The sequence below is a fragment of the Vibrio sp. ED004 genome (genome assembly GCF_023206395.1).
Lineage (GTDB): Bacteria > Pseudomonadota > Gammaproteobacteria > Enterobacterales > Vibrionaceae > Vibrio.
In genome coordinates this window covers 3171753-3229423 of the sequence record NZ_CP066149.1, presented here as the reverse complement: position 1 = coordinate 3229423, position 57671 = coordinate 3171753, and the positions used below count along the sequence as shown (strand labels likewise).

Annotated in this window: 42 protein-coding genes and 2 pseudogenes (2 of these 44 cut by a window edge); 23 read left to right on the top strand and 21 right to left on the bottom strand. The window is 44.2% G+C overall.

The window, feature by feature from the left end; translation table 11 throughout:
- Positions 1–376, top strand: the final stretch of a protein-coding gene (locus ITG10_RS14535; protein WP_017631852.1) for an L-serine ammonia-lyase. Its footprint begins 986 nt before the window's first position; only the last 376 of its 1362 coding nucleotides appear in the window; the start codon falls outside the window, past its left edge; its stop codon occupies positions 374–376.
- 121 nt (positions 377–497) lie between these two features.
- On the opposite strand, the gene ITG10_RS14530 is transcribed toward ITG10_RS14535, so the two are convergent.
- Complete coding sequence (locus tag ITG10_RS14530; RefSeq protein WP_017631851.1) at positions 498–1640, bottom strand: aromatic amino acid transport family protein; 1143 nt, start codon at positions 1638–1640, stop codon at positions 498–500.
- A gap of 814 nt (positions 1641–2454) precedes the next feature.
- Here ITG10_RS14530 and ITG10_RS14525 point away from each other — a divergent pair.
- Positions 2455–4077, top strand: a complete 1623-nt coding sequence (locus tag ITG10_RS14525) for a methyl-accepting chemotaxis protein (RefSeq protein WP_026084353.1) — start codon at positions 2455–2457, stop codon at positions 4075–4077.
- An 88-nt stretch (positions 4078–4165) separates the two neighbouring features.
- Here the strand turns inward: ITG10_RS14525 and ITG10_RS14520 are convergent, their stop codons facing one another.
- A complete protein-coding gene (locus ITG10_RS14520) occupies positions 4166–5656 on the bottom strand; it encodes a SulP family inorganic anion transporter (RefSeq protein WP_248386459.1) in 1491 nt (496 codons plus the stop codon).
- A gap of 559 nt (positions 5657–6215) precedes the next feature.
- On the opposite strand from ITG10_RS14520, the gene asnS reads away from it, so the two are divergent.
- Positions 6216–7616 carry an asparagine--tRNA ligase gene (asnS, locus tag ITG10_RS14515; protein ID WP_017630351.1) on the top strand — a complete coding sequence of 467 codons (1401 nt, stop codon included), beginning with the start codon at positions 6216–6218 and terminating at the stop codon, positions 7614–7616.
- A 133-nt stretch (positions 7617–7749) separates the two neighbouring features.
- On the opposite strand, the gene ITG10_RS14510 is transcribed toward asnS, so the two are convergent.
- Complete coding sequence (locus tag ITG10_RS14510; RefSeq protein ID WP_004734707.1) at positions 7750–7956, bottom strand: hypothetical protein; 207 nt, start codon at positions 7954–7956, stop codon at positions 7750–7752.
- Between the two features lie 127 nt (positions 7957–8083).
- On the bottom strand, positions 8084–9487 hold the full coding sequence (locus ITG10_RS14505; protein ID WP_017630350.1) for a PLP-dependent aminotransferase family protein: 1404 nt from the start codon (positions 9485–9487) through the stop codon (positions 8084–8086).
- Positions 9488–9705: 218 nt separating this feature from the next.
- Here ITG10_RS14505 and ITG10_RS14500 point away from each other — a divergent pair, with 218 nt between their 5' ends.
- The 3 genes from ITG10_RS14500 to ITG10_RS14490 all read left to right on the top strand — a co-directional run bounded on the left by ITG10_RS14500 (position 9706) and on the right by ITG10_RS14490 (position 13243).
- A complete protein-coding gene (locus ITG10_RS14500; RefSeq protein WP_004741582.1) occupies positions 9706–10005 on the top strand; it encodes a hypothetical protein in 300 nt (99 codons plus the stop codon).
- A 342-nt stretch (positions 10006–10347) separates the two neighbouring features.
- Positions 10348–11850, top strand: coding sequence for an HD domain-containing phosphohydrolase (locus ITG10_RS14495; RefSeq protein ID WP_017630349.1), 1503 nt, complete (start codon positions 10348–10350; stop codon positions 11848–11850).
- A gap of 202 nt (positions 11851–12052) precedes the next feature.
- Complete coding sequence (locus ITG10_RS14490; RefSeq protein ID WP_017630348.1) at positions 12053–13243, top strand: amino acid aminotransferase; 1191 nt, start codon at positions 12053–12055, stop codon at positions 13241–13243.
- A 121-nt stretch (positions 13244–13364) separates the two neighbouring features.
- Here ITG10_RS14490 and ITG10_RS14485 read toward each other — a convergent pair whose 3' ends face one another.
- The gene (locus tag ITG10_RS14485; protein WP_017630347.1) at positions 13365–14009 is read right to left on the bottom strand and encodes an outer membrane beta-barrel protein; all 645 of its coding nucleotides are present in this window, start codon (positions 14007–14009) and stop codon (positions 13365–13367) included.
- A gap of 150 nt (positions 14010–14159) precedes the next feature.
- Here ITG10_RS14485 and ITG10_RS14480 point away from each other — a divergent pair, with 150 nt between their 5' ends.
- Positions 14160–16049 carry a DUF294 nucleotidyltransferase-like domain-containing protein gene (locus ITG10_RS14480; protein WP_017630346.1) on the top strand — a complete coding sequence of 630 codons (1890 nt, stop codon included), beginning with the start codon at positions 14160–14162 and terminating at the stop codon, positions 16047–16049.
- Positions 16050–16054: 5 nt separating this feature from the next.
- The gene (locus tag ITG10_RS14475; RefSeq protein ID WP_017630345.1) at positions 16055–16771 is read left to right on the top strand and encodes a 3'-5' exonuclease; all 717 of its coding nucleotides are present in this window, start codon (positions 16055–16057) and stop codon (positions 16769–16771) included.
- An 86-nt stretch (positions 16772–16857) separates the two neighbouring features.
- Here ITG10_RS14475 and ITG10_RS14470 read toward each other — a convergent pair whose 3' ends face one another.
- The gene (locus tag ITG10_RS14470) at positions 16858–17550 is read right to left on the bottom strand and encodes an MOSC domain-containing protein (protein WP_017630344.1); all 693 of its coding nucleotides are present in this window, start codon (positions 17548–17550) and stop codon (positions 16858–16860) included.
- Between the two features lie 151 nt (positions 17551–17701).
- Here ITG10_RS14470 and ITG10_RS14465 point away from each other — a divergent pair, with 151 nt between their 5' ends.
- Positions 17702–18514, top strand: a complete 813-nt coding sequence (locus ITG10_RS14465; RefSeq protein WP_017630343.1) for a helix-turn-helix transcriptional regulator — start codon at positions 17702–17704, stop codon at positions 18512–18514.
- A 10-nt stretch (positions 18515–18524) separates the two neighbouring features.
- Here ITG10_RS14465 and ITG10_RS26320 read toward each other — a convergent pair.
- From ITG10_RS26320 to ITG10_RS14445, 4 genes and pseudogenes are all read right to left on the bottom strand, one after another.
- Positions 18525–20415, bottom strand: a pseudogene (locus tag ITG10_RS26320) (GGDEF domain-containing protein).
- A 20-nt stretch (positions 20416–20435) separates the two neighbouring features.
- Positions 20436–21560, bottom strand: coding sequence for an extracellular solute-binding protein (locus tag ITG10_RS14455; RefSeq protein WP_248386836.1), 1125 nt, complete (start codon positions 21558–21560; stop codon positions 20436–20438).
- Between the two features lie 374 nt (positions 21561–21934).
- Complete coding sequence (serC, locus tag ITG10_RS14450) at positions 21935–23029, bottom strand: 3-phosphoserine/phosphohydroxythreonine transaminase (RefSeq protein WP_017630372.1); 1095 nt, start codon at positions 23027–23029, stop codon at positions 21935–21937.
- A 163-nt stretch (positions 23030–23192) separates the two neighbouring features.
- Positions 23193–24455, bottom strand: coding sequence for a DUF945 family protein (locus ITG10_RS14445; RefSeq protein ID WP_017630373.1), 1263 nt, complete (start codon positions 24453–24455; stop codon positions 23193–23195).
- Positions 24456–24638: 183 nt separating this feature from the next.
- Between ITG10_RS14445 and ITG10_RS14440 the strand changes: the two genes are divergently transcribed.
- The 3 genes from ITG10_RS14440 (at position 24639) to ITG10_RS14430 (ending at position 27912) form a co-directional block, all read left to right on the top strand.
- Positions 24639–26582, top strand: a complete 1944-nt coding sequence (locus ITG10_RS14440; protein WP_017630374.1) for an ATP-binding protein — start codon at positions 24639–24641, stop codon at positions 26580–26582.
- On the top strand, positions 26575–27072 hold the full coding sequence (locus tag ITG10_RS14435) for a response regulator (protein WP_017630375.1): 498 nt from the start codon (positions 26575–26577) through the stop codon (positions 27070–27072). The genes ITG10_RS14440 and ITG10_RS14435 overlap by 8 nt, the downstream gene beginning before the upstream one ends.
- A 297-nt stretch (positions 27073–27369) precedes the next feature.
- Positions 27370–27912, top strand: coding sequence for a hypothetical protein (locus tag ITG10_RS14430; protein ID WP_017630376.1), 543 nt, complete (start codon positions 27370–27372; stop codon positions 27910–27912).
- Between the two features lie 146 nt (positions 27913–28058).
- Here ITG10_RS14430 and ITG10_RS14425 read toward each other — a convergent pair whose 3' ends face one another.
- The gene (locus ITG10_RS14425; protein ID WP_017630377.1) at positions 28059–28640 is read right to left on the bottom strand and encodes a TfoX/Sxy family DNA transformation protein; all 582 of its coding nucleotides are present in this window, start codon (positions 28638–28640) and stop codon (positions 28059–28061) included.
- Between the two features lie 357 nt (positions 28641–28997).
- Between ITG10_RS14425 and ITG10_RS14420 the strand changes: the two genes are divergently transcribed.
- The 5 genes from ITG10_RS14420 (at position 28998) to ITG10_RS14400 (ending at position 34540) form a co-directional block, all read left to right on the top strand.
- Positions 28998–29918 carry an HDOD domain-containing protein gene (locus tag ITG10_RS14420; RefSeq protein WP_017630378.1) on the top strand — a complete coding sequence of 307 codons (921 nt, stop codon included), beginning with the start codon at positions 28998–29000 and terminating at the stop codon, positions 29916–29918.
- A 38-nt stretch (positions 29919–29956) separates the two neighbouring features.
- Positions 29957–30862 (top strand): lysine exporter LysO family protein, encoded by a 906-nt coding sequence (locus tag ITG10_RS14415; RefSeq protein WP_026084192.1) that lies wholly within the window; start codon positions 29957–29959, stop codon positions 30860–30862.
- Between the two features lie 174 nt (positions 30863–31036).
- Positions 31037–31564: a hypothetical protein gene (locus ITG10_RS14410; RefSeq protein ID WP_017630380.1), complete on the top strand. Its 528-nt coding sequence runs from the start codon at positions 31037–31039 to the stop codon at positions 31562–31564.
- 118 nt (positions 31565–31682) lie between these two features.
- On the top strand, positions 31683–33326 hold the full coding sequence (gene panP, locus ITG10_RS14405) for a pyridoxal-dependent aspartate 1-decarboxylase PanP (protein WP_017630381.1): 1644 nt from the start codon (positions 31683–31685) through the stop codon (positions 33324–33326).
- A 359-nt stretch (positions 33327–33685) separates the two neighbouring features.
- Positions 33686–34540: a MurR/RpiR family transcriptional regulator gene (locus ITG10_RS14400; RefSeq protein WP_004734686.1), complete on the top strand. Its 855-nt coding sequence runs from the start codon at positions 33686–33688 to the stop codon at positions 34538–34540.
- A gap of 127 nt (positions 34541–34667) precedes the next feature.
- On the opposite strand, the gene ITG10_RS14395 is transcribed toward ITG10_RS14400, so the two are convergent.
- Complete coding sequence (locus ITG10_RS14395; RefSeq protein WP_017630382.1) at positions 34668–35969, bottom strand: iron-containing alcohol dehydrogenase; 1302 nt, start codon at positions 35967–35969, stop codon at positions 34668–34670.
- A gap of 579 nt (positions 35970–36548) precedes the next feature.
- Between ITG10_RS14395 and ITG10_RS14390 the strand changes: the two genes are divergently transcribed.
- The gene (locus tag ITG10_RS14390; protein WP_009847069.1) at positions 36549–36812 is read left to right on the top strand and encodes a GrxA family glutaredoxin; all 264 of its coding nucleotides are present in this window, start codon (positions 36549–36551) and stop codon (positions 36810–36812) included.
- Between the two features lie 250 nt (positions 36813–37062).
- Positions 37063–38745 (top strand): aspartate:alanine antiporter, encoded by a 1683-nt coding sequence (locus tag ITG10_RS14385; RefSeq protein WP_017630384.1) that lies wholly within the window; start codon positions 37063–37065, stop codon positions 38743–38745.
- Between the two features lie 343 nt (positions 38746–39088).
- Here ITG10_RS14385 and fabV read toward each other — a convergent pair whose 3' ends face one another.
- The 3 genes from fabV to ITG10_RS14370 all read right to left on the bottom strand — a co-directional run bounded on the left by fabV (position 39089) and on the right by ITG10_RS14370 (position 43468).
- Positions 39089–40291, bottom strand: coding sequence for an enoyl-ACP reductase FabV (gene fabV / locus ITG10_RS14380; protein ID WP_048664789.1), 1203 nt, complete (start codon positions 40289–40291; stop codon positions 39089–39091).
- A 209-nt stretch (positions 40292–40500) separates the two neighbouring features.
- On the bottom strand, positions 40501–42783 hold the full coding sequence (locus ITG10_RS14375; protein ID WP_017631428.1) for an acyl-CoA dehydrogenase: 2283 nt from the start codon (positions 42781–42783) through the stop codon (positions 40501–40503).
- Between the two features lie 55 nt (positions 42784–42838).
- Entirely contained in the window at positions 42839–43468 is a 630-nt protein-coding gene (locus ITG10_RS14370; protein ID WP_017631427.1) for a TetR/AcrR family transcriptional regulator, read from the bottom strand.
- Positions 43469–44385: 917 nt separating this feature from the next.
- Here ITG10_RS14370 and ITG10_RS14365 point away from each other — a divergent pair.
- Positions 44386–45693, top strand: a complete 1308-nt coding sequence (locus tag ITG10_RS14365; protein WP_026084314.1) for a TolC family outer membrane protein — start codon at positions 44386–44388, stop codon at positions 45691–45693.
- A complete protein-coding gene (locus ITG10_RS14360; RefSeq protein WP_026084313.1) occupies positions 45693–46304 on the top strand; it encodes an OmpA family protein in 612 nt (203 codons plus the stop codon). The genes ITG10_RS14365 and ITG10_RS14360 overlap by 1 nt, the downstream gene beginning before the upstream one ends.
- Positions 46305–46566: 262 nt before the next feature.
- Here the strand turns inward: ITG10_RS14360 and nhaA are convergent, their stop codons facing one another.
- The 5 genes from nhaA to ITG10_RS14335 form a co-directional block, all read right to left on the bottom strand.
- On the bottom strand, positions 46567–47730 hold the full coding sequence (gene nhaA, locus ITG10_RS14355) for a Na+/H+ antiporter NhaA (protein ID WP_048664785.1): 1164 nt from the start codon (positions 47728–47730) through the stop codon (positions 46567–46569).
- A gap of 275 nt (positions 47731–48005) precedes the next feature.
- Positions 48006–49154 carry a lipocalin-like domain-containing protein gene (locus ITG10_RS14350; RefSeq protein ID WP_026084312.1) on the bottom strand — a complete coding sequence of 383 codons (1149 nt, stop codon included), beginning with the start codon at positions 49152–49154 and terminating at the stop codon, positions 48006–48008.
- A complete protein-coding gene (locus tag ITG10_RS14345; protein ID WP_017631422.1) occupies positions 49144–51597 on the bottom strand; it encodes an ABC transporter permease in 2454 nt (817 codons plus the stop codon). Before ITG10_RS14345 ends, ITG10_RS14350 begins: the two co-directional genes overlap by 11 nt.
- Positions 51578–52249 carry an ABC transporter ATP-binding protein gene (locus ITG10_RS14340; protein ID WP_017060385.1) on the bottom strand — a complete coding sequence of 224 codons (672 nt, stop codon included), beginning with the start codon at positions 52247–52249 and terminating at the stop codon, positions 51578–51580. The genes ITG10_RS14345 and ITG10_RS14340 overlap by 20 nt, the downstream gene beginning before the upstream one ends.
- A 122-nt stretch (positions 52250–52371) precedes the next feature.
- Positions 52372–53745: an MATE family efflux transporter gene (locus ITG10_RS14335; RefSeq protein ID WP_017631421.1), complete on the bottom strand. Its 1374-nt coding sequence runs from the start codon at positions 53743–53745 to the stop codon at positions 52372–52374.
- 481 nt (positions 53746–54226) lie between these two features.
- Between ITG10_RS14335 and ITG10_RS14330 the strand changes: the two genes are divergently transcribed.
- Both ITG10_RS14330 and ITG10_RS14325 read left to right on the top strand, forming a co-directional pair.
- Entirely contained in the window at positions 54227–55654 is a 1428-nt protein-coding gene (locus tag ITG10_RS14330) for a cytochrome-c peroxidase (RefSeq protein WP_026084443.1), read from the top strand.
- 155 nt (positions 55655–55809) lie between these two features.
- The gene (locus ITG10_RS14325; protein WP_017632810.1) at positions 55810–57234 is read left to right on the top strand and encodes a DUF2867 domain-containing protein; all 1425 of its coding nucleotides are present in this window, start codon (positions 55810–55812) and stop codon (positions 57232–57234) included.
- Positions 57235–57433: 199 nt separating this feature from the next.
- On the opposite strand, the pseudogene ITG10_RS14320 reads toward ITG10_RS14325, so the two are convergent.
- Positions 57434–57671: pseudogene (locus ITG10_RS14320) on the bottom strand (ISL3 family transposase); it runs 956 nt beyond the window's last position.

Below are 57671 nucleotides of genomic sequence, written 5' to 3'. Positions count from 1 at the left end.
CGCTTCTATCTCTGGTGCTGAAGTTGGCTGTCAGGGTGAAGTTGGTGTGGCATGTTCTATGGCTGCTGCTGGTCTTGCTGAGCTTATGGGTGGTAGCCCTGAGCAAGTATGTATGGCTGCGGAAATTGGCATGGAACACAACCTAGGTCTTACATGTGACCCAGTTGCAGGCCAAGTACAAGTACCATGTATCGAGCGTAACGGTATTGCTGCTGTGAAAGCAATCAACTCTGCTCGTATGGCACTTCGTCGTTCTTCTGCTCCTACTGTTTCTCTAGATAAAGTTATCGAAACGATGCTAGAAACAGGTAAAGACATGAACGCTAAATACCGTGAGACTTCTCAAGGTGGTTTGGCTGTTAAGGTTGTTTGTTAATCATTCTGAATGAATAAACCGATAATAAAAAAGGAACGCCGATGCGTTCCTTTTTTTTGTATCTGAAGCTTTTAGAGCTAAAGCTTGGTGACTGATTAATTCAACCGACCAAATTGCTTTGTTAAATCACTTGCGAGATAAGCAAGAAGCAACCAAACAACAATGAGAAAAGCATCATCGGCTTGCCACCTTCCGCGCTGTATCTGTCTTCCGCTACTTTCATAAAGCGTTGCTTATGAACCATAACCAGAGGAACGAACACAGCTAAGAACACTAAGATGATACCTGCATAGTTCAACACTTGTAGGAACTTTTCAGCTGCAAGCAATGAACCCGCTAGTGGCAGAATGAAGCTAATGCAGTAAGTCACCACTGTGTTTTGGTTGAACATGTCTTTATTCTGGTTGAACAATGCCATTGCCACACCAAAGAAAGAAGTCAACAAGGCCAAACCTGTGAAGGTAGAAAGCACGTTACCTACCCAAGGAGATTGAGCCTCAAACGCCGCCATCAAGTCAGAGACATTCTTAAAGCTGCGGAATTGCTCTTCACTCAGGTTACCGACTACCGCAAACAACCAGCATAAGTAACACACCAATGGGATCAGAGAACCAACAATCACCATATTGCGCAGCTGTTTGTCTGTCGCTTCGTGGTTGTATGACACCAAGGTAGGAATCACAACCATAAAGCCGAAGCTAGTGAACAGAATTGCACTGGTTTTGATTAGGTCAACATGATTGTGACTGGTTACCTGCATCAAGTTTTCTTGCGTCATGCTTGGCGCTAAAAACGCCATAGTTGCAAACAAGCTTGCTAGCATCACAAAGAACAATGCGCGGTTCAGTTTATCAATCACACCTGTACCACTTGCAACTACAGCACCGGCAAGCAAGGTAAATGTGACTTGGCTAGACGTTGCGGTAATGTCTACACCAAAGTTAGACAGTAACTTACTCAGCAAGTCACCCGCACCCAGAATGTAAGCCATTAATAGGCAAATCAATAACGCGTAAAGCAGGCCGTTGGTAAGCAACTGGCCTTGTTTGCCCAAGGTCTTTCGAGCAATAGAGTTCAACCCTAGACCGCCACCGGCTTTGATGGTCGCTTCTAGAAGTAATAGAGCGGCGTAAGTGGTACCGAAACAGATCAGAACCATCAGCAGTGTGCCGTAAAGCAATCCGAATTGAGCTAATACCATTGGGATCGCGAGCATACCAGCACCGAGAGCGGTACCAGCGATAATTAGGGAGCTACCCATCATTTTAATATTCATTATTTTTAACTTATTTGTTTAGTTTTTATAGGTGTGAGTCTTCGTGCATCAAGTGGATGACAAAGGAATTCAAATAGAAATAAAGTTATAAAACGAATAACAATAGGAGCGATAAGCGGTAAAGAAGCGTGCAGAGACGTTGTCGAACAGGGCGTTCAAAGGGGAACTTGTCTTAAAAGAGGTAAAACGAGAAGCGTGAGTAAGCGTTAACTGATGTGGTGAACCTTCCGTAGGTTCAATAATCGGCGATGTAATCTTGAATTTCATGTATGTGTCCAATAATTGATTCACATTCCATAGTATTTGAAGCAGCGTATCCGTTGCTGCCCTACCTCTAGCATTAGAGGTCGTTTCATCTTATCGAATGGGACTCGAAACACAACGCTATAGCCACACTTTTTGCTATTAAATTGAACAAAACAGCCATTTGGATACAAATTAACCACCAAACCACATAAAACAATAATCATTACTGATAAGAATCCAAATTATAAATTCACCAACACCATTAACCGCAACGCCTGTACAAAGAACGTTCAAAAAATATGACAGCCGCAAAAGTGGCGTTTTTACCGAAACAATTAGCTGTCATTTAGCTTTCAATACCCTAGCAATAGACCAAAAGTGAACGCGAGCTTATTTGAACCTCAAATACAGAATCAATTACAGCACAAACTTGCTACATCACAGAAACATAACCACAACCGGAGTGTGGTCACACAATTCACTATACCCCATAGGTAGTAGGGTCTCTTACACGTAAAGTATGCGCGTCATTATAATTAATAAAAACAAACACCTTATGCGCTCAACAATCACTTTTAAAATCCTTGTGGCCCTCGCCATCGTGTTCACTTTTTTGCTCGCGATATCGACCTATTTTCAATATTCACAGCAAAAACAACTTGTTAATTCAGTGTTGAGTGAACAGCTTCACGATAAAGCGAGTAACTATTTCGATAGTCTCAATATGATGATGCTGACTGGTACCATGGCACAGAAAGAAACCCTGCGTCAGAAAGCATTGGCACAAGAAGGTATTGAAGATGTTCGTGTATTACGCGCTGATGCTGTGAGCAAACTCTACGGCCCGAGAAATGACAACCAAACACCCGTTGATGATATTGATAAACGTGCGCTAGCGGGTGAAACCGTCATCGAGCCATTCTCAGCTGATTGGGGTAAAGGCTTAGTGATTGCCCTGCCAATGAAGTCGAGCGAAAACTATCGTGGCACCAATTGTGTGGCATGCCACATGGCGCCAGAAGGTGAAGTGTTAGGTGCTATTCGCTTGGAGTACAACCTTAGCCACGTTAATTCGTTGATTAACACTCAAACCATGGCCGCGATTGGCATTATGGCGGTGATCTCCTTTGCGGGTTTTGTACTGACGATGGGGCTGATTCGTAAGATCATTGTTCGCCCTCTTCAACAGACTTCTCGTTTTATGACGCAAGTTAGCAGCGACAAAAACCTATCAACCCGCTTACCCGAACAAAGCAAGGATGAGATTGGTACACTCGCCAATTCGATTAACTCCTTCATGGGCACAGTTTCTGACAGTTTAGAGAAGGTACAAGATACTTCGCACAAACTGAATGCATCTGCCAACCAACTGACCAGCGTTGCACAAATTACAGAACAAGCGGCGAGCGATCAGCAACATGAAACGGCAGAAGTACAAAACAATGTTGAAGGGATACAGGCTCAACAGGTTAATGTAGAACAAGCGACGTTAACCGCGTCAGAACTCATTAATCACACCGCCGATGTGGCCTGCAAAAGTGCTAACCAAGCTCATGATGCAAGCAGTGAAATAAAGAACCTAGTGACCAGCATTGAAGAAGTTAAGCACAAAATTCAGACACTCAACGAGCAAACCGGAGAGGTATCTTCAATATTGAGCGTGATTCGAGGCATTGCCGACCAAACCAGCCTTCTTGCATTAAATGCTGCGATTGAAGCAGCTCGTGCGGGAGAACAAGGTCGTGGGTTTGCTGTGGTTGCTGATGAAGTTCGTCACCTAGCATCAAGAACGGCAGAAGCAACAGGCAGTATCGAATCGATTATCCATCAGTTCCAGCAAGGCAGCGAAGAGTCATTAAACTCGGCAGACCATGTTTGCGAACAAGCACATCAAAGCTCAACAGATATCGATGCACTTTCGACTGAAATGAATGGTGTCGTCGAAGAGATGGAACAAGTGCTAGCTCACGCACAGAATATTCAACAACAGACGCAATCCACCACACACGCTACCCAAGATGTGCAGCAAAAAGTTGAGACCATTACCTCTCATGCCGATAATACGTCGCAATCTGCTGGTGAAACTCGTGGGATCAGTAATGACTTAGAAGAACTGTCCGATCACCTTGAGTCACTGATTAATCAGTTTACTTTGTCGAGTACAAAGAAGAAGTCATAGATCGTCTACAATAAAAAGCGCTCAACCATGAGCGCTTTATCTTCCTAGCTATGTCTAATTAAGGTGTTCACGTAACCTTAGAGCATGACTAGTGCGTAATGGAAACCGCGGTTAAGTCTTTATGCTTGTGATACATCGCGTGTTTGACTATGAGATTCGCACTCACTCTATCCATTCCTGAGACTTCAACGTAAGCGCCCTTTTTACGGAACTTAAACACGACCTTATCAAGCGCCTCAACCGAAGTGTTATCTAGGAACGAAGCATCCGATATATCGATGGTCACTAAAGAGGTCGCGTTGTCATAATCAAATAGATCAACAAACGCATCTGAAGAAGCAAAAAAGACATGCCCTTTTACTCGGTGGATAGTGTGCAGTTCGTTAGTCACGACTTCATCGGATATAAAGACCATGGATTTACTGGCATGTGCATAAAACAGAGCCGATAACACCACGCCAACCGCGACACCTATCGCTAAGTTATGGGTAAACACCACCACCGCCACGGTCGCTAACATGGTTACATTAGTTGGAAGTGTGTGGTCTTTAAGCTCGACAATAGAACGCCATGAGAATGTACCGATAGAAACCATAATCATCACAGACACTATAGCCGCCATCGGTATCAGCTTTAACCAATCCGAAACAAACACCACCATTAATAACAAAACAACTCCGGCTATCATGCTGGACAATCGGGTTAAGCCGCCTGATTTAATGTTAATGATCGACTGACCAATCATCGCACAACCCGCCATACCACCAAATAGTGAAGCCACGATGTTCGCAACACCCTGCCCTTTACACTCATTGTTTTTATTACTTTCAGTATCTGTCAGATCATCGACTATGGTCGCTGTCATCAAGGATTCCAATAAGCCAACCAGAGATAGAGCAATCGAATATGGAAGGATGGTTGCAAGCGTATCGAACGTGAATGGAATATTGGGAATCAAAAACACAGGCAGTGAATCGGGAAGCTTGCCCATATCGCCAATCGTTCTGACATCTAAGCCGAACAACAAACTAATGATTGTCAGGGTAACAATCGCGACCAATGGAGAAGGTATTGCACGACCAAACTTGGGAAAATAAGGAAGCAGATAAATGATCGCCAAACCCAAAACGACTAATACGCAAACACTTGAAGGGACATTGATCAGTTCAGGGAGCTGGGCCATGAAGATTAGGATGGCGAGCGCGTTAACAAATCCAGTAATCACCGATTTGGAAACGAAATTCATCAAGTTACCAAGCTTGAGATACCCAGCCGCGATTTGAATGACACCAGCAAGAAATGAAGCTGCGAGTAGATATTCTAATCCGTGCTCTCTCACTAAGGTGACCATTAATAGCGCCATCGCGCCTGTAGCACCGGAAATCACTCCCGGACGACTGCCAACCAACGCAGTGACAACACAAATACAGAACGAGGCATAAAGCCCTACTTTAGAGTCAACGCCTGCAATAATTGAAAATGCTATGGCTTCAGGGATCAATGCGAGTGCGACCACAATCCCAGATAATGAATCTCCTTTAACGTTTGATAACCAGTGTTTTATTAAATAATTAAGCATGTAATTCTCTTTTACTTGTACAGCCAGTCCTGCCTTGTTCAGACATAATTTGATCGACTGTTTTTCTTGAATGAGCGAGCGCTCGAAAAATGCGGGTGTAGAGAGAATGCAGGGGTTAAGGCGGCGTAATTAACACGTAGATATTAAACTCCTCTTGTTGTTTTAGTGGGGAATTAAGAAGATGATAAAGCCCAATATGACTGAATCCGCGCCAATATAGAGCGAGTATCGATGCAATCACACTCCCATTATTGAAAACAAAGGTTTCGATTACACCTTATTCATTCAATACTCCACATTAGGTTAAAAAGTAAGGCGCGCGCTAAGATCGAACAAAAAACACACCCTCAAACGGTTTTATCGTCAGTAGACACAATATTTCTTTCACCAAGCAAGAATAAAGGTTGAAGCTGTCGTTATGACAGGTAATATGTTCAATCGATTTAAAAAGTTTATACAACTTAATGTTTCGGCTATTTATTGTGCAGATGTATGTTTATTTGCGGCAATGTCAGAGACTTTAAGTTGAATTTGTCCCTCAATGGAGAATGAAATCAACATGACTTACGCGCCTGTAACAGACGTACTTGGCGGCAAGCTAGCGGTAGACAGTGAAGTAACTGTTCGCGGCTGGATCCGTTCACGTCGTGATTCCAAAGCTGGAATCTCTTTCCTTGCCATTTATGACGGCTCTTGTTTCGACCCGATTCAGGCCGTGGTTCCTAATAATCTTAATAATTACGAAAACGAAGTATTAAAGCTAACCACTGGCTGCTCTGTTGAAGTAACGGGTAAGATTGTTGAGTCTCCTGCGAAAGGTCAAGACTTCGAACTAGCAGCAACTGACGTTAAAGTTGTTGGTTGGGTTGAAGACGCTGACACTTACCCAATGGCTAAGACACGTCACTCTATCGAATACCTTCGTGAAGTTGCTCACCTACGCCCACGTACAAACGTGATCGGCGCAGTAGCACGTGTACGTAACTGCCTATCTCAAGCGATTCACCGTTTCTACCACGAGCAAGGTTTCTTCTGGACTTCAGCTCCGCTTATCACTGCATCTGATGCAGAAGGCGCAGGTGAAATGTTCCGTGTTTCTACGCTAGACATGGAAAACCTACCACGCACTGAAAAAGGCGACGTAGACTTCAACGAAGATTTCTTCGGTAAAGAGACGTTCCTAACAGTATCTGGCCAACTTAATGCTGAAGCTTACGCTTGTGCACTAAGCAAGGTTTACACGTTCGGTCCTACGTTCCGTGCTGAAAACTCAAACACAAGCCGCCACCTAGCTGAGTTCTGGATGGTTGAGCCTGAAGTTGCGTTTGCAGACCTTAACGATGTAGCGAAACTGGCTGAAGACATGCTTAAGTACGTTTTCGCTGCTGTTCTTGAAGAGCGCCGCGACGACCTTGAGTTCTTCGCTTCTCGCATCGACAAGCAAGCAATCACTCGTCTAGAGCAATTCGTAGACGCTGATTTCGCACAAGTTGACTACACTGACGCAATCCAAATCCTACTAGACTCTGGTAAGAAATTTGAGTTTGACGTTGAGTGGGGCATCGACATGTCTTCTGAGCATGAGCGTTACCTAGCTGAAGAGCACTTTAAAGCGCCTGTTATCGTTAAAAACTACCCGAAAGACATCAAAGCTTTCTACATGCGCTTAAACGACGACGGCAAAACAGTTGCAGCTATGGACGTACTTGCACCAGGCATCGGCGAAATCATCGGTGGTGCACAACGTGAAGAGCGTCTAGACATTCTAGACGAGCGCATGGTTGCTATGGGTATCGACCCTGAGCACATGAGCTGGTACCGCGACCTACGTAAATACGGCACAGTGCCACACGCTGGTTTCGGCCTTGGCTTCGAGCGTCTAGTATCTTACGTAACTGGTATGGGCAACGTTCGTGACGTTATCCCGTTCCCACGTACACCACGCTCTGCAAACTTCTAATTCGATACGTAATCGAAGTTAAAAGTTAAGAACAAATAAAAACCTCCGCAATGCGGAGGTTTTTTTATATTCGGAATAAAACGAGACGACGGCTGTTTCTGCGTACCACCATCTGAGATTCGTAATTCAAAGACTAATCCACATCTTGGTCGATAGCGTATTTTATTGCGAGACCGCAGATTGCCATCATAACGAATGGGATAGCGGCAGTGGTGTATTCCGCCCACGCCATATCAGCGAATGCTTTTGCCAGCAGTACGTGCCCGAGAATAAGCAGAAGCGCACACACAATAGCAACGATGATTAGCTTAACTTCGTTTCCCATGGTCATTTTCAACATAACGGTATCTCCAATATTTAGTCTACCGTCATTGAATCACAACTCTCTGCTCTATAAGGCGTACAGTTACGTCACAAACAACCCGTACAGTTGCAATCATTTTCTTTTTTATGGGCAACTTAAGGTTTTACGAGTGCGTAAGTTGATGAGCAAGCTTGCCTAGTAAGATCAGCGCCTGTTCTTTCTCTTCGGTAAGCTCGTAAGAGAAGTTCAACCGAATTGCGTTGTCTACCCTGCCCTCTTCACTAAACAAGTCTCCTGATGCAACACTGATGCCTTGGGCTATCGCTAACTGATGGAATTGCTGACTGTCGAATTTGGGAGCGAACCGAATCCAAATGAAGTAACCACCGGCAGGCTCTTCAATCTCGATGGAATGCGGGAAGTACTGTTTAAGCACACTAATAAAGCGCTCTTTTCTGAGCAACAGGTTTTTACGCAGTTTACGAAGGTGATTGTCGTAGCTTTCATGAGTGAGAAAGTGGGCAACACCGAGCTGGACAGGCGTACTGCTTGATAGCGTAGAAAGAAGCTGAAGCTTTTGAATGGCATCGTTGAAGCGTGTGTTGACTACCCAACCGACACGATAGCCGGGGCAAAGGCTTTTTGAATAAGATCCACAAAGTAAAACAGAATCGGTCTTATCAAAGGCCTTAAGTGGCTTAGGTTTATGCCCTTCGTAATAAAGATCACCATAAACATCATCCTCAATAATACAGGTATTGTATTGCTCGGCAATTTCAACAACGCGGCGCTTTGCTTCTTCCGTAAGGCTGGTTCCAGTCGGGTTTTGGAAAGTCGTCATTAACCAACACGCTTTCACGTCTTGTGTTTTTAAGGCACTTTCAAACTGTTCGATATTCAGTCCTTTAATTGGACAAACATCCACTTCAATAGGGTTAAGCCCTAACCTCTCAACAGCCTGCAAAGCTCCATAGAACGCAGGTGACTCAATCACCACATTGTCACCAGATTTAGTGACCGTTTGTAGACTCAAGTTCAACGCTTCCATCGCGCCTGACGTAATCACAATATCTTGATGATTAACCGTAATGCCCTGCTGTAGATAACGCTGTGCTATCTGCCTTCTTAAAGATTCGCTTCCCGGTGGCAGATTGTTAATCACACTGGCCCCCGTCATCTTCCTACCAGCACTGGCTAGGTTACGAGTCAAAGTCGGTAAAGGGAACAAGTCTGGATCTGGGAACGCTGAGCCAAAAGGAATCACACCCTCAGCAGAGCTAGATTTCAAGAAGTCGAATAAGCGATCGTTGATGGCTTTCTTTTCAGGCGCTGATGGCAGATCATAATCAACACCATCCACTCTTGGCGCCACGAAATAACCCGACTGAGGTTTAGCGATGATCCAACCTTCACTTTCAAGCAGTTGGTAGGCTTGTAAGACAGTACTATTGCTGACGTTGTAATTGCGACAACTCATGCGTACAGAAGGGATCTTCTCTCCTGAACGCCATGTGTTATTAGCGATCTGAGTTCGAATATCCTTTGCAAGCTCTTCATAACGCGCCATCTAATTGTACTACCTAGAGAAATTTTGTTGGCCGGAGATTTTATCACTAACGCCATCAACTATTGCTGCTATCCATATGATTGCACCTAATTTCTATAATTGTGTGAATTGGTTCACAGATAACTTTGTAAGCTTTGCTAAGTTTGTACCCAAGGCAGGAGCTAAGTTGGCTTTCTGCCTCAATAATTTGATGTAATCCAAAAACATGCGAGATAACAATGAAAAAAATAGAAGCAGACCAATTAAGTTATAAAGGAGAGTCAAACGGTGTTCATAGTTGGACAACACCGAGCGGCCAACCATACTACTGGCATCCAGACTGGCTACACATTGCGGAAGACGCAACGGGCTCACATCCAAAACAGAAACTCGATGTAGACCAAGACCAAGCACCAACAGAAAAGCACGCGGTGTCTGCAATTCTAAAACACATTAACCAATGGGCAGCTGATAAATTGGCGTCGCACCCTGAGATTGAAACAGGCTCAATTGAAGCTGAAATTAATCTGAAAAAGTGATTCGGTGTACTGGCTTTCGCGAGCTTAGCCACTCGCGATTCCAGTAATCACATCGACGGAATAGCCTCGTATCTCAACCGAGGCTATTCAAACCTCTTCATAATAACGCTGTAATAATCCCCACCTAGCTAACAAAAACCCAACACCAACCACTTTCTTGTATCAATCCACGAAAGCTATCGATAGAATTTCCGGTCTTATTCACATCAGTTATACAAATTACATGTAATTCAACAAATCGTGAATCAGTAAAGTTGTATAGATCTATAAAATTGCATGAATCTATACAAGTTATGTAGATCTAAAAAACAAATTTTTGAACCTGAGAATAAAGGCTTATTGATGGATAATACGAACTACAATCAATCACTAACGACTAAGTTATATCTCATTGCTGGCGTGCTATTTGGGACTTATGGCAGTAGAGTATGCCCTATGCTCGAAAGCTTAACGACTTTAGAGATTTTTACTCAAGTTAGTATTGTCTTCGTCTTACTTTGGCTGGTCCGTCATTACCTATTAGCGCAACACACTTTAGTCAAACAAGGTCGGTTTGCTCAGCTTGATACCCTACTGTTTTTTGCTGCAAGTGTCCCTTTCGCGCTCTATTACAACCTAAGCTACGAATTCACCATTGATAGCAATTTGAAAGTATTGTTCGGCATGAGCTTATTTGGTTTCTTTACTGGAACGATTCTTCAATTAAACGCCAAGCTCAATCAAATGGATAAGATGGAAGCGACGGGTCAGTTTGATTTCCAATTGATTGGAGAAAGAAGCTCTCTGGTAAAGCAGATGATTAGCTTGGTGATGGTGCTTTTAGTGACACTCACAACCATGTTAACAATGATTGCTGTTAAAGATATTTTCTGGCTAGAGCACAACCCAGATCGTTTGCTCGATGGCACAGGCAAGATCAGTGTGATTAAAGAGTTTATTTATCTTGCGTTAGTACTGGGTGGTTACGCGATCACCATCATGACACTGTGGAGCAAGCTGATTAAACGCATTCTGCTTAGCCAAGAGTGCGCATTGAACAAGGTAACCAATGGCGAGCAAGGTGTTCGCTTACCTATTTTCGGTTACAACGAGCTAGGTTCAATGGCCTCAATGACCAACACCATGCTAGATAGCCTAGAGACGGCGCAAAACGAAGTGAAAACCACACGCGACGTTGCGATTGTCAGCCTATCTGCGCTTGCCGAATCGAGAGATAATGAAACAGGCGCACACATCCTTAGAACTCAAGAATACGTTAAGGTACTCGCTCAGGAGCTTAGCAAGTCTGAAAGACACTCTACCCTGTTAACTCCAAACTATATCGAACTACTTTATAAGTCTGCGCCACTGCATGATGTCGGTAAGGTTGGTGTTCCTGATAGCGTGTTATTGAAACCGGGAAAATTGACTGATGAAGAGTTTGAAATAATGAAAGGTCACCCAGCGATTGGCGCAGAAGCCTTATCTATTGCAGAGAAGCAACTGGGAAGCAGCTCTTTCTTGAGAGTGGCCAAAGAGATTTCCCTGACTCACCACGAAAAATGGAATGGCTGCGGCTACCCAAATCAACTGTCTGGTGAAGATATTCCACTATCGGGCCGTTTAATGGCATTAGCCGATGTTTATGATGCACTCATTTCGAAGCGCGTCTACAAACCAGCCTTTACTCATGAGCAAGCTAAACAGATCATCTTAGACGGCAATGGGACGCATTTTGACCCGCAAGTTGTCGACGCATTTCTGGCGGTTGAACAAGCGTTTGTTTCGATAGCGGCAACCTATAAAGATGGCAAAAACATCGCTAGCGAACTCGAGCGAGAAAGCCTTGTTGCTCAGCCTGCATAATCCTTTCAAAAACCACTAACTTCTTGCACCCTATAGGTTAATCCGTAGGGTGTTTTGTTATCAAATACCCTCTTTAGTCAATAAATTTGATTGAAATGGATTTTTTTTGGTCTTTCTGTTCACTTCGTATTGTCTTAAAAATTCCATACAGGTATAACTACCCATAGATACTATCCCCTCTCAATTGACATGGATGAAGATTATGTTTGAAAAAGTGTTAGCTGCTCCCGCCGATCCTATCCTCGGCCTTACTGAAGAGTTTAAAAAAGACTCTCGTGCAGAGAAAATCAACCTTGGTGTTGGAATCTACAAAAATGAAGATGGTCAAACGCCAGTACTTAAAACAGTAAAGAAAGCAGAAGCTGCACTTCTTGAAAACGAAAAAACCAAATCTTACCTAACGATTGAAGGTACAGCTGAATATGGTCTAGCGGTTCAGAAACTTCTTTTCGGTTCAGATGCAGAGATCGTAACATCTCAACGCGCTAAAACAGCACAAGCTCCAGGCGGTACAGGTGCACTTCGCGTAGCGGGTGAGTTCATCAAACGCCAACTGGGTGACGTGAAAATCTGGATCAGTAACCCAACTTGGGCTAACCACAGCGGCGTTTTCGCTGCTGCAGGTATCGAAACAGCTCAATACAGCTACTACAACGCTGAAACAAAAGACAAAGACTTCGCAGGCATGGTTGCTGACCTAGAGAAAGCTTCTGCAGGCGACATCGTTCTTCTTCACGGCTGCTGTCATAACCCAACAGGTATCGACCCAACAGCTGAAGAGTGGGAAGTACTGGCTAAACTTGTTGCTGAGAAGAAACTGCTTCCTCTATTCGACTTTGCTTACCAAGGTTTTGCAAAAGGCGTTGAAGAAGATGCTGCTGGCCTACGTGTTTTTGCTCAGTACAACAAAGAAATCCTAGTAGCGAGCTCGTTCTCTAAGAACTTCGGCTTGTACAACGAGCGTGTTGGTGCATTCACACTGGTTGCTGAATCTGCAGACGTAGCAACAACAGCGTTCTCTCAAGTTAAGAGCATCATCCGCTCAATCTACTCTAACCCACCAGCGCACGGTAGTGCTGTAGTAACTCACATCCTTGGCGATGCTGATCTACGTGCTGAATGGGAAGCAGAAGTAGCGGAAATGCGTGACCGTATCCAAGAGATGCGTGAGCTATTCGTAACAACACTGAAATCTGAAGGTGTTGATGCAGATTTCACATTCATCGAGCGCCAAAACGGCATGTTCTCTTTCTCTGGCCTAAGCAAAGAGCAAGTAACTCGTCTGAAAGATGAATTCGCTATCTACATTGTAGACTCTGGCCGCATCAGCGTTGCTGGTATGACTAAGTCAAACATGGGTCCTCTATGTAAAGGTATCGCTGCGGTTCTTTAATCGTAAAGCTATATCTGTATTTGCAGACAAGAACCTGCATTTACAAACCAATAGATATGCAAAAGCCAGCGATTAAGCTGGCTTTTTTGTACCTGTCTATAACGTATTGGGTTTAACTAAGTTAGTACTCTAGGAAGAACTCAACACCTAACTCATTCGTTCTTTCACTTACACCCGTGCTGCCCTCGCCATCCCGGTGTTGGTAGGAACCACCAATCGCAAATTTGTTGGTCACCAGATAACGTAAACCTAGGTGGTAAATCTCTTCATCGAACAAATCACTGCGGTTCACCTGCACGCTGCCATTGGCAATCCAGCGCTTTGCAAAACCATAGTTAAGCTCGGCTTTTACACCTTGGACAAATTCAGTGTCCGATTCTAAAGTTTCATTAGTGCTGTTAAGCTCAACCTCGCCTTTGGTAACACCCAACAAGTAAGAAGCCACAATATCCAAGTCTTTCTTAATACTGTAACGATACCCAGCCCCTGCCATTAAGGTATCAATTCGAGTCGTGCTTTCATCAGGGTGAATAAAGCGAGCGCTATAATCACCGAGCAACAACCAATCATCCGTCATGGTGTAACTCACCCCTAAACCAAACGACGAGGCGTTATTATTACCACCCGCATCTTCATTCAAACTGCCCGAATGAGCGGTTGCGTATATATGGTCATAATCAAGAATATCCACACCGTCAGTGGCTGCCCACAAACTTGGAGAAAACATAAAAACTGCAGATACAAAACTAAGCTTCCACTTCGACATTCCTATCATCCTTAAACTGTCACTCCATTAATTGAAAGGTTAGTCTATCCCTAAGACTTTAAAAAGGTTTTAGCTCACAGATTGATTTGTGACGGCAAATTATTATCAAATGTTGTACCATGAAATCATACAAACTAATGGATGATCATTATGGATGCTGAGTTATTAGAGATTCAAAACTTTCTGGCACAATACCCCCCTTTCACAGAACTCCCTGAGGAGATGTTGGCGAAAGTGACCAGTAGCGTGGAAATTTCTTATTACCGCCAAGACACACCCATCATTCACTTTGGTGACCAAATTCATGACCTCTACATTGTTCGAAGCGGCGAAGTAGAAGTCTACCGCCGTAAAGGCGAACTCTATAACCGCCTGGATGAAGGCCACCTGTTTGGCCAAATGGGTCTGCTGACCAACAACAAGGTTCGTTTCCCAGTAAAGGCGACCGAAGATACTCTTCTCTACTGCATTCCTGAGCCAATTTTCCAAGAGCTCTACGACAACTACGACTCCTTTGCGGATTTCGTAGAAGTAGAAGATAACGCCCGTCTTCGTCAAGCAAACTCAAGTAATAACGATGCCAACGATCTCACGACATCCAAGGTAAAAACGCTACTGACTAGCGAAGCGCCGATGATCGAGAAGAGTCGTACGATTCAACAAGCCGCAACAATGATGGCCGAAGACAACGTCTCTTCTTTGCTGATCATCGACCCAGAAATCGTTGAAGATGATGAAGATGACTCAACACCCGTGATCGGCATCATCACCGACCGAGATTTATGTACTCGTGTACTTGCTGAAGGCCTAGACCCATCTGATGAAGTCTCTAGTGTTATGACGCCTGAGGTTATCTCACTCGACCACAATGCTTATGTTTACGAAGCCATGATGACCATGCTTCGCTATAACGTGCACCACTTGCCAGTGCTTAAAGATAAGAAGCCAATCGGTATTATCGAAGCGACTGACATCGTCCGTTATGAGTCTCAAAACTCGCTGTTACTGGTAAGTAGTATCTTCCAACAGCAAAGTATCGAAGATCTGAAAGTGCTTTCCGAGCAAGTGAAAGACAGCTTTGTGCGTTTGGTTAATGAAGATGCCAATGCTCACATGGTAGGTACCGCAATGTCGGTAATTGGTCGTAGCTTTAAGCAGCGTATTATCGAGTTGGGTGAAGAGAAGTTAGGTAAATCGCCAATTCCATACTGTTTCCTTGCGTTAGGTTCGATGGGACGTGACGAGCAGCTACTGGTTACCGACCAAGATAACGCCATCATTCTTGATGACACATACGACGAAGCAAAACACGGCAAGTACTTTGAAGAGCTTTCAAAGTTCATTTGTGACGGCTTAGACCAGTGTGGTTATGTTTACTGTACTGGCGACATCATGGCAACCAACCCAACTTGGCGTATGACACGTCGACAGTGGGAAGAGTGCTTCGCCGATTGGATTGATGATCCAAACCCGAAAGCCTTGTTGAACGCTTCTATCTTCTTTGACTTAGATGGTGTCTATGGCCGCTTAAAATGGGCTGAGCAACTGAACAGCTTCATTGTAAGACGAGCACGTAAGAACAACCGTTTCCTAGCGTGTCTTGCTCGTAACGCACTCAACCGTACTCCACCGCTAGGCTTCTTCAAAGATTTCGTGATGGAGAAAGATGGCCGTCATAACAACTCGATCAACCTTAAGCGTCGTGGTACTGCACCGCTGGCAGATCTCATTCGTGTTCACTCTTTGGCTGTCGCGTCTCGTTCGAAGAACTCTTTTGAGCGTTTGGATGACATTATCGACGCGGGTATTCTTCCAAAAGGCAGAGCGCAAGATCTGAAAGATGCTATGGAATTCATCTCTTTGGTTCGTATTCGTCACCAAGCGCACGACGTTGATAACAACGTAGAACCTGATAACAACATTGAACCGGAGAACCTGTCTGACTTCGAGCGACGTAACCTGAAGGATGCATTCCAAATATTAAGTAATGCGCAGAACTTCCTTAAGTTCCGTTACCAAGCTAGCAACAAGTTTAAGTAGGGCCTATGAACAAACTATTTAGATCACCTGCGGTTGACTGGCCATTTAAGTTTGCTCAAAAGCTTGAGCGCGCGAGAGATGAACGCTTAAAGTATTTTTATAGCCAGCCTCTTCCTGCGCCTGATACGCCAATTTCAGAAGTGACCTTCTTGGCGGTCGACTTTGAAACAACGGGGTTAAACCCAAACAAAGATGGCATTATTACTATTGGTCTAGTGCCGTTTACGCTCAATCGCATCTACTTGCGACAGGCGAAACACTGGACTCTGAGGCCAAAGCAGAAGTTGGAAGAAGAGTCCGTGGTGATTCATGGCATTACTCACAATGACATCATTGATGCGCCCGATCTTAGCGAAGTGCTAGACGAAATTCTTGAATCGATGGCGGGACACATCCCAGTCGTTCACTATCGTCGTATCGAGCGTGACTTCTTAGATAACGCTCTGAAGGTACGACTTGGTGAAGGGATTGAGTTTCCAGTGCTCGACACACTAGAGATTGAATCTCAAATCCAGAACAAACTGGCGGGTGGCTTGTGGAACAAACTGAAAGGTAAGAAGCCAGCGTCTGTAAGGCTTGGACAGAGTCGTCGTCGGTACCACCTACCCGACTACACACCGCATCACGCACTAACCGATGCTATTGCGACTGCAGAGCTGCTACAAGCGCAGATCGCTCATCACTTTGACTCTGAGATGCCGTTGAAGAGTTTCTGGCTCTAATTGAATTAGGTAAGCTAGACATAAGTGACCTAAACACAAAGCCCACTAACTTCCATTCGTGGGCTTTATTATTTTACCATCCGAGCTTATTCTGCTGTTGGCCCAACTAATCGCATTTCCCAGTCTTCAACTTTGCCTGATTCAAGGCGACGAGCAACGAGCGCCCCCCAAGATTCAACCAGTGGCAATTCCGTCATCTGACTCAGCAGCTCTTTATCTAAGCTTCCTGTGAACACTGCGCCCATAATCCGAGCGAGCGACCAATCTGGATAAGGTCTTTCACACAGAGTAATCTCATCTCCTTCTCCAATGTCACCTTCCTCTAATACACGGAAGTACCAACCTGTGCGAAGCGTGCCTTGCAACCTTCTCGCCATGTCATTTTGTTGGAATCGTACGTTAAGCTTCCAACAAGGCATACGCCCCTGTGAGACTTCCAACAATGTCGAGCCGATACGAACCTTATCTTTCAAGCAAATCGATTCTTCGGTTATGCCCATTGAACTAATATTCTCGCCGAATGCACCTGCAGATTGGAAGATCGCTTTGTCGCCCAGTTCTTCAGCCCAAACTGGGTAATGTTCACTTGGGTAGATATGAAGCGCTTTTTGAATGCCACCATGAAAGCGAGGGTCGCCTTGCTCATCATTCGTGAAACCTAGCTCTGTTGCGTGCTGACGCTCCGATAAAACCTGCTTATCAATAGCACTGTTTGCTCCATGTGCAAAAGCTACGGTCTTGCCTGCCAATACACTGTTTACTACGCCTAATTTCTTCATATCCCTTCCTTCTTACTGGAAACTCTCTTACTGAAACATACTTGTTGAACTGCATGAAATAGTACGACACTGCTACTCGGCTTCATTCATATTGCCGAGCATGATAGCCTAGTCACGCCACGTCAGAATAGGGACATAAGGACAGTTAACCATGCTAACCCGCCAAATAGATTCTCACTCAGAAGTAATGACTTCAAATGAGATGATGGTCGCCCATCCTGAATCACCTGCATTAGTGAAGACCATCGACATGCCCAAGGGCTATATCGATGCAATGCACCAACATACGTGGCATCAAGTGATATTTCCAATCAAAGGTCTATTACAAACGAAAACCGATCATTATCAGCATCTAGTGCCTCATACTTCTGCTTTGTTTGTACCCGCGGGTATTCAACATGAGTCTATCGCTTTAAGCCATACGACGTTTGTCGGCGTCTATCTCAATCCTGCTTTCGGCACAGAATATGAACCTCAAGTTCGAACCATCACATTGACGCCATTTTTAAATGAGCTATTGCAGGAGATCCGCAGGCAGTGCGAAGGGTTAGTGAGTGATGACGAGGTGTCGCGGTTACTCTCGGTATTGCACGACCAGATCATGAAAGACAATGTTCAGACCTTTCAATTGTTGCTACCCGAAGACAGACGCTTGAAGCTTATATTTGAAGCGCTAACAGAGACACCAACGTTGGATTTGTCGCTAAAGGAATGGGGAGAGAAAGTCGGAGCATCGGAACGAACCTTGTCGCGTTTATTCTCAAAGGAATTCAACACGTCATTCCAACGTTGGCGACAACAAATCCGACTGATTTACTCATTGTCTTTATTCGATGAAGAGCTCTCAATCCAGAGTATTGCTGACCAAGTCGGCTATCAAAATGACTCGTCTTACATCAAAGCGTTTAAGGCGACGTTTGATGTCACACCACAGCAGTTTCGCTTTAATGGTCGCAAAAGGTAGTGCGAGCCGACTATTTGCCTTCTGTCGATAGAGCTTGATAATAACGGCGCTTTTGACGGTACATATCTTCATCCGCTTGAGAGAACAAATGCTCAACGTCTGTTGAGTCACTTGATGCGACACCAACAGAGAACCTGACAGGAATAGAGATTCCCGTTTTGGCCTCGATTGTCTGTTGCTCCTGAGCAATGTACAACTGCTCAGCCATCTCTGCGACATTGAGCGAATTCGACTCACCAGACGTTAAGGTAAGCACCGCGAATTCATCTCCACCCAAACGATATAGATTACTGACAGGTGTTAGTTCGTGGCTAATTACATCTACACAGCGCTGTATCAACTCATCCCCCGACTTCATGTCCATGGACATCATTCGTCGTTTTTAAGCCATTAATATCAATAATGATCAAAGAAAGCTGATTTTGATTGTCGTTAATGCTTCGTTTACTGAATTCGAGATCTTCATTAAAAGCTTTACGATTCAAACAACCAGTCGGAATGTTAATCCGTGTAATATTTTCGAGCTCTAGCCAACCGGCTAACTGTTTTTGGTACATATCAAAAATCAGAAGATCTTCTTCACTGAGTAGATCAAATGAACTTGAACAAAAATACCCAATTGCCGCCCCCTGTGAGTCACGGAGTATCAAGTCAGCCTCGCTAGTTCGGTTAAAATGAAACTTAATTGAATCTTGAGCAAGTAATGCCCTTAACTCTTGATCGATCATTTGAGGAATCAACCGATATTCAGCCGCCTGTCTCGATGATGCAAATTGCACGATCTTCAAAATACGATGCTTCTGGGATTCTTCACGTGCGAGCGAATACGTTAACTTGCTGGTTTTCTCTTCAACTAAGTCCTCTAGCTGGACATTAAATCTTTCGAGTTTATCGTTGCTTTCGGTAAGCTCACGGACTTGGTACTGTATACGACCCCACATAGTTTCCAATAAACGACTCAATGTGACGAACTCTGTAAAACGATGTTCATCCACACTGTGAGTCGGTGACTGGTTATGCGAATACGACTTAACAGATTCAGCCAACAGGTTTAACTGCCCTGAGAACCAGCGGATAAGGAACAGAGCAAACACAATCGCGATGGCAAGCGTCGCCACCAATATTCTGACAAAGACCACCTGAGCTTGTTGCATCTCTAATAAGCGCGCACTGTCAGAAATATGATGTTTGACGTTCAACACCAATTTGTCGGTAAATAATTTACTGTCGATAGAGATAATATTCGCACTTTGTTCAGAAGGTTGAGCATCCGTTGAATCAACATAGTTGAACTCAACCGACTCATTATGATACAGGAAAGGCGTCACTTTAGTGTTGAGCCTGTCATACCCCATAAGAACCACAAGATAACCCTGCGGCGTGTATGTAGAACCTTCAATCAAACGATAAGGTAAAATCGGCGCGACGAAAGCGATACCGGCAGTGGCATTATCCGCCAACTCAGTTTCGGTAAACTCGGTGTGGAACAATTTCCCTTGTCCATAAACCGATTGAGGACGCTTCAGGCGTTCTAATAACTGGCTCTGCTCAAAGTGGTATAAGCTACCTTTACTGTCATAAATGGGCTTCCAGTTTTGGTCCAAAATATAGGTCGCGGACACACTCTCCGCTAACGCATTGAAGCTATCCATCTTGTCCCAAACAACGCTCGAGAAAAAGATATTGCCACCAGCTTTAATCAGTGATCGGTCTTGCGAATACCATTGGGTTAGGCTAGCCGTAAGCTTGATTTGCTCTTGTACAGTTTGACGAATACCTGTCGTAGAGTTGTCCAGCTTGGTTTCTTTTTGCTCTAAAGAACTTTGGTTTTGTTTATTAAGAATCAACTGTCCCGCTAGGTAAACAGGGAGCATTGAGCAAGCCAGCAACACCAAGCCCATGGTGTATTTTAATGATAGCTTCAATCTTTTACCCTCATATTCGCCGAGTAGTATTGAACAAAATCATTGTAAAACTTATGCAGCTCACTTTTTGGCATCCCTGACTTGTAACGCTGATACGCTCGAGCCGAAGCCTCCCAAACGATCGCCATCTTGTAGTCACTCGACATCATTTGCGACGCTTGAAATTCATCGTACATATTTGAAAAGGTCTGGTTACCTTCCTCAACACGACGTTGATTAACCTCATAAAACGGCGAAACCATGGCACTCGAGTGAGCTAAATAGGTGAAACTGTTTGATTGCAGGTATTGAACGACTTCTTTCAAAGCCAATTTCTTATCGGGGTTTTGCATGCCTTTTTCCGTGACAGCAAATATCTTCGCGCCACTAAATGAAGACATACTTTCACCTCGATAGGTGGGCAACGAATTGATGTACAACTCTCGACCAAAAGCGGCATCGAGTTCGCTGAATGCCCAGTCGCCGTCAATCAAAAACTCGACTTCCCCATTGATGAATCTTTGCCTCGCGCAAATATCACTGCACGATGACTCGATGACTTTTTTCTGCTGCAACATGTCGATGAAATCAAAGATGGCAACTAACCCTTCACCATTAACATTCTGCGACGATAATAAGTCTTCAGAAAAAAGCTGATAGAAAGCTAAATAGAAGTACATATTTGGATTGGGGAAAAGCACACTCACTTGATCGGACTTAGCAGAGCGTTCAATTAGGCTTTCCCATGTCACAACTTGCGCTTGAGGCTTGCTGGAATATAGAACGACATGGTTTCCAATGCCAACCGGTAATGCCTTGATCTCACCGTTGATGATCACTGCATCGAGCGCTTTCTTCTCATATCGTTGGATATCGACCCAAGCCTCAGGAAGTGTCGCTAAATCTATGTATTCAGTTAGACCTAAGAAGTCAGAAGGAACCCAAATGGCGTCGGGGAAGGTATTGTCTCTGGGATCAGCGACAAGCAGTTCAGAACGAATACTGTTGACGTCAAATGAACGAATTTCTACACGATGATCAGTCATCGCTTCGATATGTTCTTTTACATAACCGGCCGTTTCGTAATTAATACCAGCCCATATTTCAAGTGTGGACGAACAAGCAACGGCAGGAAATAGCATCGTAAATAGACTCAATAACCTCACACTCAGTTCCTTGTGGTAAAAATTAGACGTTGGATTTTAATCGCCTATTAATAAACCGGTCGATGCGGATTATTTCTCACTGCTCATGATTGGAGATTCAGTTTTGGCAACATGTTATATAGTAAAAAGTACCAGAAAAACAATTGGTACTCTCGCTTTAAGAGAAAGTTCTGTTCATTCCGATACATCCGTCATATCTCTGGGTAACGGTTCTTACAACAAATCAACATGCCATACCCTTTATTGTTAACGACAAAAAAAATGCCGCAAAAGCGGCATTCATCTCGTTTAGGACATTCGACACGATACAAAGCAAATAAGCGATGTATCAATCAAAGTCTTGTCATTGATTAAGCGTATTTTTCTTCGAAATCTTTCATGAAGCTTACAAGAGCTTGAACACCTTCTAGAGACATCGCGTTGTAAAGTGACGCTCTCATGCCGCCCACCGCTCTGTGGCCTTTTAGTGATTTAAGACCCGCTGCATCAGCCAACTCTAAGAATTTACCGTCTAGCTCTGGTTTCGCTAGTTGGAATGGCACGTTCATTCTTGAACGGTTTGCTGTGTGAACATCGTTCTTGTAGAAAGCAGAATCATCAATTGCGTTGTAAAGTAGCGCTGCTTTTTCTTGGTTAACACGTTCCATCGCTTCTACACCACCTTGAGCTTTCAACCATTTGAAAACTAAGCCAGATAAGTACCAAGCATAGGTTGGTGGCGTGTTGAACATTGAGTCTTTTTCAGCAAGTACTTTGTAATTCAGAATGCTTGGCAATACTTCGTTCGCAAGCTCCAGAAGATCATCACGTACAATTGCAATACAGATACCCGCTGGGCCAATGTTCTTTTGAGCGCCCGCGTAGATAACGCCATACTGAGACACATCAATCTTGCGAGACAGAATGTTAGATGACATATCCGCTACGATTGGTTTGTCCGTTTGCGGAAGCTCACTGATCTCAATACCATCGATGGTCTCGTTTGGACAAAAGTGCACGTATGCCGCTTCTGGATCGATTTTCCAATCTTTAGCTGGAACAACAGCCGCTTTGTCGTCAATTGACGTCTTAGCATTGAATACGTCGATTTCACAGTACTTGCTTGCTTCAGTTACTGCACTTTCAGCCCAGTAACCAGCATCAATGTAAGTCGCCTTTGTCGCATCACCTAGAAGGTTTAGAGGAACAGCAGCGAATTGAGCACGAGCGCCCCCCTGACAGAAAAGCACTTTGTAGTTGTCTGGGATGTTCAGAAGATCACGTAGGTCTTGCTCAGACTCATCGGCAACTTGAATAAATTCTTTGCTGCGATGGCTGATTTCCATAACGGAAGTACCCAAACCATTCCAATCAATGAAGTCAGCTTGTGCTTGTTTCATTACCGGTTTAGGCAGTCCCGCTGGGCCAGCACTAAAGTTGAATACGTTATCTAATGTAAGTTCCATGGGGATCATTGCTCCTGCTAAATAATAACTATGCAAGTAATACCATGTTTTACCCAACATAAAAACAACAAAAGAGGTCTTAAGACCTCTTTTGTTTTGTACCGTATAAAATGTTTAAACTTAATCCGCTAAATCACCCTATCAGTATTAACCTTTGCTCTGTTTATTGAACAAAAGCAGGCATAAGTAGCGCGATTAATGGAATTTCTTGTCCATTTTCAAACACTAGGTTTCCATTTTCTAGATCAGCACTGATTTCATAACCACTTTCGGTTTCTTTGATCATTTCCATCACGATCAATTCATCGATGCCTTCGCGAATAAATGGGTATTCTTCAACCAACTCATTAGAGAAACTAGAATGAACATTACCAGTCAGTGCAGGCACAATCATTGAAGGATTACTGCTGATGTTTTCTGTACCTTCTGGCACGCTCACCAACCATTTAGATTCAAACTGACCCTTACCCAATTCTAACGACATGTTGTTCATTGAAAGGTCGAAGCCTTTAGCAAACAGTACGTCAATGAATGGAATGATCTCAGCAACGTCTTCTTGAGTCATAACTGGATTCGATTGGTAGATCTCAAATATCTTCTCAAACGATTGGCTGTCCAGTTTCGACATTTCAAAATCAACGTTTAGATTATTCAGCTGGCCTTCATTGGTTTCGATGTTTGCGATATCCAGTTTAAGGTTACTGCGCAGGCGCTTAGTTGCTTCGTCTAGGTGCGATTCAAAATCATACTTAGAATTTTCGATCGTCATGAATGGTTGCATTGTTGAATCTGTAACCAGGAAGCTATCGATCGTAAAGTTCTGTGTACCTAACCAGTAACCTTTAGCTTGCTGGCCTGAACCAACGCCTTTCAGATTAGACAGTGTTACCTCTTCACCCGTTTCAAAGTCAATTTGAACCGAAGGGATAGAAAGCTCGTAATCCACTTGGCCTAACACAGTCGCGTGGCCAGACAGGTTCGATTTCGTGATAGATACTGAAGTACCATTCTCATCAGAACCTTGATGATTGAACTGGCTTAACTCGAAGTTGAAATCCGTGTTGCCGTTTAGTTCAGTGCTAGTAGTTAGAGTAAGAGGCAGAATGTCAGCGTTCTCAAACGTCGATAGCGCGTTTAAGCTCACTAAACCATGGCTAACCGCACTATTAATGACAAACTCACTGGGTAAGCCATCAATCGCGAGTTGCTCTTTCAGGTTTTCATCCGTCACTGTTACACGAGTGGTGACATTAGAAGACAAGTAACCTCTATCGTATTCCACGATCTCAGCTTGAATGCTTGAATTGTTAAGCTTTGCAACGCCATCTGTAATCGCGTTTTGTCCAATTTGCCCAACCGCTAGTGGCCAACAAAGTGCCAATGAGATTGCTCCGCCGATTGCGCCAATTTTTCTTAACTGTTCCATGAGTTCTCTTTCTACACGTGTCTGTTTTTTTTAGTCTAACCCATCAGTCGCAAACAAGAAACATTGAGTTAAATCAGTCTATTGCTCGATACTTCAATTCCCTCAACAAATTAACGGCTAGCTCTCATCCTTATTGAAGACTTCTTGATAGGCTAGAAGCGTCGCTACTACTAAGGTAAATCCGTGAATCAATACGCTGTTATTTGTTTGGACAATAATCCGGTTAGCATTGAAAGAATACGCTCGGAGCTCGCTCCGTTATCTTGCGTATTCGACATTTATACTGCCGAGAACATAGAAGACGCGCACCACGCATTAGAAGATATCCATGATCATCACCAGACCGTTGCCTTGGTGATCACTCATCATCATTCTGAATTTAATGGCGTGCAATTTCTGATTGAACTTGAACAGCTTCCTCATAGTAATACTGCTAGAACCATCTTGGTCAGCGCCTCGTCAGATATTCAATCGATCCTGACCGCGGTAAACGAAGGTAGGCTCAACCATTGCCTAACCAAACCGGTTCAAGATCAGGTGCTTTTTAAATCAGCACAAAAAGAGCTGACGTCTTTTGTTATTCAATACGACTCTGAAAACCTATTGTCTTACAGCGACGCACTCGACCAGCAGCGTTTACTCAGAGCACACATCGAACAAAAGATTCAATCGTTCCAATCTGGTTTCATTCATGACTACCACCAGCTTTCTGATAATGCCCTTGCCGAGCGTGTCGTCAGTGCATTGCAAGAGGTCTTCTCTAAAGATGACAAGTCCAAAGCGATTCGTGATTACTCACCAGAACACTTGTTAACGGTTGAAGGTGAAGACAACCGCTTTCTATGGTTAATCATTGAAGGCGAAGTGGCACTCTACAAAAAGGATGAATTGGGGCAGCAGAGAGAGGTTGTACGTCACTCTAAAGGTAACATTGTTGGCGGGATGTCATTCGTGACAGGTGAACCTTCGTTCTCTACTGGAATCACTCTTACCCAAACACGAGTGATTAAGCTTGATAAAGACAGCTTTGCCCAGGTAATGCATTCCAACAATACCCTACTACCTCTATTTACCAATCTATTGCTGCGTCACTTCAATCGACGATTACAGCGAAGCATCACCAATAAAATCAAGCTGCAACAAACACTCGAGTCACTGGAATCTGCCCACCAGCAATTAATCGAAAAAGAGAAGATGGCGATGTTGGGTCAACTGGTAGCAGGCGTTGCTCATGAACTGAATAATCCTATTGCAGCTATATTGCGTAGTATTGAAACTCTATCTGAACACCTAGACCAGATACTTGAAAACTCGTCACTCTCGGAATCAAACAAAGGGACTGACGTATTAGCGCATTCAAAACTAGCGAAACCACTATCCACAGCGCAAGAGAGGCAACTGGTAAAACACCTTACATCGACCATCGATGATCGTGCTCTAGCCAAAAAAGCCGTGAGGCTCAACTTAAGCCAAGACGCTGCAGTTTTAGATACCTTAAAAGACTCCCCTGTCGCAGGCAAAGAGCTACTCAACGACTTAGAGCATTATCATTATGTCGGGAACTCTATCCGCTCAATCAAAGTGTGTAGTAAACGTATTGCCGATATGGTCAAAAGCCTAAAAAGCTATGCCCGAGAAGATGAAGAAGTACGTCACTACGCGGATATTCATGAAGGGCTCGAAGATACCTTAGTGATCTTTGAAAACAGGCTGAAGCATCACCAACTCGAAAAGCACTACGACACCGATTTACCGCCTTTGTTGTGCCAGTCGCTTGCGCTGCAACAAGTGTGGACCAACCTTCTCTCTAATGCGCTTGATGCGCTTTCAGAGCGAGGCAAAGTCTCTATCACCACGTCTCAAGAAACTAGAGGTGATGACACTTTTCTGGTGGTGCAAATATCGGACACCGGCCATGGTATCGCCAAAGAAGACATCAACACTATTTTCAACCCAAACTTCACCACAAAAAAAGAAGGCAACTTTGGTTTAGGGATTGGGTTGTCCATTTCTCAACAAATCGTTTCGGCTCATCAAGGGTTTATTTTGGTGGAGTCTGAGGTAGGTAGCCATACTCACATGCAAGTATGGCTTCCATTCAAACAAGAAGGAGCACCTCATGAATAAGTACCTAATTTTATGTGTCGATGATGAACCTGAAGTTCTCAACAGTGTGCTTCAAGATTTAGCGGTATTTGAAGAAAACTTTATCGTTGAAGGGGCTGAATCGGTCGATGAAGCCAATCAAGTCATTAAAGAAATGGGACAAGATGGCGTTAAGCTCGCTTTGATCTTGTGTGACCACATCATGCCAGAAAAAACTGGCATCGATTTTCTTATCGAACTGAATCAGCAAGACTCGACTAAGCCCACACGCAAGCTACTGCTCACCGGGCAAGCTGGATTGGAAGATACTGTCACCGCCATAAATAACGCTGCTCTCGACTTTTATATCTCCAAACCTTGGCAAGGCGATCAGCTCAGAGACACCATTACTCAGCAGCTGACTGACTATGTTATTGCCAACGACAAACAACTACTTAACTGGACAGCCATTTTAGACACCGAACGCATCCTTACTTCAATGGCAGACAAACGAACAAGCTTTGGAGAATAGCGCTAACGACAAGTAGCGTTTAATAGGCAGTGAGAAAAGCGGTATCCGATATAAGAACCGATCGAATACATATAAATTTTGGATAATTCGTTCGTCTATTTTTCTTGTTCAGCCTAAAACATGAGATCTCCGTTACAGACTGATCCTTAATTTGCTTATTTTTTAACTAAATGAGTAAGGATTTACATTTTAATGGATTACTTTTCCGTGAGTTAGATTAAACTGTCTCAATGTTTATGGTTTGCCTGATTTTTCTCAAACCAAAGGAATTAACACTAATAAAGGTTTACGGTCGTTATGCGCAAAATACTACTTACTACCGCTATGCTATTGGCTTCTAGTCAAGCGCTAGCTGTCGATGAACAACCACAAGTAATGAGCAACTTCAGCTACGATTACTTCGAAGCACGTATCGGTGCTAGTCCAGTTACATTTGGTGGTGCGTTCAGTAAGTCAATCCACCCGAATGCTCACGCTGTAGCGCGTATCGATTCAGAATTTGAAGGCGATTTCGATTCTGCTGTCGGTCTTGGTTTCCACGCTCCAATCAACAACTGGGCTGATCTAACAGGTGAAATGCTAGCGCGCATCGTTCAGCCTGAAAACTCAAGCTCTACTGATATCGGTATGGAAATCAACGTTGGTGTTCGCCAATGGCTTGGTCCACAACTAGAAGTTGGTGGTAAAGGTGGTTACGTTTCTATCGATGATAACGATGATTGGACAGGTTCTGTTTACGCACGTTTCCACTCTACAGAGCTATTCTCTATCGGTGCTGAAGCTCGTATCAACGACTTCTACGGTGACCAGCTAATGTTCACTACTCGTTTCAAGTTCTAAGACTTAACGAGCCAGCTCCAATGAGCACTTAGTCTTTTAGTACTTAATCTTTTAAAAAATACGACTAAGACAGAAACAAAAAAACCGAGGACATTCCTCGGTTTTTATTTATTAACAGTAATCTTAAGCATATAAGGAAGACTTCTTTAGTGGCAGCTCTTTAATAATTGCTGCTTGCGTGGCTCTTGTAATAGTTTCCAGTGAATACCATCAATCGCGCCCGCAAATTTCCAAAGTAGCTTTAGGTCAACATCGTTTCCATACGCTTTGCGAACCTTATTAAACACTTCAGGCGCGCCCAACTGCATAAACATTGAAACATCATCCACACCAGCCTTCTTAACCATGCGCTCTAGTGTAAGCTGCATGTTTGGTAGATCTCTTAATCTACGGCTTGCTGATGATTTCTTGAAGCTGCGTTGCTGAATTGAATTATCGATTGAAGTACGAATAATGCTATCCAATTCAGGATGTTCGCATGTAAACAGGTCAGTAATATCGTAGTAATTTACGGTTGCTGTTGTCTGTTTTTTCACATGACGATACTTTTCACAATCAAGATCGGTCAGTTTTTTATCTAATGACTTTCTACCTCTAATGAATAAACAACCTTCACTCAATAAAGCGAACATAGCGTCATTTTGAAAGAGGCCAATACCTCCGAACATAGAACGTTTTTGATGCTCACCAAATTGATTCACGTAATTAATAAATGCTGTCTCGGTCATATCCGTTGATCCTTAATCAAATTACCCCGATTAGGTTGATCACCAGACAAGCAGCTTTTTATGCGAAAAATTTTAAATCTATTTTTTATTCTTTAGGTGAATATTATGATTGCGTTTTTCACCTTTAAATAAATGATACTTCGAAAAGAAAAATAAGTCTGGACTTAGTTCACATCAATCAATTGTGTATTCCGGTTTTTCATGATTGACATCACAGTAAAGTATCAAACTATGATTGAATTTTGACGCTTGGTGATACACCGGTTCAAATTATTAAAGCTTATGTTGTCCGATGAGTATTGCCTCGCAGCATCGCGGCTTGTAAAATGGCAGGACATACATGTTTTTACTTTTTATATGAATCATTTATCGTTTTTCTGGCTACCACAAAATAAGGCTCTTCTCTTAAAGGGTCTAGAATCAGAGTTTGCCCAACTGGTTGGACATTCTATCTCAGCGGGAAAAATAACACTTCCTCCTATCCCCAACGTTGTACTGAAAATTCAAAAACTGTGTACCCTTGAATCCACAGGGATTGCCGAAGTTGCCGAGTGCTTACTCGAAGACCCAGGCCTTACAGCTATAGTGATTCGTGTTGCTAATTCCGTGGTCTTTAACCGACGCAACATTACGTGTGTCGATATTATGACGGCGGTATCGCGCCTTGGCATATTACGTGTGCGTGACATCGTTACAGCTCAAGCGATTGAGCAGCTCAAGCATTCCGTTAATCTGAGCAAAGAGTGTAATCAACTTTTGGTTCAGAGCGCTTCTGTATCCAAAGAGCTGGGCGCCACTATGGTCTTGGTGACCAACGGATTCAAAGAGCTCTCCCCTCTTGAATACCGCTACCTAGAACATGAAAAGTCATTGCTTGTAGGACTACTCGCTGACATCGGCTTGTTCTGTTTGGTTAGCGAATACCACCTCTATCTCGAAAACGGCAATTACCTAGATCACGACATTGCCCTGCAAATCTTCCAAGGCCAATGTTCTGCAACCAGTAAGCTGGTACTAGATCGCTGGGGCTTCGACAGCGACTTCATTGACGTGTGCAGCAACACCATCAACAAGCAAGAAGAACGTGAAGTGTCTTACTTAGATATTGCACGAATCGCTAACCACCTACTGATGTTCAGAAACAAGGACGAGAACATCGATGATCACGAAGTTGAACTGAACGTGACGGGTGCAGAAGTGCTTTATAAGTTAAGCAACTTGAGTAAACATGATTTTAATGCAAAGCTAAACGACGTTATCAACGCTAGCGGCTTCTAAGTCACCGTTATATATGAAGTAAATGCTATGGGGAAAGAATGTTTACAGGGATGATCTTTATATTTGCTCCACTGGTCGTGGGGTATCTGTTTTCTATTTCAAACGCTCAAACGCTCGAATTTATAAACAGCTCAACATCGCGCTTAATCTACGTGATTCTCGCCTTAATGGGCCTTAGCTTAGCGGCGCTCGATAACCTCGGCAGTAACCTGCAGACAATACTTCTTTATACCGTCACTTTCTTTGTCTGCTTAAGCGTCTGTAACCTGATGGCGCTTCCTGCAATTGATAAGTTACTGCCACTCAAAACGGACAGCAGTAAGAAGAAGCTTCCCCTCTCATCTATGGCAATGGAGTCTGCCAAACTTATTCTAGTCGTGGGTTCTGGTCTGGTTGCTGGCTTAGTACTACCTATCGGCCTTGACTGGGTGGATACGGCAAGTGAATGGATTCTGTTTGTACTGCTGTTCTTTATTGGCATTCAACTGCGTAATAGCGGGTTAACACTTCGACAGATCTTGCTCAATAAACACGGCATGGTCATCGCGGTGACAATCATCATCACCTCAATGTTAGGTGGCGTTATCGCAGCTTACTTACTTGATATTCCACTTTTCAAAGCTTTAGCCATGTCTTCTGGATTTGGCTGGTATTCTCTTGCAGGTATCTTAATGGGTGACGCGTTCGGCCCTGTTTATGGCGGAGCTTCATTCATGCTAGAGCTTTTGAGAGAGTTAGTAGCATTAGTGCTGATCCCAGTGCTCATCCGCAGCTACCCGTGCACCTCTATTGGCTATGCAGGCGCGACAGCAATGGACTTCACCTTGCCTGTGATTCAAACAACAGGTGGCGTTCGATGTGTCCCTATCGCGATTGTAAGTGGCTTTATATTGAGTCTGCTCGTGCCTATTTTGATGTTGTTCTTTGTATCTCTTGCTAACTAGATCGCAGGAATAGCGTTTGTTTTAGATTAGAATGCATCTCGAATACCAATGCCCAAGACACCGATACAGTTACCGAAATAAAAAGGCACTAAGTGTCATTGCTCAACAAATAACGATCACGGTAACCTGTAACGACAAAGTTATAAAAAGAATAAACTTACAAAAGGAACCACTATGAAACGCCTTTGCGTCGCATTACTGCTAGCTACAACTTCTACTTTCTCTTTTGCAGCAGATTCAATGTCTGAGACAAACCAGTGCCAAGCAAAAAAATATGATGCGTACATCGACGCTTCTTTAGGTTGGTATACTGACCTTGCTGCATTAACTTCTGAGCAATATCCAGAGCTAACAGAAGTAAGTGAGTGGTTCCTAGAAGGTCGTAAGCACCACTTTGAGCTAAATCGTGCAGCCGTTCACTACTATTTAGTAAACGACTCAAGCAAAGTGGCTACAGAGCAACCTGTTGAAGGTTGGCTACAGCTGGAGCAACACGACATTAAGACGCTTTCACAGCGCGATGACGAACTAGGCAAAGTAGCAAAAACCACGTTCGACGACCGTCAATCAAAGCCTCATACTCAAAACTACGAGCTACGTTCAGCGTTTGCAGAACTGCTTAGCCACCCTAAGCAAATCGACACAGCGCTTCAACGTTACAACCAGTCGATTGCTAAACTTGAAGCGATTAAGTGTAAATAACCACTCATTTAATATGCTTTTTTGAGAAGTTGGATTTCATAATTAAGACGGGACATTGTTCCCGTTTTCGTTTAGATTGTCCCGCTCGCGTCAATATTAGAAAAATAACTCGCTTGCTATGGTTACGGAACAAAAAACAGCAGATGTTAGCTTCGACAGTCTTCTACGTATCTTCACGGTACCGGAAGGCCCAGATTCAACACTCACTCAAATTGAAGACAAACTTTCACGAAACCTGAATCAATTCTTACGTGAACATATTGTGGCTGAAGAAAAGCCGCTGCGTGAAATTGAGAAAGATTTTTCAAATGCTCATATTCCAGAGCAGCCTGAGTTTGTTTCTGAACATACTGAACATCTCCTCGATTCGCTCGTGTCTCATTCGGTACATACGTCCTCGCCAAGTTTTATTGGCCACATGACGTCTGCGTTACCGTACTTCCTGATGCCGCTTTCTAAAATCATGATTGCGCTGAATCAGAACCTAGTAAAAATTGAGACATCCAAAGCTTTCACTCCCCTAGAACGCCAAGTTCTGGGCATGCTACATCGCTTGATCTATCAAGATAACGACCAGTTCTATTCTCGTTGGATGCACAGTGCAAACCACTCTTTGGGTGCGTTTTGTTCTGGCGGTACCATCGCGAACATTACGGCGCTTTGGGTTGCACGTAACAATGCACTAAAAGCACAAGGTTCGTTCAAAGGTGTAGAGAAAGAAGGCTTATTCAAAGCCATGAAGCACTACGACTATGAAGGCCTCGCCATCTTAGTCTCTGAACGTGGTCACTACTCTCTTAAGAAAGCCGCAGATGTACTTGGTATTGGCCAAGAAGGTTTGGTATCGGTTAAGACGGATAACGACAACCGCATTTGCACTGACGACCTAAGACTTAAGATCGAGCAACTAAAACAGAACAAGATTAAGCCTTTTGCCGTGATCGGTGTGGCTGGCACGACCGAAACTGGCAATATTGACCCACTTAAAGATATTGCTGAGGTGTGTGCAGAATCAGATTGTCACTTCCATGTGGATGCGGCTTGGGGCGGTGCGACCTTGATGTCTAACAATCATCGTCATCTGCTTGATGGTATCGAATTGGCTGACTCTGTCACCATCGATGCGCACAAACAGCTTTACATCCCTATGGGCGCTGGCATGGTTCTGTTTAAGAAGCCAGATGCGATGACAGCGATTGAACATCACGCTCAATACATCCTGCGTAAAGGCTCTAAAGACTTAGGCAGCCATACTTTAGAAGGTTCACGTTCAGGCATGGCGATGTTGGTTTATGCAGCTATGCACATCATTAGCCGCCCAGGTTATGAGCTGCTGATCGACCAAAGCATCAATAAGGCACGTTACTTTGCCGACCTTATTAAACAGCAAAGCGATTTTGAGTTGGTATCAGAGCCAGAGCTTTGCCTGCTGACATACCGCTATGTACCTGAATCAGTTAAAGCTGCGCTACTTAAAGCCGAGCCTGAACAACGCGTACAACTGAACGAGTTGCTTAACGAACTGACTAAGTTTATTCAGAAGAAGCAGCGTGAAACCGGCAAATCTTTTGTATCACGAACACGCTTAAATCCTGAAGCTTGGGCACACCAACCAATCATTGTTTTCCGCGTCGTGTTAGCTAACCCACTCACGGGTAATGAGATTCTTTCTTCAGTGCTTGAAGAACAACGCGAGATCTCTAAACTAGCACCTAACTTGATGGGTAAAATCACCAAGTTGGTTACGCAAATCAACGCATAACCATTCAATTTTAGTTGCATCAAATTGAAAATTTCTTTCTTTTTGATGTAACTAAGCTGTCAGTTCATACTCAATTTGCATTCTTTTTGCTCAAACCCTCTTCCAATTCTGTACTTTTCTAAAATTTTGTTGAGGTTTGTCATATTCTTAAGCATTCATGCCCTGTTTTTGTATTAGTAAATAGTATGTTGGGTTTATACTGACTCTATGGTGCTAGTTAGCTTGATATCTATTTGAAGCAGCAGTATTTACGATACTGAATTTAAGTTTGGTTTTGTGATTATTGATATTTGTTTCAGCCATACCCCCTGGTAAAAGATATTAACTGGCAAGTTGTTCTCTATACCCTTGTGAACACTATGAATACATTAGAAAAAATACAAAAAAACCTGGAAAATTTCAGCAAGTCTGAGCGTAAGGTAGCCGAAGTAATCATGGCTTCCCCTCAAACTGCAATCCATTCTAGCATTGCTACCTTAGCTAAGATGGCTGACGTAAGTGAGCCTACAGTTAACCGCTTCTGTCGTCGTTTAGACACAAAGGGCTTCCCTGACTTCAAACTTCACCTAGCTCAAAGCTTGGCGAACGGTACACCTTACGTGAACCGTAACGTTGAAGAAGACGATGGTCCAGATGCTTATACGCATAAGATTTTCGAATCGACTATGGCATGTCTAGACGTTGCTAAAAACAGTCTAGATGCGATGCAAGTAAACCGTGCGGTTGACTTGCTGACTCAAGCAAAACGCATTTCATTCTTCGGACTGGGTGCCTCTTCTGCCGTAGCGAAAGACGCTCAAAACAAGTTTATTCGTTTTAATATCCCAATCACTTGTTTCGAAGACATCGTGATGCAACGAATGAGCTGCATTAACTGCAGTGATAACGACGTTATCGTTCTTATCTCTCATACTGGTCGCACTAAGAGCCAAGTTGAGATTGCAAACCTAGCGCGTGAAAACGGCGCAACGGTTATCGCTATCACAGCAAAAGACTCTCCACTAGATAAAGCAAGCTCGCTTTCTATCTCATTGGATGTACCGGAAGACACAGACGTTTATATGCCAATGGCAAGCCGTGTTGTTCAAATGACGGTTATTGATGTGCTAGCGACAGGCTTTACGCTGCGTCGTGGTTCTGGTTTCAGAGAGAACCTGAAGCGCGTTAAAGAGTCTCTGCGTGATTCACGTTACGAGAAATACTCTCAGTTCTAACCTTCTAGGTACGAACAAAGTGCCTATTAGATACGAACCAAAAGATAGCGATTAAAAAACGGAGCCTAGTGCTCCGTTTTTGTTTGTCTGTTTTAAATGCTTTATGCAGCGAACAGGTCGAAGGCCGTTAAATAGTCCAGCTGTTACCCTTCTCCACCACACTGTTCTCGGATGCATAAGAATTGATAATGGTAAAGCTCGACTCCGTTGCAGGTTCTTGAGTAATTTGAGCTGGCTGTTTTCTTAAATCGGCTTCGTGACGTTCCCCTTCACAACCGCACTCCTCACAAACCTGCTGCAAGATATGTATTAACCGCTCCTGATTCAACGGTAAAGGGTTTCCTTTTATCGCGACAGATTTGAGCGCGTCGGTAGACACTTCATCGAACTGAGCTTCACAGACACCAAATTCCAGTAAGCTTGGAAGCTTTAACGTATCCAGCACTTCAGATAGCCAAATTATAGCCTCTTCCTCTTTAGCCTTAGAGTTATTCGTCACTATCTGAGCAATTCGTTGGTAGCGCACTAAGATGTCGGCTCTGTGCTGTTCTCTCGCAACGGCAATATTTTCCAGCATCACGAACGGGGCTAAGCGCGCGGTAATCACACTGTGTGGCGCTGAGATCTTACCACCCAATGCAGAGGCTAAACCATGCGCAGCTCCAAGCTTGGCATTGGTTATCGCCATCCCGCCTAACATAGAAGCAAAAGCCAAGTCAGAACGAGCTTGAGGTTCATCATAAACACATGCTTGCACTACAGAACCGCTCAACTTACGCAGCCCCTCTTCACAAATCATATCAGTGAGCGGGTTAGGTTCACCGCAAACATAAGCCTCCATCAGATGAGTGAAGGCATCCATCGCACCGCGCCCTGACAAATATAAGTTGGTGCCATGAGTTAAGGCAGGATCGACAATCGCAACGTCAGCCAACATATCTGGACTTCTAAGGCTGATCTTAACTTGGTCTTGCCCTGATTTAAGCACCGCGTTTTTAGTCACCTCTGCGCCTGTACTGGCCGTGGTAGGAATTGCGATGAATGGAAGCGGTTTGGTTTTAAGAGGAACATTACGTCCGACGACTTCGACATAGTCGTATAAGTTACCTTGGTTAGGTAAAACAGCAGCTAGCGCTTTACCCATATCGATCGCACTTCCTCCTCCCATGGAGACAACCATATCAGGCTTGAACCTTCTGGCAGATATCGCCGCCTCTTCGACCATTTTAATATTGGGTTCGCCGGAGACTGCGATGTGTTGATAGCGCATACCCTGAGCGTCTAGATAATCGGTGACAATTGACGTGCGTTCTAATGTATTGCCAGTCACCAATAGCACGCTGTAGCCGTATTGGTTAAAGAGAGACAATGAAGCGGAAAGTGCTCCATCACCAAAGATGATCTTTGTAGATGTCATAAATTGAAACATGGTGCCTCCTGCGCCTATGACCAAACAAAACTGCGAACTCTTGGTTTTTGGAATGTAGACTCTGTAGCTCTTTTTTTCTTGTCTTTGTAACTAGTCTTCGTTTCTTGCCTTTGTAACTGAAAGCTTTAGTAGCGAGGGGAAGAGCATGCTGAAACGACATATGGGTAATAAAGAATACAAAACATGGTGGCGGTCCGTACATTTGCGCCATGCCGCCTCTTTTCAATTTCACTTCTTTCCCACGCATCAGTATTAAGATGCCTCGTTCTATGAGTACGTTTTTTGACGAGGTGCAACTTGTCGCATTAAAGATGGATTAAAGTCCTATTCTTAGGGGTAATTCACACTCTTAAATTATGGGTACTCAACTTAGATACCCATCAGAAATCGTCACGGATCCTTTTTGTGACCATTATTTGCTCTGATAGGCAAAACCTATTGTATTAAGAGGCAATTCCATCTTTATTTCCCCATGGCATTGAGGCATAGTTGGTTTTAAGAAATTTTGAGTGGCATTCATAAAAGAATAGTTAACATAAATGAGTTAACGAGCCTCATCCCGTATTTAGGAGAAATTAAATGTTTGTAGTTATTTTTGGTCGCCCTGCTTGCCCATTCTGTGTTCGTGCAAAAGAGCATGCTGAAACTCTTAAAGCTAAACGTGATGACTTCAACTACCGTTACGTTGACATTCACGCTGAAGGCATCAGCAAAGCTGACCTAGAGAAGACAGTAGGTAAGCCAGTAGACACTGTTCCACAAATCTTCATCGATCAAGACCACATTGGCGGCTGCACAGAATTTGAAGCATACGCAAAAGAAAACCTAGGTCTTTTCGACTAAGCTAAGATTTCTCTCAAGAGATCCAAGGCTATAGCCTTAAACAGCTGACCAATTTTAGCGTTAGACTGTACGATTTATAAGAAGCCCGCTCACTGTAGCGGGCTTTTTTTATGACCAGTTTTCGTACGGAATAAGAATAAGGTCAAAATCAAGTAAAATAGCAAAATATCGCTTATAATTTATTTATATTTAGATACAATTCACCTCTCAAACTTACCCTGTGTTTCACGCCAATTATTGAGCCACCACTGTGAATATCGACGTTGTTTTTCTGTTAGAACAAAACCCCATTCTCCTCATCTTTGTTGTTTTATCGATTGGATTAGCCATTGGTAAAATTCGTTTCGGTAGTCTCCAACTCGGCAATTCAATCGGTGTTCTGATTACTTCCCTCGTTATGGGACATCTTGGCTTTTCTTTTAACGCAGATGCACTCACCATTGGCTTCATGCTGTTCATCTACTGTGTTGGCATTGAAGCAGGTCCAAACTTCTTCGGTATCTTTTTCAGAGACGGTAAGCACTACCTCATTCTGAGCCTTGTGGTACTGTCTACCGCGATTGCCCTAACCTATTTCAGCAGCCATTACCTTGGCCTAGGCTTCGGCTTATCTGCCGGCATGATGGCAGGTGCGCTTACAGCAACACCAATCTTGGTAGGTGCGCAAGATGCTCTTAATTCTGGGCTTGCTGAAGTACCAAGAAACATGGACTTAAGCCTGATTATCGAAAACCTTTCGGTGGGTTACGCGATGGCTTACTTGGTTGGCTTAATCAGCATGATCATGTTTGCTCGCCTGATTCCAAAACTGCAGAAAGTAAACCTACACGATTCGGCTGAGCAGATAGCTCAAGAGCGTGGTTTAGGTGCTTCTGGTCAGCGTAAGGTTTATCTTCCTATCATTCGTGCCTACCGTGTGGGACCAGAGCTTATCTCTTGGACTGACGGTAAGAACCTGCGTGAACTAGGTATCTATCGCCAAACAGGCTGTTACATCGAGCGTATTCGTCGTAATGGTATTCTTGCCCACCCAGATGGTGACGCTATTCTGCAAGAAGGTGACGAAATCGCATTGGTTGGTTTCCCAGACAGCCACGCGCGTCTAGACCCAAGTTTCCGTAACGGTAAAGAAGTATTCGACCGTAACCTTCTCGATCTACGTATCGTGGAAGAAGAGATCGTCGTTAAAAGTGACAGCATCGCAGGTAAGCGACTGTCAGACTTAAATCTGTCTGAATATGGTTGTTTCCTAAACCGTGTAGTAAGAGCTCAGATTGAAATGCCGATGGACTTAAATATCGTGCTTTCAAAGGGTGATGTACTACAGGTGAGTGGCGAAAAGAGTCGTGTTCACGGCCTAGCTGAGAAAATTGGTTTCATCTCAATCCATAGCCAAATGGCCGATTTGATGGCTTTCTGTAGCTTCTTCATTCTGGGTATTTTGTTTGGTTTGATCACCATGACATTCGGTCAGGTGTCGTTTGGACTAGGTAACGCGGTTGGCCTTCTTCTATCAGGCATCATGTTGGGCTTCTTACGAGCGAACCACCCTACTTTTGGTTACGTACCTCAGGGTGCGTTGAACATGGTCAAAGACCTCGGTTTGATGTTCTTCATGGTCGGTATAGGCTTAAGTGCCGGTGGTAAGATATTTGAGCACTTAACCCAAGTTGGGCCACAGGTAATAGGTATCGCCCTAGTAGTGAGTGTGCTCCCGGTATTCTTTGCTTACTTGGTTGGCGCTTACGTATTGAAGATGAACCGAGCGTTGCTGTTTGGTGCAATCATCGGCGCGCGAACCTGCGCTCCGGCAATGGACATCGTAAACGACCACGCTCGCTCAACCATTCCGGCTCTGGGTTATGCGGGTACTTATGCGATAGCCAATATATTGATGACCTTAGCAGGTACTTTCATCATCATAATTAGCTAGCGTCTGCTGCTTTAAAGGCAGCCAAACTTAGATATTTCGAATGCACTGATTCACTTTGGGTTAGTGCATTTTTTTATGGATTCTTTTAAGCAGTTCAAGCCTCGCCCACTAGCTTTTAATCTCTACGTCCCCTATTTCTACTCTTGTCCCCCTTCGAATCGCGGTCCCCGTATCCGCTCTTAAATCTTTTCGCATCTCGCCACTCGAATCCCGTATCTGCTCTTAATCTCTTCGCATCCCGCCAGTAGAATCCCGTATTTGCTCTTAATCTGTTTACTCAAATAGCAGACAAAAAAATAGGCGCTCAATGAGCGCCTATTTCGTTTAGATTCGATAACTTGAATTAGATGTCAGCTACATCAAATTCAACAGCTGGGTTAACGTCAGCTTCGTAATCAACACCTTCAACACCGAAACCGAATAGCTTCAAGAACTCTTCTTTGTACTCTACGTAGTCAGTCAGTTCTTTTAGGTTCTCAGTTGTGATTTGAGGCCATAGGTTACGACAGTGGTCTTGAATGTCTTCACGAAGCTCAAGATCATCTAGACGTAGACGGTTCACTTCATCCACTTCTGGAGCGCTGCCGTCTTCTTTGTATAGACGTTGGCTGAACATACGGAAGATCTGTTCCATACAACCTTCGTGAATACCTTCTTCGCGCATCTTCTTGAACACCATAGCGATGTAAAGAGGCATAACAGGGATTGCAGAGCTTGCTTGAGTCACAACAGACTTAAGAACAGCAACGTTTGCAGTACCGCCAGTTTGGCCTAGTTTCTCGTTCAGCGCTGATGCTGCACGGTCTAGATCCATCTTAGCTTTACCTAGCGCGCCATCCCAGTAGATTGGCCACGTTAGTTCAGTACCGATGTAGCTGTAAGCAACAGTTTTGCAACCGTCAGCTAGAACACCCGCTTCAGAAAGCGCGTTGATCCAAAGTTCCCAATCTTCACCGCCCATTACTGTCACAGTGTCTTTGATTTCTTCTTCAGATGCAGGCTCAACACTTGCTTCGATGATAGTGTCTTTGTTGGTATCAACCGCTGTTGATGTGTACGTTTCGCCGATAGGTTTTAGAGCAGAACGAATCACTTCGCCAGTCTCTGGCATTTTACGCACTGGAGACGCCAGTGAGTACACAACCATATCGATTTGACCTAGATCTTCTTTGATCAAATCAATTGTTTTCTGTTTCGCTTCATTAGAGAAAGCATCGCCGTTAAGGCTTTTTGAATACAGGCCTTCTTCTTTAGCTAGCTTGTCGAACGCTGCTGAGTTGTAGAAACCAGCTGTGCCCGGCTTTTTCTCAGTACCGGCTTTCTCGAAGAAAACACCGATAGTTGAAGCGCCGCCACCAAATGCAGCCGCAATACGTGAAGACAAGCCGTAGCCACTTGAAGAGCCAACAACTAGTACACGTTTAGGTGCGTTTGCGATTGGGCCTTGAGCTTTTGTGTAAGCAATTTGTTCTTTTACATTAGCTTCACAACCGACTGGATGTGTTGTAGTACAGATGAATCCGCGAATTCGAGGTTTGATGATCATATTCAACTTCCTTAAAAAATCAGGTTAAGGATAAAAGTTTCGTACGCAAATGGCATCTAATTTCTGTAAAAATGTGGTGAAAATGCAAGTGGTTGGAGCACTCAGCTGATATTTGCTGACTAAGTCACCATTTGTTAACGCATCTATTGCGACTTCTCCGACAAAAACAAAAAAGGCACCTAATTAGGTGCCTTTTATCGTTTCTTTATCTAAGCAACGCTATTTAGCTTAGGTTTTAACTCTTTTCGCGTCAAAGTTTCACTAAAGTCATGACTGAAGTGGTCAACTTGAATCGCAGCGTAACGCAGTTTATCGGCAGCCACAATTTGGTCGACTTCTTCTTGCGTTAGCACATCAGCAGCAAGTGCTTGAGCAAGTTTGTCTTGCAGTAAGCCTTTACGAGCCACTTTGCCCTCTTTCACTGCTTTGAAGATCTTACGCTCTAACGGCTTGATGCTGTACATCGCATTGAACGCGTTCTCCATCAGGCCAACGCTGTCCTCTTCTTCCTTGCCGATGTAGCAAAGGTGAGTCAGACGTTCGCGGTGTGCGCCCGGAGTCATCAAGCTTTCTGCTAGTTGCACTGTTAGGTTATCACTTGGTTTTTCGAAGTGGTTACCGACAGGGAAAACGAGACCTTTAAGTACTTTACCTACCATCTTGTTCGGGAAGTTTCTGTACGCTTCTTGTAGTGACTTAGCCGCATTGTGGAAACAGTGTTGAACCGCGTAGTGCACGTAGTCCAGGTCAGCTTGTTGACGACCTTCGTCTTCATACTTCTTAAGCGCAGCAGACGCCATGTATAGGTAACTTAGACCATCACCTAAACGTGCTGAGATAAGCTCTTTACGTTTCAGTTCACCACCTAGCGTTAGCATTGCGAAATCCGCACTTACTGCAAGCGCACGGCTCAAACGAGTTAAGTCTTGGTAGTAAGGCTTCGTTGGGCCGCTCATATCTGCTTTAATGAACTTAGAGCCAGTTAGTGCTGCGCCAAACGCGCCGAACGTGTTCTTAGTTGCGTGAGAGATGTGCTTAAACAGCAAGCTATCAAAGTCTTTAGCACCTTGCTTCTCATCTGGGTTGGCTGCCGCTTCCATTTCGCTTAACACGTATGGGTGACAACGTGTCGCACCTTGACCAAAGATCATCAGGTTACGAGTCAGGATGTTCGCACCTTCTACCGTGATAGCAACTGGAATACCTAGGTAAGGCGCAGCCAAGTAGTTCATTGGACCATCTTGAATTGCACGACCAGAGTGGATATCCATCGAATCATTGAGAATAGTACGCGCCATCTCTGTCATATGATATTTCGCGATAGCCGTGACGATACCCGGCTTCTCTTTCATATCAAGTGAAGTAGTTGTCAGTGTACGAGTCGCTTCTAGTAGATACGTTAAGCCGCCAATACGGCCTAAACTCTCTGCAACACCTTCAAACTTACCAATCGACATACCAAACTGCTTACGAACATACGCGTATGCGCCAGTTGTTCTCGCAGTTAGGTGGCCCATTGCTGTACCCAGTGCTGGTAGTGAAATACCACGACCCGCAGACAGACATTCCACCAGCATACGCCAGCCTTTACCTGCGTAATCTGCGCCACCGATTAGCCATTCCATAGGGATGAATACATCATGACCGCGTGTTGGACCGTTCATAAATGCAAGGCCAAGTGGATCATGACGCTCACCAATCACAACACCTTCGTGGTCAGCAGGGATTAGCGCACAAGTGATACCGATGTCTTCTTTGTCGCCAAGCAGTTTCTCTGGATCGTGCAGTTTGAAAGCCAAGCCAAGTACCGTTGCCACTGGTGCTAGCGTAATGTAACGCTTGTTCCAGTTAAGCTTGATACCTAATGTCTCTTTGCCTTCATGCATCCCCAGACATACAGTGCCGACATCAGGGATACCACCCGCATCAGAACCCGCTTCAGGGCCTGTTAACGCGAAACATGGGATATCAGTACCGTCAGCAAGACGCGGCAGCCAGTAGTCTTTTTGGTCTTGAGTACCGTAGTGAGACAGTAGCTCACCAGGGCCAAGAGAGTTTGGAACCATGACCGAAACCGCAGTACTGATACTACGAGTCGCAATCTTAGTTACGATAGTCGAGTTTGCGTGTGCTGAAAATTCACGACCGCCATACTCTTTCGCAATAATGAGCGAGAAGAAACGTTCTTTACGTAAGAAGTTCCAAACCTCTTCAGGAAGGTCTCGGTCTTCTTTTACGATTTGGTGGTCATCAAGCATAGCAAGTAGAGTTTCAAGTTCATTATCCATGAACGATTGCTCTTCTGCTGTCAGCTGAGGTTTTGGATATTGGTGCAGCTTAGTGAAATCTGGTTTACCAGAAAACAGCTCTCCGTCCCACCAAACACTACCCGCTTCCATCGCTTCTTTCTCGGTGCTAGATAGTGGTGGTAGTACTTTTTTAAAGAGTTTAAAAGCTGGGTCACTTACCCATTTTTGTCTTAGAGAGCTCATAGTTCAGATCCTTTTGTTCACTATTTTGGTTGTGAATGTTTCGCTTTTTATTGTTTTATTCTTCTGCTGACATGCCAGCGGCCAAGTATGGAATAAGAATATCGACCACTGCTTTGGCATCTATTCGCTTGCCGTAATCATTCTCTGCAATTTCAACGAGAGCCTGACTGGAAGCCATGGTGAAAACACAAGTCCCTAGGGTGAAGTGTAATCGCCAAAATAACTGTTCTTGAGTGAGGTTGGGATTGGCTTTCATTACTGAGCTGGTAAACAGAGTCAGTACTTCGCTGTAGCGAGTTGTAATGAACCAACGCAAGTGACCTTGCACATCCGTATAGCCTCTTCCGATGAGTAACATAAATCGGCTCGTACCATTTGGCCTTACATCGTTAAGTGCTCTTAGTGGCTGTCTTAAAGACTCAAACACGTCACTCATAGAATACGTTTCGTTCAAGTTTAAGTTCACTAAAGCGTCTTGCAGTGCAGGCATAAATGCTTCTAAGTATCGATTTAATACGGCACGAACCAGAGTCTTCTTATCGCCAAAGTGGTAGTTCACTGAAGCAAGATTGACATTGGCTTTACCCGTAATAGTGCGTAAAGAGGTGTCATTAAAACCGTGCTCAGCAAATAAGCCTTCAGCCACATCTAAGATTTTGTCTTTGGTTGTACTTCTTGGTGCCATTTCAATCACTCGTATTAAACAACTGTTTGAAATATACGCTTAGTACATTTATTTAACAAGCAAGCAACATCACATTTTCACAAATTGGTCGTACCAGTTAATAAAAGTCTGCACTAACCGATTGAATCGACGTGTGTTTACAAAAAAAGAAAAAATTAATGAATTTTCTGGGAACTGAAATTGAAAAGGAGGGTCATAAATTATGTAGAAAACAGAGTATTTAGAAGTTTAACAGGCCGTCAAACTTGTTTTTCTCCCTGCTTTCTTAATTACTGCATTTTCCTTATTAACTCCTATACTTGTATCCGCCCACACCGCTTTGGTTTGGGCTTTTTTTTACGTTTTTTTTGATGTTTAAGCATGAGTATATCCAATAGTAATCATTCACTAAGAACGCGTTTCGATATATCACTGGTACGCACTAAAACCACATGGGATTTATAAATAGCACGATGCTAGAGTGGTCAGGTTGCCTAACGATGATAAGGTTCAAAGCCTATAGAAGAAGTGTTCCCTCTTACTTTACCGGCCGTTCATTAGTCTCTATACCATTAAGACTATCACCAAGTTTCATCTCACATGTTGTCTCTAGAACGCTCAAAATAGAGCTGAAACCTTTGGCACATTCTTAGTATTGATATCGATATTTCAAACAAGCCTACACCCTATCCTCACCTATTCGAACACTTGCTTAATAACGGCCTTAATCCACTTCGTAAATCATCCACTCAAAAGTCGCCGACCTCAACTATTAGCAAATTAATCAATAGCAATAGCGACTTACCTTCGAAATAAAGCCCACAAACTTAGCATTTTTGTCCATATGTCCTAAGCTTCGTTTAATACCCTTTCTCAATTAGGAAGTTAAACGCAAGTTAGGGAAAGGCGGGGACATTAAAAGTAGAAGGAGACCTACTTTGAGACTGTTTAAATTATCCATCATGTGTTGCTTAGTCGTTGCAACTCCACTCTCTGCTCAAACTTTGGAACAGGCCGTCGCCATTACCTTGGCAACAAACCCTGAAATCAAAAGTATCTTTAATGAGTTTGTGAGTGTCCAAAAACGTAATGACGCCGCTGGCGGTGCGTATAGACCAAGCATCGACCTTGATGCCGGTATTGGCTACGAAGGCATAAACCCTGCACCAAACAACGGTCCAGATACAGACTTAACACGAAAGGAAGCAACGATATCCCTCACTCAGTTGCTGTGGGATGGTTCATCGACTCTCAACGACATTGATCGTACTGCTGCAGAAGCAGAATCGGTTCGCTTACAACTGTTAGCGGATGCTGAAGATAAAGCGCTAGAGGTCACCCAGATATACTTAGACGCAGTCAAAGCAACTGAAGTTTTAGCCCTTTCGGAAAGTAACCTTGCTATCCACAAGAAAATCTATAAAGACATCAAAAAGCGTGCTGTCTCAGGGATAGGCTCAACCGCAGATGTGTCTCAAGTAGAAGCTAGGATTGCAAAAGCGCACGGCAACTTATTAGCCGCACAGAACAATTTAATCGATACCCATACCCAATTTAGACGAATAGTAGGTCAAGAACCGCTAGGCTTAGTTTACCCAAGAGCCGATATTTCGATGATTCCTCTGTCATTATCAGATGCCCTTGTTGATGCACTAGACCAACACCCTGTCATCAAGGTTGCTACTGCAGATGTTGATTCCGCGCACTTCCAATACAAACAATCAAAAGGTGTTAATTACCCGACCTTCTCTATTGAAGCCTCTCAGTCATGGCGTGATGATGCGGGTGGCGATGAAGGTTCGAGCCAAGAAACACTGGCAATGCTACGAATGCGATACAACCTCTACAACGGTGGCACTGACAGTGCAAACTCAGAAGCTGCAGCTTACCAACTTAATAAAGCAAAAGATCTGAGAGATCGTGCTTATCGACAAGTTGAAGAAGGGCTGCGCCTCTCTTGGAGTGCATTGGATCTTACGTTACAACAAAAGAACTTCTTATCTGATCACGTAGATTCTGCGTCAGAGACCGTTATCGCTTATGAAAAACAATATCGAATCGGCAAACGTACGCTTCTAGATTTGCTCAACACCGAAAATGAATTATTTGAAGCCCGTAAAGATTACTTAGATGCGCATTACGCTGAACAGTACGCGAAATACCGTGTAATGAACGCGACAGGTTCTCTATTGAATGCTCTGCTAGTCGATATCCCTGACGAGTGGACAACGGCCGTGGAGTATTAATCATGAAGATAACTTACTTACTACTTCCTGCGTTAACAATGACCTTGCTAGCCTGCTCTAGCCAACAGGAAGAGGAATATATTGAGACACCTGAAGCGTCGCAGATTTCAGATCTGCAAGACGATGATAACGATGGCGTAGTCAATGCTCGAGACACCTGCCCTGGCACACCTGAATCGTCTCTGGTTGATAATGAAGGTTGTGGCGAAACGGTTAGCTCGCAAGAAGTCAGACAGTTGAACATCCTGTTTGCCAACGACTCGTTTGAAGTTAACCCGATCTTCTCTGATCAAATCACCACGATGGCTGAGTTCTTAGAAACCTACCAAAGCGCGTCGATTGAGATTCAGGGCTATGCCAGTAAAGTCGGTGCGAGTGAATACAACTTGGAGCTATCTAAGAAACGCGCTCACCACGTAGAAGATGAACTATTATCGAATGGTATCGACCCAAGTCGAGTGAGAGTTGTCGGTTATGGTGAAGAGCGATTAGAGAGCGAGGGCGATGATGCGACTTCTCATGCACTAAACCGTCGAGTAACAGCTACTGTTGTCGGGCTGAGCGAACAAATTGTCGAAGAGTGGACCATATTTACCACGCTTAAAAAGTAACGTGACATCGTCACCGTACTAATGAGGGTAGTATTCACAATAACCTAGTCTCATCACGCATAGCTGGAAGAATTGAAGTTCATCCACTAACCTGAAAGCCGTAAGATCAATAAAGCCGTGATAGGGTCGCCCATCACGGCTTTTTTGTTCTTTGTCGTCACATGAATCGAGGGGATGAATCTGTGACGTTTCTTGCTACTCGGGAACTAGCTTGTTACTCCGTGAGTAGGCTCCCTATTTAATTTAGCGAGCCTACTACCGATTATAGTTTTACTTCTTGGTGCTTAGTTTTCGGTAAAGAAATACTTAGCAGGAAGTAACCCAGGATTGCTGCTGTCGTTGATCCCATCAGGATACCTAGTCGAGCGAGCGTATCAAAATCTGCGTTCGTTGGACCAAATGCCAATGAAGAGATGAAGATAGACATTGTAAAGCCAATACCACACAGCACAGACACTGCGAAGATGTTCATGAAGTTCACACCTTCAGGAAGTTTAGCTACACCTGTTTTCACAGCACCCCAGCTGAATAGGAAGATACCCAGAGGCTTACCAACCAATAGACCCATAGCAATACCAAGCGGTAGCATGCCTGTTAGGTTTGAAATTGAGATGCCTTCTAGCGAGATACCAGCGTTTGCAAATGCAAATATAGGCAAGATTGCAAAAGCGACGTATGGGTGCAGAGCATGCTCTAGGTGTTTCAGCGGAGAATGTTCCCCTTTATTACCTTTCAGTGGGATAGCAAAACCAATTACTACACCTGCTAGCGTTGCGTGAACACCAGACTTCAATACTGCGAACCACAGAATGGCACCAACAATGAGGTAAACACTTAGCTTGGTGACATGCTTGTTGTTTAGCATGAATAAGACACCAGTCGCGATAAAGCCAACCGTTAGTGCAAGCGTAGATAGGTCACCTGAATAGAACAGAGCAATGATAACAACAACACCTAGGTCATCGATAATTGCTAGAGCTAGTAGGAACACTTTCAAGCTTACTGGTACACGGTTGCCTAGAAGTGCCATGATACCCAATGCGAATGCGATATCTGTTGCTGCCGGGATAGCCCAACCTTGAAGCGCTTCAGGATTACTTGAGTTAAATAGCACGTAAATTAGTGCAGGAGCTAGCATACCACCCACAGCTGCGATAGCTGGGAAGATTGCAGTCTCTTTAGACTTTAATGCGCCTTCTAAAAGTTCACGCTTAACTTCTAAGCCGATTAGAAGGAAGAAGACAGCCATTAAGCCATCGTTAATCCAGTGAGACACAGACATACCAAGAACGTAACTATGAAGTACACCTTGGTACATTTCGTTCAGTGGTGAGTTTGCTACAAACATTGCGATCGCCGCAGCGATTACTAGGATGATGCCGCCAGCAGATTCCATTTTAAAGAAGTCACGGATGACGTCGGTCATGATTTCGCCCTTATATTTATTATTTAAATAAACGAATAACAAAGAATAACCACGAGTTTATATCCAAGCTTTATCGATAGATAATCACTTCTTTGGATGTTTAACTTCGGTTTTTCCTACAAATACTAAACAATATGTCGTATATTCCATAAAGTTGTTATGCACCATAAATCAAGTATAGATGAGATCAGCGAACCTGTATGCAGAATTCACTACATGCAGAGTAAAGTGAATGGCACAAAAAAAGGCTATCAAATGATAGCCTTAGGTGTTTTTTAGTAGCCGGTTAACTGCATAAAGCCGGTCGCTTCATGGCTCCCGCTCGCCTTAATCGGCCCTTCCCAATATGGTATGACAAATGGAAGCCACATATCCCTACGTATAATACGCGTAGTCAGGTTGATATCGTGCTTGGGCACGTTAATGATCCATTGAAGTGGCATTCGTCGACCATTCATCAAGGTTGTGTTTTGCAAAGGCTGAATCGAAATATCGGCTTCGGTCAGCTGGTATACCTTACCGGAACGAGTCGCTAAAGTGCCGAACACATAAGGCAACTGTTGGTTATGACGATAACGATTAATGCTCAGCGCTGTACCATCATCGAGATTGAATACAAACCAATCCCAACCTTGTTGACCCACTCCGAGTAAACCACTGCCCCACTCTTTATGCACCCACGCTGTGCCTTCAACTTCCTTGGCGACACCGTCGAGATTCAACACGCCACTCAGTGATAAGAACGGCGCGCTGAAGTTATAAGATGCAACAGGTAGTAAATCGTGCTTTTTCTGATAGCCGTTCTCCCCATTAAGTACATATGGCCCTTTCGCCACTGTATGTAATTGAAGACCGAACGTATCTGTTTGTACTTGCAGGCGACCAGGAAACGGCGTGTTACCCAGCGAACGCCAATTCCAATTATCAATCCAAATTCTAAACGGACGACTGGTCATTCCCGCTTGGCCAATGCCACCACGAGCCATGCGCTGTTCTTTCCATACTTTAGATTTGGAAGAGACCACCACGTTTGAGATATAGACTTGCGGACTCTGCCATCCGGGCGTTTCACGTTCATCTGTCGCGATACGGAAGAAGCTCCACTGAACCGAATAGTCTTTGCCATCGTCCCCTTTCAAAGACGCGAAGTAGTGCCACCATTCGTGCTGAAATTCCGGATGAAACTTGAAATCTCGTGGTAGCGAAACGTTACGGTCTGGTAACACGGGTTCAAACACGTTGAAGTGTTCGCTTACCAAAACAGAATTCACCTCATTGACCCCTTTTTCGCCAGGGTCGATGAAATAGGAGTAGTAACTCCAAACACTCAAAAAGATGCCGAAGAAACTGATTAACAAGAGAGAAGACAAAATTCGCTGTCTTAACTTGGTTGAGCTATTCCGTAGAAACATATTAAAGGGCATCCCTCAGTGACTTCATCGGCGTGGTCCGAATCATTCTCATCACTGGTAAAGCACCAGCTAGCATCAATGCTGCCATTGCCCAAGCAAATGTCTCTAAATAGTCCCAAGGGAGCACTTGTAACTCGAGTGACCACCCAAAAGACTGCTTGATAACGATATCAACGATCAAGCTCGCTAACGCTAAGCCAAGCGGAATCGCTATCAAAGAGGAAATAAGCCCAAACACAAACAGTTGTAAACTGCCTGTCAGAATCAGTTCTTTCGCAGAAACACCCAAACAGCGCTGCAACGAGATATGTCTTTGCCGCGAGACTTCTCCTGCAACAGTTGCAAAGAAAATGCCGAACACCGCAATAACCAGAGTTATATTGCCTAGCGTGTCAGCAATCGCGAAGGTTCTATCAAATACCCGCATCGCTTGACTGTGAATATTGTTGTTGTCAAAGATACGTTCAGATCCGAGCCTGAATACGCTTTCCAATCGGCTTCTAAGACCGATTGAATTGACATCATCTTTGAGTATCACGCCAAGGCCAACATTGCCCCGCCCAGCAAAACCGTATAGCCAGTTTCGATGTGACATCATCACTTGATGATAAGGGTTGCCATAATCGTAATAAACGCCCACCACTTGCCAACCAGAGCCCAAGTTGTCATAGAGGTCAATATAGTCTCCCGGACGGATACCCAACTTGAGAGACATCGATTCACTGATCAGCACACCTTTAGAATGGTGTAAGTGATACCAGTAATTTGGAATGCCGAGTTTAATAGTTAGCGCTTCTAGCTCACCTTCGGAAGGACCCGTACTCACTACTTGAATACTGCCTACTGGAGAAGCGACATCTTTCTCCCAGCGCCACCAAACAGAATCAACTTCAGGTTGTTCTGATAGCCAACTACTCATGCGAGCCGCTGCATTGTTGGTTGGGTAGATATAGAGGTCAGCCGCCAAGCGCTGTGTTAACCACTTATCGGTCGTATCCCTAAAGCTGCCGACCATGGTTTCTACGCCAATGTTCGCTGTTAGCGCTAGCATAAATGCCATAGTCGCCACACCGCGGTAGCTCATGCTTGATGCTGCGTCCGCGAAGAACCAGCGAGCACGAACCCAACGTAATGAATAAGACAGACTGTTAAACAGTTTCCACATTAAGAATGGTGTAAACAGAGCTACACTCACCAGCATCAATGCGATGATCGCAAAGCCAGACTCTTGAGTTTGTGGAGCTTGATACACAGCAACAGCAGCAACCAAGAAGCCACAGCCAATCAACGCTTGCCAAGTGAACTCAGTACCCGCAAAACGCATCAAAGACAAACGAGAAGACAAGCGGATAGGTTGAGACTTAAGTAAACGAACCAGCGGCCACGCACACGCTAAGAAAGCACCAATCAATGCCATCAGTAAGCTGTAACCGCTCCAACGCCAATTCCAGTCGATGGTTAAGCCGACGTTAGCGTCGTATAAATCGCCCAAGCTTGAAGATACGGCAGGTAACAATTGGTTTGCCAACATCACGCCAAACACATTGCCGCAGATCCAGCTCAATAAAACCAATAGCAGTAATTCTAAACAGAGCGCTTTAGTCAGCTGCCAACCAGACACACCCGTCTGTCTTAAAATCCCGACTAACGGTTGACGTTGAATAAAAGAAAGCGACATTGCTTGATAGAAAATGAACAAGCCAACCACAAACGACAGCATACCCATCGCTTTTAGGTTTAAGTGAAACGCACTGGTCAACGACTCAAGTTCGGCTTTAGAGCTGCGCGAAATCGTTAAACCGTTCGGCAGCATATTTTTGAGACGTTCAAACTTCTCGGTAGACATCTCTGAGCATGCAATCACAGATAAACCAGCACTTCGCTTGAGCATTCTCAGCAGCGAAATATCCGCAATCAGCCTTGTACCATTGATAATGTCGTTTTCGTCAACCATTACCGGGCCAAGCTCAGAGCCATCCAAAAGGGAAATATAGTCACCATTATTCCATTGCATGTGTTCAGCGAGATCATCGCTCACAAGAATCGGATATGGCGGCTTCATGAGATCTAACGTATTCAGGTCTTTTAACGCAACACCCGGCTGCAGTTGGAGCATAGAAACTGGGTCTATGCCAATCAGCATGAAGTTTGAACCGTTTTCATCAGTGATACGATGGTGATCAAAAGGAGAACACTGCTGAAAGCCTTCACGGCGAAGATGGATATAAAAGCCTTGTGGGATTTTATTGGCGTTGTGTTTTGGTCGAATACGGTAAGGAAGAGGATTCGAAAAGAGTTTTTCGCCATGTGCATAGCTTTGCTTGGCGTGTTGGTTAATGGCAGTAACACCAACCAAAAGTGATACGCCGAGGGTTAAACCAAGCCATACCAAGATAATCTGAAGTGGGTAACGTCGATAATGACCGAGTAGTGCCTTAACTACGGGCCATAACATGCAGTTGCCCTCCTTGTAGACGGATCCTGCCATCCATGTGCAACGCTACTTTTTCACTGTGTGTCACCAACAACAAAGTGCATTCTAATTGGCGAGCCAAAGACGTAAGCAAACGCATTACCGCTTCGGCATTACGCTCATCTAGACTACCTGTTGGTTCATCAGCCAATAAGATTTTTGGTTCCATATATAACGCACGAGCAATCGCTGCACGTTGTTGCTGTCCACCAGACGCCTCTTCAGGGTAACGACCAAGCAAAGGCATTAGATCTAAAGCAGAAAGAATCTGTCTCCAGAGCCCCTTGTCTTCAGGTAGGCCTTTTAATTGGCGGCAAAAACGAATGTTATCGGCAATATTCAATGTCGGCAGTAAGTTGAACTGCTGAAAGATATGACCAATGTTGTTTCTGCGATAAGCGGTGCGGTCACGCTCGGTAGAGTCGTGCATGTTGAAGTGAGGGAAAGCGATTTCACCTGAATCCGCTAGGTCTAAACCCGCGATAAGATTCAGTAAAGTACTTTTACCTGAACCGCTTTCGCCCATTAATGCCAGCTGGTCACCTTGGTTTAATGTCAGTTCAGCACCTTGCAAAACAGGGTGGAACTCCCCCCCATCGACATAGCCTTTACATAGGTCTGACAGCTTTAACATTAAACAGCTCGCATTAGTTAGAATTTGGAAGGAGAATCTACACTAATTCCCTGTTAGGAGGAAGTATTTTGAAAGATAGATCACACACCAACGATAAAGTGATGCGATTGGTGCGCCCGACTTCAACGTCCTATCAAGTTTTTAATCCATTTTCTTGTTTTCACGCGATAGAGCGACCCGCCCCACTTAATCACTTCTTCAGTGAGGAACAGTAGGTAAACCCACTCAGGTGGAAACTTAAAGTAAATAGCGGCGATGGCTGCCAACGGAATACCTATCACCCACTGAGCAATCAAATCTTGATATAGACAGAACTTCACATCACCGCCCGCTCTGAGTACACCAACGATCACTGTCATTGGAATAGAGCGGATGACAATACCCACGCTGAGAATCAAAATAAACTTCTCTGAAAGCGCTCGGGTTTCTTCAGTCAAAGCACTAAAGGCATTCAATATTGGCGTTTGTATAAAGTAGAGGAAAATCGCCACCACAACACTGGTCAAGAAACACAAAATCGTTAAGCCGAGTGCTTGATAATAAACCGCTTCATTGTTTTTCGCGCCAAGCTGGTTGCCCACCAAAACCGCGGCTGCATTCGACATACCAATCAATAAACTCAATGAGATAGATTCAACGGGCGTCATCACCGAAAGCGCTGCTAACCCTTGCACGCCCGATTGACCCATAATGACGTGATAAGCGAATAAGCCACCAGCCCAAGCTAAAAAGTTGAAGGTTGTCGGCAGAGACAATTTCAAGAAGCGAACGACTTTCTCCACCGTTGCCGCAGCTTTGATATCACAGAGTTTGAAAGCTAATAAATGTTGAGAGAAATAAAGGTAGCCAAATAAGGTCGCCACTTCAATTGCGCCACTCAATACGGTCGCAATCGCCGCACCTTTGATGCCAAGAGCCGGAAATCCTAAGTTACCGAAGATCAGCACCCAGTTTAAGAACACGTTAGACAAAATACCAATACCACTGAAGAAGGTACTCAGCCCTGGCTTATGCATCGCTCTTAAGCCAACGGCCATACTGCTGACACACGATACGGCTAACATGCTAAATGAGGTGATAACGATATATTCAACACCCAAGCTAATCACTTCTTGAGAGTCGGTAGTCACACCCATAATTTGTGCAGGGAAAGAGACAAAGAACACGATGGTCAACAGCGCAAACAGCGTCGAAACCAGCCAGGTTAGTGCTGTGCTTTCTCTCACACCTTGCTTGTTGCCCGCGCCCCAATATTGAGCGGTAAGCAACGCGCCACCCGTGGTCACGCCTACCAGCATGATAGTCGTAACGAACATCGCACGGCTCGCAACGCCGACTGCGGCAATATCGGCTTCCCCAAGTTGTCCTAACATCAATACATCCACTAAGCCTCGGCTTGAAAACATGATGCTCTGCAAGGTGATTGGCAAAGCAATAGCAATCAACCTGCGAACAAAATCGCCGCGTGTGTGATGAATAATTGAAGAGAGCAACATAGGAATACCTGAACGGAACGTGTTGATGATAAAAGGATTATTCTTTCAGTATATCAATGTTCGAATTTCAACCATACATAAATCATACTGAGGGCATCAATTTCCGTATAACGTCTTTTCACGTTTCATCCATTGGATGACAATAAGGTGATACTCCCAAGCCTTGGTAAGAATAGTTTGGTAAATATAATTAATTCTCAAATTAGTCATAAAAAGTAGATATCAAACAATACCCATACATACAACACTCAACTTGATCTACCAAAAACCTAAATTGACGGAAATCAAAGTTAGTCCCGATGTTTATTTCATTGAATTTGTTATCAATTTTCACACATCGCCTTAACCATATGATTTGAGTGGTTTTATTGTGTTAAATTTTTATCCATCTAATTATTCGATTAATATTCATTCCTTTTTGTCATTTCATAAATCGCCTTTAATTCAATAACTTCCACCCCAGTTTCAATAGGGAGTTAAAATGAATAATAAAAAATTAATAATGAGTTTGGCTGGTGTCGGTATCTTGGCTTATTTAGGTACGGTGTATACGGTTGATAAAAACGATCAACGCATTGCCGCTGAAAGTCTCGCGCAATTTTCATCTTTGGATAAGTCGTCTTTAGATTACCAAGCCATGAAAGTGCTCAGTGATAAAGGGTGTGCTTACTGCCACACCAACGAAAGTGAAATGCCTTTCTATTCTGAATGGCCAATCGCGAAAACCCTCATGAATGCCGACATACAAACAGGTATGAAGCACTTTGAAATTACGCAACTCTTCAACGGTATTCAGAATAATGAACCAGTGTCCGAAGTAGCGCTCGCTCGCATTGAAAAGGTGCTCTACGACGATTCTATGCCACCTAAGATCTATCAGTCCATGCACTGGTCAGCAGGCATTTCAAATGAAGAAAAACACACTTTATTAAAGTGGATACGCCAAACAAGAGCAGACATTCACCAAGACTCTCCTGTAGATGACAGCCGCAGAGAAGGTACGCTTCAGCCAATCTACACTCAGTTTGAAGTAGACGAAGACAGAGTAAAGCTGGGCAAAGCGCTCTACCATGACACGCGCCTATCTGGTGACGACACCGTTTCTTGTGCCACTTGCCATGGCTTAGACACAGGTGGTGTCGACAACTTGGTCGGTTCTGTTGGTATTCATGGCCAAGTTGGCGGCATCAATGCACCAACGGTTTTCAACTCAGCGTATAACAAACTGCAGTTTTGGGATGGCAGGGCAAACGACTTGCAAGACCAAGCTGGCGGTCCTCCTTTTAACCCTATTGAAATGGGATCAGAGGGTTGGCAACAGATCATCGATAAACTGAGCAGTGATCCTGAGTTAGTTGCCAAATTCAATAAGACTTATGACGGTGAAATCACCGGTGACACCATCACGCATGCTATCGCCGAATTTGAAAAAACCTTGGTGACACCAAACAGCCGATTCGACCAATACCTGACGGGTAATACTGACGCAATGGACGCTCATGAAAAACATGGACTGAAGCTATTCAAACAATACAGCTGTGATACGTGCCACACGGGTGAAGCCATGGGCGGTGAAACCTTTGAAACCATGGGTATGAAAGCAGACTACTTCTCAGACAGAGGAACGGATATCACTCCAGAGGACTTGGGAAGATACAACGTCACGGCGGTTGAATCCGACAAGCACAAGTTCAAGGTTCCAACGCTGAGAAGCATTGAACTCACTGCGCCCTACTTCCACGACGGCCATGCAGAGACACTAGAACAAGCGATCTTTGATATGGGTAAATATCAAGTGGGTGTCGAAATGAGTGATGATGAAGTGGATGCCATCAAAGCCTTCCTAAAAACGCTAACCGGTGAATACAAGGGAAATAACCTTAGCCCTAAGGCACAGCAGCAGAGCTAAGTAGCACCAAACGAAGCGATTAAATTCTGACGATAAACTTAAGCCAATAGATTCTTTCTATTGGCTTTTTCATTACTCATGGCTCAATTGGTTTTGTAGAAAAGTTAGCGTAGTATGAGCAAAGGATGGTTTGATACGCAATACATGGAGTAACAATGAAGAAAGTACTGGTTTTAGGCGCTTCTGGATATGTTGGTTCGCAACTTCTCCCTCTCCTGCTTGAGCAAGGCTATCAAGTCACGGCAGCAGCGAGGCATATCGACTATTTAAAGGCACGGACCGTACCTCACGAAAACTTATCACTTGAGTATCTTGATCTTGCTGATCAAGCTGCAACGCAAGCTTTAGTCCCCGACTTTGATCTTATCTTCTTCCTCGTTCATGGCATGGCTGAGGGCCACGACTTTATTGATTATGAGCTGAGCTTGGCACGTAACTTTGTTTCTGCCCTTGGGCCAAAGAACCAGCACATCATCTACCTAAGTTCACTTCAACCTCAGACTGGTGATTCAGAGCACCTTCAGGCGAGAAAGAAAACCGGAGAACTCCTTCGTAAAGGGCCGGTACCGGTTACCGAACTTCAGGCAGGCGTTATCATCGGCCCCGGATCTGCGGCATTCGAGATCATGCGAGACTTCGTGTACAACTTGCCGATCATGATTGCGCCAAAGTGGGTCGACTCTAAAGCCAATCCAATTGCTTTGCAGAACCTGAACCACTACCTGCTGAAACTTGTACAAGACACGCCGAGCGAAAGCCAGACCTTTGAGGTTGGCGGACCAGACATTGTCTCTTATCGAAATCAATTTGCTCATATTGCCAAAACCGCCGATCGTCCACTCAGATTATGGGCGACATCGCTACTAACACCAAAGATTGCTTCATATTGGTTAGGCGTGGTGACTTCTGTACCGTCCAACATAGGTAGAGCGCTTCTCGCGGGCTTAAAGCACGACTTCATCGCCAGTTCGACCACCATCAGAGAGAAGTATCCTCAAAAGCTTATCTCGTTCGAAAGCATGGTTGAACAAGCCATTCACGCTGAAGGAAACTTTGTTAAAAGCAACGTATGGGGTTTCGATAAAACCGCCTTCAAACGCTGGCAAGCGGGATACGGTTATTACCCAAAGAAAACAGGCGCAAGTATCACTTCTAGCGCGTCATTAGAATCGCTCTGGCACGTGGCTCAGCAAATTGGAAGCCCGAAGCAGGGTTATTTCTTCGCTAACGCTTTATGGCGCACACGTGAGTGGCTGGATGTTCTGTTCGGTGGCGGTGTACCTGTGCGTCAAATGCCGGAAGGCCCCAATCTAAAAGTCGGTGACAAAATCGATTCGTGGAAAGTGATTCGTTGTGAAGAAAACCAGTTTTTATCTCTTCTTTTTGGTATGAAAGGCCCTGGCTTGGGCAGGCTTGAGATTACTGTCTCTGACCACGGTGATTCTCGCGAGCTGAACATCTCGGCTTGGTGGCATCCAAAGGGCTTTCTAGGGTTACTGTATTGGTTTGCGATGATGCCTGCTCACCTGTTTATCTTTAAAGGCATGGTGAAGGCGATTGAGAAGCAGGCTAAAAAATAGATGAGAGATACGAGTATCGAGATGCGAAGAGATTAAAAGCGGATGCGGGATTCGAGTGACGAGATGCGAAAAGATTAAAAGCGGATACCGGTTTCGGGTAACGGGATGAGAAGAGATTAAAAGCAGATTCGAGTGTCGAGATGTGAAAAGACTTAACAACAAATTAGCGACTCGCGCTATGAGAGGCAAAAAAAGAGGTTCATCGCGGCTTTCCGGGGAAAGCCGCTTTTATCTTCAAGAAGAAGTAGTCTGTATCTCGATATCCATACCCCATTCGCTTGATTAACTTTATTTTGTTGTTTATCCCTTCCAATGTGCAGGTGTTGAGCGGATAAGTTGCCGATGCAATAATACCGTGAAGATAAGGCCTCAGTTTTCGTGCAAACTCTTTCAATGGCTTAATTCCACTCTCTTGCACTTGTGCCCACCATACCTCC

Excerpts from the sequence above, each read along its gene's own strand:
- ITG10_RS14350 (WP_026084312.1), bottom strand. The coding sequence starts at position 49,154 with ATGCCCTTTAATATGTTTCTACGGAATAGCTCAACCAAGTTAAGACAG.
- serC (WP_017630372.1), bottom strand. The coding sequence starts at position 23,029 with ATGGAACTTACATTAGATAACGTATTCAACTTTAGTGCTGGCCCAGCG.
- ITG10_RS14335 (WP_017631421.1), bottom strand. The coding sequence starts at position 53,745 with ATGTTGCTCTCTTCAATTATTCATCACACACGCGGCGATTTTGTTCGC.
- ITG10_RS14425 (WP_017630377.1), bottom strand. The coding sequence starts at position 28,640 with ATGACCGAGACAGCATTTATTAATTACGTGAATCAATTTGGTGAGCAT.
- panP (WP_017630381.1), top strand. The coding sequence starts at position 31,683 with ATGGTTACGGAACAAAAAACAGCAGATGTTAGCTTCGACAGTCTTCTA.
- ITG10_RS14415 (WP_026084192.1), top strand. The coding sequence starts at position 29,957 with ATGTTTACAGGGATGATCTTTATATTTGCTCCACTGGTCGTGGGGTAT.
- ITG10_RS14435 (WP_017630375.1), top strand. The coding sequence starts at position 26,575 with ATGAATAAGTACCTAATTTTATGTGTCGATGATGAACCTGAAGTTCTC.
- ITG10_RS14420 (WP_017630378.1), top strand. The coding sequence starts at position 28,998 with ATGAATCATTTATCGTTTTTCTGGCTACCACAAAATAAGGCTCTTCTC.
- ITG10_RS14475 (WP_017630345.1), top strand. The coding sequence starts at position 16,055 with ATGAACAAACTATTTAGATCACCTGCGGTTGACTGGCCATTTAAGTTT.
- ITG10_RS14480 (WP_017630346.1), top strand. The coding sequence starts at position 14,160 with ATGGATGCTGAGTTATTAGAGATTCAAAACTTTCTGGCACAATACCCC.
- ITG10_RS14375 (WP_017631428.1), bottom strand. The coding sequence starts at position 42,783 with ATGAGCTCTCTAAGACAAAAATGGGTAAGTGACCCAGCTTTTAAACTC.
- fabV (WP_048664789.1), bottom strand. The coding sequence starts at position 40,291 with ATGATCATCAAACCTCGAATTCGCGGATTCATCTGTACTACAACACAT.
- ITG10_RS14345 (WP_017631422.1), bottom strand. The coding sequence starts at position 51,597 with ATGTTATGGCCCGTAGTTAAGGCACTACTCGGTCATTATCGACGTTAC.
- ITG10_RS14500 (WP_004741582.1), top strand. The coding sequence starts at position 9,706 with ATGAAAAAAATAGAAGCAGACCAATTAAGTTATAAAGGAGAGTCAAAC.
- ITG10_RS14325 (WP_017632810.1), top strand. The coding sequence starts at position 55,810 with ATGAAGAAAGTACTGGTTTTAGGCGCTTCTGGATATGTTGGTTCGCAA.
- ITG10_RS14370 (WP_017631427.1), bottom strand. The coding sequence starts at position 43,468 with ATGGCACCAAGAAGTACAACCAAAGACAAAATCTTAGATGTGGCTGAA.
- ITG10_RS14445 (WP_017630373.1), bottom strand. The coding sequence starts at position 24,455 with ATGGAACAGTTAAGAAAAATTGGCGCAATCGGCGGAGCAATCTCATTG.
- ITG10_RS14465 (WP_017630343.1), top strand. The coding sequence starts at position 17,702 with ATGCTAACCCGCCAAATAGATTCTCACTCAGAAGTAATGACTTCAAAT.
- ITG10_RS14530 (WP_017631851.1), bottom strand. The coding sequence starts at position 1,640 with ATGATGGGTAGCTCCCTAATTATCGCTGGTACCGCTCTCGGTGCTGGT.
- ITG10_RS14395 (WP_017630382.1), bottom strand. The coding sequence starts at position 35,969 with ATGTTTCAATTTATGACATCTACAAAGATCATCTTTGGTGATGGAGCA.
- ITG10_RS14390 (WP_009847069.1), top strand. The coding sequence starts at position 36,549 with ATGTTTGTAGTTATTTTTGGTCGCCCTGCTTGCCCATTCTGTGTTCGT.
- ITG10_RS14525 (WP_026084353.1), top strand. The coding sequence starts at position 2,455 with ATGCGCTCAACAATCACTTTTAAAATCCTTGTGGCCCTCGCCATCGTG.
- ITG10_RS14495 (WP_017630349.1), top strand. The coding sequence starts at position 10,348 with ATGGATAATACGAACTACAATCAATCACTAACGACTAAGTTATATCTC.
- nhaA (WP_048664785.1), bottom strand. The coding sequence starts at position 47,730 with ATGACCGACGTCATCCGTGACTTCTTTAAAATGGAATCTGCTGGCGGC.
- ITG10_RS14455 (WP_248386836.1), bottom strand. The coding sequence starts at position 21,560 with ATGCTATTTCCTGCCGTTGCTTGTTCGTCCACACTTGAAATATGGGCT.
- ITG10_RS14470 (WP_017630344.1), bottom strand. The coding sequence starts at position 17,550 with ATGAAGAAATTAGGCGTAGTAAACAGTGTATTGGCAGGCAAGACCGTA.
- ITG10_RS14400 (WP_004734686.1), top strand. The coding sequence starts at position 33,686 with ATGAATACATTAGAAAAAATACAAAAAAACCTGGAAAATTTCAGCAAG.
- ITG10_RS14510 (WP_004734707.1), bottom strand. The coding sequence starts at position 7,956 with ATGTTGAAAATGACCATGGGAAACGAAGTTAAGCTAATCATCGTTGCT.
- ITG10_RS14505 (WP_017630350.1), bottom strand. The coding sequence starts at position 9,487 with ATGGCGCGTTATGAAGAGCTTGCAAAGGATATTCGAACTCAGATCGCT.
- ITG10_RS14340 (WP_017060385.1), bottom strand. The coding sequence starts at position 52,249 with ATGTTAAAGCTGTCAGACCTATGTAAAGGCTATGTCGATGGGGGGGAG.
- ITG10_RS14490 (WP_017630348.1), top strand. The coding sequence starts at position 12,053 with ATGTTTGAAAAAGTGTTAGCTGCTCCCGCCGATCCTATCCTCGGCCTT.
- ITG10_RS14330 (WP_026084443.1), top strand. The coding sequence starts at position 54,227 with ATGAATAATAAAAAATTAATAATGAGTTTGGCTGGTGTCGGTATCTTG.
- ITG10_RS14410 (WP_017630380.1), top strand. The coding sequence starts at position 31,037 with ATGAAACGCCTTTGCGTCGCATTACTGCTAGCTACAACTTCTACTTTC.
- ITG10_RS14430 (WP_017630376.1), top strand. The coding sequence starts at position 27,370 with ATGCGCAAAATACTACTTACTACCGCTATGCTATTGGCTTCTAGTCAA.
- ITG10_RS14520 (WP_248386459.1), bottom strand. The coding sequence starts at position 5,656 with ATGCTTAATTATTTAATAAAACACTGGTTATCAAACGTTAAAGGAGAT.
- asnS (WP_017630351.1), top strand. The coding sequence starts at position 6,216 with ATGACTTACGCGCCTGTAACAGACGTACTTGGCGGCAAGCTAGCGGTA.
- ITG10_RS14485 (WP_017630347.1), bottom strand. The coding sequence starts at position 14,009 with ATGTCGAAGTGGAAGCTTAGTTTTGTATCTGCAGTTTTTATGTTTTCT.